This is a genomic window from Streptomyces sp. NPDC029956, from assembly GCF_055574655.1.
The window spans coordinates 1-44,147 of the sequence record NZ_JBVHZJ010000068.1 but is presented as its reverse complement, the minus strand read 5'-3'; the positions used below and the strand labels follow the sequence as shown (position 1 = coordinate 44,147).

Annotated in this window: 36 protein-coding genes; 15 read left to right on the top strand and 21 right to left on the bottom strand. The window is 72.5% G+C overall.

Annotation, left to right across the window (positions count from 1 at the left end):
• The 4 genes from ACZ4XX_RS35245 to ACZ4XX_RS35230 all read right to left on the bottom strand — a co-directional run.
• The coding region (locus tag ACZ4XX_RS35245) for a GAF domain-containing protein (protein WP_468511926.1) at window positions 1–741 on the bottom strand (741 nt) is incomplete at its 3' end.
• A gap of 214 nt (window positions 742–955) precedes the next feature.
• Complete coding sequence (locus ACZ4XX_RS35240; RefSeq protein ID WP_468511929.1) at window positions 956–1,837, bottom strand: AfsR/SARP family transcriptional regulator; 882 nt, start codon at window positions 1,835–1,837, stop codon at window positions 956–958.
• Window positions 1,838–2,426: 589 nt separating this feature from the next.
• On the bottom strand, window positions 2,427–2,894 hold the full coding sequence (locus ACZ4XX_RS35235; RefSeq protein ID WP_468511925.1) for an anthrone oxygenase family protein: 468 nt from the start codon (window positions 2,892–2,894) through the stop codon (window positions 2,427–2,429).
• 33 nt (window positions 2,895–2,927) lie between these two features.
• Window positions 2,928–4,538, bottom strand: a complete 1,611-nt coding sequence (locus tag ACZ4XX_RS35230) for a vWA domain-containing protein (RefSeq protein WP_468511924.1) — start codon at window positions 4,536–4,538, stop codon at window positions 2,928–2,930.
• A gap of 215 nt (window positions 4,539–4,753) precedes the next feature.
• Here ACZ4XX_RS35230 and ACZ4XX_RS35225 point away from each other — a divergent pair, with 215 nt between their 5' ends.
• Complete coding sequence (locus ACZ4XX_RS35225) at window positions 4,754–5,473, top strand: helix-turn-helix domain-containing protein (protein WP_468511923.1); 720 nt, start codon at window positions 4,754–4,756, stop codon at window positions 5,471–5,473.
• 323 nt (window positions 5,474–5,796) lie between these two features.
• Here the strand turns inward: ACZ4XX_RS35225 and ACZ4XX_RS35220 are convergent, their stop codons facing one another.
• Window positions 5,797–6,687: an ABC transporter permease gene (locus tag ACZ4XX_RS35220; protein WP_468511922.1), complete on the bottom strand. Its 891-nt coding sequence runs from the start codon at window positions 6,685–6,687 to the stop codon at window positions 5,797–5,799.
• Window positions 6,684–9,410, bottom strand: coding sequence for a CocE/NonD family hydrolase (locus ACZ4XX_RS35215; protein WP_468511921.1), 2,727 nt, complete (start codon window positions 9,408–9,410; stop codon window positions 6,684–6,686). The genes ACZ4XX_RS35220 and ACZ4XX_RS35215 overlap by 4 nt, the downstream gene beginning before the upstream one ends.
• Window positions 9,411–9,585: 175 nt before the next feature.
• Between ACZ4XX_RS35215 and ACZ4XX_RS35210 the strand changes: the two genes are divergently transcribed.
• Window positions 9,586–10,008 carry a GNAT family N-acetyltransferase gene (locus ACZ4XX_RS35210; RefSeq protein WP_468511920.1) on the top strand — a complete coding sequence of 141 codons (423 nt, stop codon included), beginning with the start codon at window positions 9,586–9,588 and terminating at the stop codon, window positions 10,006–10,008.
• A gap of 116 nt (window positions 10,009–10,124) precedes the next feature.
• Here ACZ4XX_RS35210 and mmsA read toward each other — a convergent pair whose 3' ends face one another.
• Genes mmsA through iolC form a run of 4 tightly spaced genes read right to left on the bottom strand, consistent with a single transcriptional unit; the run spans window position 10,125 to window position 15,348 of the window.
• Complete coding sequence (gene mmsA, locus ACZ4XX_RS35205) at window positions 10,125–11,636, bottom strand: CoA-acylating methylmalonate-semialdehyde dehydrogenase (protein ID WP_318209895.1); 1,512 nt, start codon at window positions 11,634–11,636, stop codon at window positions 10,125–10,127.
• Between the two features lie 14 nt (window positions 11,637–11,650).
• Entirely contained in the window at window positions 11,651–13,534 is a 1,884-nt protein-coding gene (gene iolD, locus ACZ4XX_RS35200) for a 3D-(3,5/4)-trihydroxycyclohexane-1,2-dione acylhydrolase (decyclizing) (protein ID WP_468511919.1), read from the bottom strand.
• Entirely contained in the window at window positions 13,531–14,355 is an 825-nt protein-coding gene (gene iolB, locus ACZ4XX_RS35195) for a 5-deoxy-glucuronate isomerase (RefSeq protein WP_468511918.1), read from the bottom strand. The genes iolD and iolB overlap by 4 nt, the downstream gene beginning before the upstream one ends.
• Window positions 14,356–14,364: 9 nt before the next feature.
• Window positions 14,365–15,348 (bottom strand): 5-dehydro-2-deoxygluconokinase, encoded by a 984-nt coding sequence (iolC, locus tag ACZ4XX_RS35190; protein WP_468511928.1) that lies wholly within the window; start codon window positions 15,346–15,348, stop codon window positions 14,365–14,367.
• Window positions 15,349–15,536: 188 nt separating this feature from the next.
• On the opposite strand from iolC, the gene ACZ4XX_RS35185 reads away from it, so the two are divergent.
• Together ACZ4XX_RS35185 and ACZ4XX_RS35180 are read left to right on the top strand one after the other, a co-directional pair.
• The gene (locus tag ACZ4XX_RS35185; RefSeq protein ID WP_468511917.1) at window positions 15,537–16,472 is read left to right on the top strand and encodes a sugar phosphate isomerase/epimerase family protein; all 936 of its coding nucleotides are present in this window, start codon (window positions 15,537–15,539) and stop codon (window positions 16,470–16,472) included.
• Window positions 16,473–16,841: 369 nt separating this feature from the next.
• Window positions 16,842–17,039 carry a helix-turn-helix transcriptional regulator gene (locus tag ACZ4XX_RS35180; protein ID WP_468511916.1) on the top strand — a complete coding sequence of 66 codons (198 nt, stop codon included), beginning with the start codon at window positions 16,842–16,844 and terminating at the stop codon, window positions 17,037–17,039.
• 134 nt (window positions 17,040–17,173) lie between these two features.
• Here ACZ4XX_RS35180 and ACZ4XX_RS35175 read toward each other — a convergent pair whose 3' ends face one another.
• Complete coding sequence (locus tag ACZ4XX_RS35175; protein WP_468511915.1) at window positions 17,174–19,486, bottom strand: MMPL family transporter; 2,313 nt, start codon at window positions 19,484–19,486, stop codon at window positions 17,174–17,176.
• 163 nt (window positions 19,487–19,649) lie between these two features.
• On the opposite strand from ACZ4XX_RS35175, the gene ACZ4XX_RS35170 reads away from it, so the two are divergent.
• Window positions 19,650–20,345: a TetR/AcrR family transcriptional regulator gene (locus ACZ4XX_RS35170; protein WP_468511914.1), complete on the top strand. Its 696-nt coding sequence runs from the start codon at window positions 19,650–19,652 to the stop codon at window positions 20,343–20,345.
• Here the strand turns inward: ACZ4XX_RS35170 and ACZ4XX_RS35165 are convergent.
• On the bottom strand, window positions 20,323–21,531 hold the full coding sequence (locus ACZ4XX_RS35165; RefSeq protein ID WP_468511913.1) for a cation:proton antiporter: 1,209 nt from the start codon (window positions 21,529–21,531) through the stop codon (window positions 20,323–20,325). The genes ACZ4XX_RS35170 and ACZ4XX_RS35165 overlap by 23 nt on opposite strands.
• 124 nt (window positions 21,532–21,655) lie before the next feature.
• Between ACZ4XX_RS35165 and ACZ4XX_RS35160 the strand changes: the two genes are divergently transcribed.
• Both ACZ4XX_RS35160 and ACZ4XX_RS35155 read left to right on the top strand, forming a co-directional pair.
• The gene (locus tag ACZ4XX_RS35160; protein WP_030325038.1) at window positions 21,656–21,880 is read left to right on the top strand and encodes a heavy-metal-associated domain-containing protein; all 225 of its coding nucleotides are present in this window, start codon (window positions 21,656–21,658) and stop codon (window positions 21,878–21,880) included.
• A gap of 73 nt (window positions 21,881–21,953) precedes the next feature.
• On the top strand, window positions 21,954–24,212 hold the full coding sequence (locus ACZ4XX_RS35155; RefSeq protein WP_468511912.1) for a heavy metal translocating P-type ATPase: 2,259 nt from the start codon (window positions 21,954–21,956) through the stop codon (window positions 24,210–24,212).
• Between the two features lie 465 nt (window positions 24,213–24,677).
• On the opposite strand, the gene ACZ4XX_RS35150 is transcribed toward ACZ4XX_RS35155, so the two are convergent.
• Together ACZ4XX_RS35150 and recD2 are read right to left on the bottom strand one after the other, a co-directional pair.
• Window positions 24,678–25,967, bottom strand: coding sequence for a citrate synthase (locus ACZ4XX_RS35150; protein ID WP_026057844.1), 1,290 nt, complete (start codon window positions 25,965–25,967; stop codon window positions 24,678–24,680).
• 179 nt (window positions 25,968–26,146) lie between these two features.
• Window positions 26,147–28,375 (bottom strand): SF1B family DNA helicase RecD2, encoded by a 2,229-nt coding sequence (gene recD2 / locus ACZ4XX_RS35145; RefSeq protein WP_468511911.1) that lies wholly within the window; start codon window positions 28,373–28,375, stop codon window positions 26,147–26,149.
• A 140-nt stretch (window positions 28,376–28,515) separates the two neighbouring features.
• Between recD2 and ACZ4XX_RS35140 the strand changes: the two genes are divergently transcribed.
• Both ACZ4XX_RS35140 and ACZ4XX_RS35135 read left to right on the top strand, forming a co-directional pair.
• The gene (locus ACZ4XX_RS35140) at window positions 28,516–28,752 is read left to right on the top strand and encodes a type II toxin-antitoxin system VapB family antitoxin (protein ID WP_383871525.1); all 237 of its coding nucleotides are present in this window, start codon (window positions 28,516–28,518) and stop codon (window positions 28,750–28,752) included.
• Window positions 28,749–29,165, top strand: a complete 417-nt coding sequence (locus ACZ4XX_RS35135; protein WP_468511910.1) for a PIN domain-containing protein — start codon at window positions 28,749–28,751, stop codon at window positions 29,163–29,165. Before ACZ4XX_RS35140 ends, ACZ4XX_RS35135 begins: the two co-directional genes overlap by 4 nt.
• 21 nt (window positions 29,166–29,186) lie before the next feature.
• On the opposite strand, the gene ACZ4XX_RS35130 is transcribed toward ACZ4XX_RS35135, so the two are convergent.
• Genes ACZ4XX_RS35130 through ACZ4XX_RS35120 form a run of 3 tightly spaced genes read right to left on the bottom strand, consistent with a single transcriptional unit; the run spans window position 29,187 to window position 32,304 of the window.
• Window positions 29,187–29,990, bottom strand: coding sequence for a sugar phosphate isomerase/epimerase family protein (locus ACZ4XX_RS35130; RefSeq protein ID WP_468511909.1), 804 nt, complete (start codon window positions 29,988–29,990; stop codon window positions 29,187–29,189).
• Window positions 29,987–31,156 (bottom strand): dihydrodipicolinate synthase family protein, encoded by a 1,170-nt coding sequence (locus tag ACZ4XX_RS35125; protein ID WP_468511908.1) that lies wholly within the window; start codon window positions 31,154–31,156, stop codon window positions 29,987–29,989. Before ACZ4XX_RS35125 ends, ACZ4XX_RS35130 begins: the two co-directional genes overlap by 4 nt.
• Entirely contained in the window at window positions 31,153–32,304 is a 1,152-nt protein-coding gene (locus ACZ4XX_RS35120; RefSeq protein WP_388305062.1) for a Gfo/Idh/MocA family protein, read from the bottom strand. The genes ACZ4XX_RS35125 and ACZ4XX_RS35120 overlap by 4 nt, the downstream gene beginning before the upstream one ends.
• Window positions 32,305–32,414: 110 nt before the next feature.
• On the opposite strand from ACZ4XX_RS35120, the gene ACZ4XX_RS35115 reads away from it, so the two are divergent.
• The 4 genes from ACZ4XX_RS35115 (at window position 32,415) to ACZ4XX_RS35100 (ending at window position 37,141) form a co-directional block, all read left to right on the top strand.
• Window positions 32,415–33,461 (top strand): LacI family DNA-binding transcriptional regulator, encoded by a 1,047-nt coding sequence (locus ACZ4XX_RS35115; RefSeq protein WP_468511907.1) that lies wholly within the window; start codon window positions 32,415–32,417, stop codon window positions 33,459–33,461.
• A 658-nt stretch (window positions 33,462–34,119) separates the two neighbouring features.
• A complete protein-coding gene (locus ACZ4XX_RS35110) occupies window positions 34,120–34,788 on the top strand; it encodes a DUF4097 family beta strand repeat-containing protein (RefSeq protein WP_468511906.1) in 669 nt (222 codons plus the stop codon).
• A gap of 68 nt (window positions 34,789–34,856) precedes the next feature.
• Window positions 34,857–36,407 carry a DPP IV N-terminal domain-containing protein gene (locus ACZ4XX_RS35105; RefSeq protein WP_468511905.1) on the top strand — a complete coding sequence of 517 codons (1,551 nt, stop codon included), beginning with the start codon at window positions 34,857–34,859 and terminating at the stop codon, window positions 36,405–36,407.
• Window positions 36,359–37,141 carry an alpha/beta hydrolase family protein gene (locus ACZ4XX_RS35100; RefSeq protein ID WP_468511904.1) on the top strand — a complete coding sequence of 261 codons (783 nt, stop codon included), beginning with the start codon at window positions 36,359–36,361 and terminating at the stop codon, window positions 37,139–37,141. Before ACZ4XX_RS35105 ends, ACZ4XX_RS35100 begins: the two co-directional genes overlap by 49 nt.
• Before the next feature lie 38 nt (window positions 37,142–37,179).
• Here the strand turns inward: ACZ4XX_RS35100 and ACZ4XX_RS35095 are convergent, their stop codons facing one another.
• Window positions 37,180–37,767, bottom strand: coding sequence for an AAA family ATPase (locus ACZ4XX_RS35095; RefSeq protein ID WP_468511903.1), 588 nt, complete (start codon window positions 37,765–37,767; stop codon window positions 37,180–37,182).
• Entirely contained in the window at window positions 37,764–38,732 is a 969-nt protein-coding gene (locus tag ACZ4XX_RS35090) for an EamA family transporter (protein WP_468511902.1), read from the bottom strand. The genes ACZ4XX_RS35095 and ACZ4XX_RS35090 overlap by 4 nt, the downstream gene beginning before the upstream one ends.
• A 160-nt stretch (window positions 38,733–38,892) precedes the next feature.
• On the opposite strand from ACZ4XX_RS35090, the gene ACZ4XX_RS35085 reads away from it, so the two are divergent.
• A complete protein-coding gene (locus tag ACZ4XX_RS35085; protein ID WP_468511901.1) occupies window positions 38,893–39,822 on the top strand; it encodes a LysR family transcriptional regulator in 930 nt (309 codons plus the stop codon).
• Window positions 39,823–39,934: 112 nt separating this feature from the next.
• A complete protein-coding gene (locus ACZ4XX_RS35080; protein ID WP_468511927.1) occupies window positions 39,935–41,761 on the top strand; it encodes a glycoside hydrolase family 3 protein in 1,827 nt (608 codons plus the stop codon).
• Between the two features lie 53 nt (window positions 41,762–41,814).
• Here ACZ4XX_RS35080 and ACZ4XX_RS35075 read toward each other — a convergent pair whose 3' ends face one another.
• Window positions 41,815–43,260 carry an aminopeptidase gene (locus tag ACZ4XX_RS35075; protein WP_468511900.1) on the bottom strand — a complete coding sequence of 482 codons (1,446 nt, stop codon included), beginning with the start codon at window positions 43,258–43,260 and terminating at the stop codon, window positions 41,815–41,817.
• Window positions 43,261–43,359: 99 nt separating this feature from the next.
• Window positions 43,360–43,785, bottom strand: a complete 426-nt coding sequence (locus ACZ4XX_RS35070) for a hypothetical protein (protein ID WP_468511899.1) — start codon at window positions 43,783–43,785, stop codon at window positions 43,360–43,362.
• Window positions 43,786–44,147: the final 362 nt, after the last annotated feature.

Genomic DNA, 44,147 nt, shown 5'->3' with positions numbered 1-44,147 from the left:
GGTGGGGGGGGGTGCGGGGGGCGTGGGGGGGGCCCCGCTCTCCTCGCTGTTGTTGCGGCAGCCCCGCGCTTCTTCTCCTTCCCCCCCCCCCCCCCCGCTCTCCCCCCCCCCCCCCCCCGCGGCCATGATCGCGTGCAGGTCCTCGGCGCGCAGGGCCGCTTCGGCGACCTCGTCGAAGGCGGGTGGGTGGACACCTGCGGCGAGGGAGTCGAAGGAGGCGAAGCGTTCGTCGGCGAGGCGGTCGGCGGTCCACACGGCCTCGCCGTGTGCGTGGACGGCGCCGCCGAGCCCGTATCCGTCGGCGATCCTCAGGCCTGGGGTGATCCTCGGGCCGCCTGCCTGTCCGTTGCGGGAACCCTCGGCGGTGTGGACGTAGCAGGCTCCGTGCGGGCCGCGCAGGGTCACGTACGCCAGGTCGAGGCCGAGGAGCCGGCGGGCCCGGCGGGTGATCACGCGCAGCAGGCTGTCGAGGTCGTACGACAGGGTGAGGTCGCGGGCGGTGTCGGTGAGGGTGGCGAGTCCGGCTTCGCGGCTCGCGTCCTGCTCGCGTCCGGCGTTCACCTCACCGGCGAGTGCGACGGCCCGTGCGAGGCGGTCGAGTTCCGCTCCTTCGGTCCCGGCCAGCCGGGCCTCGTCGAGGAGGCCGTCGAAGTGGGCGGGCGGGGCCTGCCGGGCCAGGAGTTCGAGGACCGTGAGCAGCGCGTCGGCACCACCGGCCCCGTCCGCGCCGTGCAAGGTCATGGACCCGTCCCCCGTAGTCGAGCGAAATCGGGCACCTGGGAGGAAACCCGTACTGCCCGCCGAAACTAATTCGGCTTCGGGAGTCGGTCAACGGTGAGTTCCCGCACTTCGTTCCCGGTGAAGGCCCCCGGGAGGTGTCCGGCTGGTCGGACCGGCCATCCTCCGGGGGCTGTGGTGTCGTTCGGGCGGCCGTGCCCGGGGCCGCGTCGGGTGGTCAGCCCAGGGATCCCGCCGGTACGAGCCGGGCCCGCGCGGGGCCGAACCGGGCCGGGACGCCGGACGCGTAGACCGGGCGGACCTCGGTGTTCCGCAGGGCGAGGACCGAACGCTGGAGGCGGCGCAGCCGGGCCGAGGGCTCCATGCCGCTCTCCCCCTTGAGGGCCACGCGCAGCCGCTCGTACACGGTGAGGGCCTCGTCGTGCTGGCCGCAGCGCAGCAGGGCTGCCATGTAGTGGGCGTGGAGGGGCTCGTTGGTGCGGTAGCGGGCGACGAGTCCGGAGAGTTCGGGGACGAGTTCGGCGTGCCGGCCGAGGCCCAACTGGGCTTCCACCCACTGGTCGAGGACGCTCAGCCGCGAGGTTTCGAGGCGCTCGACCTCCCGGCGGAGGCGGGGGCCCGCGGCGACGCCCGCGTAGGGTTCGCCGCGCCACAGGGCGAGCGCCTCGCCGAGGCGGAGTGCGGCGCGGACGAGGTCTCCGGCCTCCATGGCGCGGTATCCGGCACCGGCCGCGCGCTCGAACTGCCGGACGTCGTTGGTGCCGCCGCCGGTGTCGAGCCGGTAGCCGCCGGGCTGGGAGACGAGGATCGCGTCGGCGGTGCGCCGGTCGGACCAGCCGGGGCCGGGCTCCGCGGACGGTGCGCCGCGCAGCGCGCCGGTGATGAGGGTGCGCAACTCGGCTATGTGGGCCTGAAGTTCGGAGCGTGCGCCGCGCGGCGCACCGGACGGCCAGAGCTCCTCGGTGAGCACCGTCACGGGGACGACCTGGTCGGCACTGGCCGTGAGCAGGGCGAGGAGCTGCCGGGGCGCGGCGGCTGTCGGCGTGATCGACACCCCGTGCTCACGTACCGACAGTCCCCCCAGAATCCGGACGTCCACCATGCCCCCTCCATGCCTGTGCGGTGTCAGCGCGCGGGATGACTCTCGATGATTAGAAAAGACCCCCGTAGGCATGTCAATAAGAAACCGTAGGGTACGGAAACCCAACCCGGGATATCAGGGTGATCCACCCCTTTTGGGGGGCTATCTGTGCGTAGGATTTTCGTCACTGGCGCAGACCAACGCATGCCCGAAGACTGTTTCCGGACTCGGAGGTACGCTTTCGCAGGACCCGAGCGGAGGGCGAAGAGGCCGACACGCACGAGTTCACGCCAGAAACCGGCCGCCGGGTACGGTTCCGCGGTCGGCGACCTCCGGGGCGGGCACGCCGAGCGGCCCGTCGGGGCTGCCGACGGGCCGGGGGCGGAGGGCCGGGGGGAGGCGGAAGTGGGGCGGGGCGGGAGTCCGGCGGGGCCTAGGCCCTGTCGTCACACTCTCGCCTGCCCCGCGACGCCATGCACGTGCTCTCGCCGCACCGGGCGCAAGCCCGAGTACTCCAGTACGAGGACTTGTGCCCGGCGCGCCGAGAGCACGCACCTGACGCCGCGGGGCCGCCCTTCGGGCGACGACGGGAGTGTGACGACAGGACCTAGACGACGACGGCGGCGGTCAGCAGGCCGAACGCGACGACGATCAGGGCCGTACGGACGCGGTGGAAACCGTTCCAGCGCTTCTCGAAGGCGGCCCGGACGGCCGACGGCTCGTCACCCGTGGCCTCCGACGAGGCCAGCGCGTTGTTGAGCGGGATGTTGCCGCCGATGGTGACCACGTGGTTGAGGGCAGCGCACACGAGCCCCGCGAGCACCAGCCACTTCTGGGTGTCCGTCCGGCCGTCGACGGGGACGAAGAACGCGGCGACGGGGAAGGCGACCACCCCGAGGAAGACGATCAGGAACACGCCCCTCGGGACGGCTTCGTTGATCCGGCGCATCGCGGTGACGAACTCCGCGTCCGTCAGACGGGCGAGAGCGGGCATGATCCCGGTCTGGAAGATCAGCATGAAACCGGCGTAGAGGCCGGTGCATCCGATGGCGAGGGCGAGCAGCAGGGAAGCCATGCGGTCATTCTCACCCGCTGCCCGCCCCACGCGTCAGCTGTACGGGTCGCCGGATTTCAACTCGCCCTCACCCGTGGGCCCTTCGGTCGGTCCGCGCAGACCGTCGGCCTGCCGTACGGCCTCGGCCAGCTCGCGCACCACCGCCGAGCCCGAACGGCCGGCGAGGGACTCGGCGCGCTCCGCCAGCGCCGGAAGACCCGGGGCGCCCGGCAGGTCGCCGCCCCGCAGGGAGTCCGCGAAGTAGGCCGCGATCGCGGTCAGTTGAAGACTGTCGTGGCCTCCGCCCCACAGGTCGCCGGCGAGGGCGGCCGTGCCGACAGAGCCGGAACGCTCGCGGGGTGCGCGCGTGGCCGGGTCGAGCCAGCGGACGGTGGCGGTGGCCACCGGGCCGGTCGCCCCGGCCCTGGTCCTGACCGCGTACAGCGCGGTGACCGTGTGACCGGCGCCGACCTCACCGCCGTCGACCCGGTCGTTCCGGAAGTCCTCGTCGGCGACCGCACGGTTCTCGTAGCCGATCAGCCGGAACTTCTCGACGGTCCGCCGGTCGAAGGAGACCTGCGCCTTGGCGTCCCTGGCGCGCAGTTCGACATGGGCGGGCAGCTGGTCGACGAAGACCTTGCGGGCCTGCGCGGAGTCGGAGACGTACGTGGTCTGGCCGTCGCCCCGGTCGGCGAGCTGCTCCATGAACGCGTCGCCGTAGTCGCTGCCCACGCCGACGCCGAAGAGGGTGATCCCGTACCGTTTCCGCTCCGCTTCGATGCGTTCCAGGATCGTCCCGGCCTCGGTGGCACCGGTGTTGGCGAGGGCGTCGGAGAGCAGCACGACCCGGTTGGTGGCGCCCTTGCGGTAGCCGTCGACGGCCACGTCGTAGCCGGTGCGGATGCCCGCCTCGACATTGGTGGAGGAGCTCGTCGCGAGGGAGTCCACCACCTCGCGGATCCGGCCGCGGGCATCGCCCACCCGGGTCGGCGTCAGCAGGGTCTCGGCCTGGTCGCTGAAGGTGACGAGACCGATCGAGTCGTCGTCGCGGAGCTCGTCGGCGAGCAGTCCGAGCGACTCCTTGACCAGGTCGAGCCGACCCGGCTCGGCCATCGAGCCGGAGACGTCGACGACGAAGGTGAGGGCGGCGGGCGGGCGTTCGCCGCTCCGGTCCGCCGCGCGCGTGGCGAGGCCGACCCGGACCAGGGACCAGCCGTCCTGTCCGGCGCGGGACCCGTCGAGGGTCACGCTGAACCCGTTGTCCTCCGGACGCGGGTAGTCCGGGCGGAAGCTGTTGACGAACTCCTCGGGGCGCACGGTCGCCGGATCGGGCAGCCTCCCCTCGGCGAGGGTGCGGCGGGCGTACCCGTACGAGGCGGTGTCCACGTCCAGGGCGAACGTGGAGAGGTAGTCGGGTGCGGGCACGGAGGACGGGCGCCGGTCCTCCGCGGCGCCCTCGTCCCCCTCGGGGTTCACGGTGGCCGCTCCCCCGTCGGGGGCCGCCGGGGCGGTCCGGCCGCCCTCAGCCTTCGCCCGGTCGGCACTGGTGTGTTCACCGCCGGCGCCGCAGCCTCCGACGGCCAGTCCGGCCGCCAGCAGAGCCGCGACGGTGGCCGAGAACCGGGCCCGGCGGCGTCCGGCCGCCCCCTTGTCCTGTCGTCCCATGTCATCTCCCCCTCTTGGTAAGCCACTTGTGAATGTGACGAACGAGAGGCCCGTTGGGAGCCGTCGAAGGAGTTGCGGATGGATCTCGATGCGGCAACGGCGACCGGGGCGACGACGCGTGGCATGGATTCGCCATCCTTCTCAACAGGGGTTGTCACCGTGTGCAGTCGCATGCGTACATGGAGTGGACATCGATCGGGCGGGGGTGGTCAGCGGTGGCAGAGAGCGCGGGCTCCGTGATGCTCGCCCGTTCGGCGATGAACCGGGCCGCGACCGAGGGACAGCGGCCCGCGGGGCGCCCGGTCCGGGGTGCGCGGCGCATCAGCGCGGCGCTCGCCGGGCTGGCCGCTTCCACCCGGTACGAGTTGCTGACCTTCGACGACCCGGTCGCGTCGGCGGGCTGCGCGATCCCCGAGCCGTTCCTGGAGCTGGCGGAGGCGTGCATGCGGGCGGCGGCGGAGCGGGCCGGCGAGGTCCGGCGGATCGTTCCGCGCCACGCGCTGCCACGCCTGGAGGGCGGGCTCCGGATGCCCGGGCGGGCCCGGCTCACGGAGGCCATCCCCTTCAAGATGATCGTCGTCGACCGGACGGTGGCCGCGGTCCCGCTCGACCTGGAGCTGCTCTACAACGGGCTGCTGCTGATCCGCGACCCGGTGGTGGTGCAGGCGCTCACCCGGGTGCATCAGCTCTGCTGGGCGACGGCCGAGGAGCTGACGTACGCGCCGCCGCCCCCGCGGCCGCCGTGCGATCTGCCGCCGCAGCTGCGTCCGGTGCTCGACGCCCTGTTGTCGGGGGTCACGGACGAGACGGCGGCGGCCAGGCTCGGCATGTCCGCGCGGACGTACAGCCGGCGGGTGGGCGAGCTGATGGCCGCCCTCGGCACGACGAGCCGCTTCCGCGCGGGCGCGGAAGCGGCTCGAAGGGGGTGGCTGTGAGCAGAAGATCCTAGGTCCTGTCGTCACACTCCCGTCGTCGCCCGAAGGGCGGCCCCGCGGCGTCAGGTGCGTGCTCTCGGCGCGCCGGGCACAAGTCCTCGTACTGGAGTACTCGGGCTTGCGCCCAGTGCGGCGAGAGCGCGTGCATGGCGTCGCGGGGCAGGCGAGAGTGTGACGACAGGGCCTAGGGCCCCGGCAGGGACTGCCGTTCGGAAGCGTCGGTGACCGGTGCCGGTCGGGAGTGCCGGTGGCCCGTGTCGGCCGGTCCTCGCCGGTGGCCCGTGTCGGCCGGTCGTCGCCGGTCGGGAGTCCTCGGTCGGGGCCTACGACACGATGTCCTTGCGGGCGAAGCCGCGGAAGGCGAGCGCGAAGAGGACGAGGGCGTACGTCAGTGAGATCGCCGTGCCCTTCACCATGCCGCCCCACTCCAGCTGGGGCTGGAGCGCGTCGATCCAGGCGAACTGCCAGTGCGCGGGCAGGTAGTCGCGCCAGTCGCCGAGCGCCGTGACGGCGTCCAGGACATTGCCGACGATCGTCAGGCCGACGGCTCCGCCGACCGCGCCGAGAGGGGCGTCGGTGCGGGTGGAGAGCCAGAAGGCGAGGCCCGCGGTGACCAGTTGGGAGGCGAAGACGAAGGCGACGGCGATGCCGATGCGGAGCACCGCGTCCCCGGCGGGCACCGCGCCGCCGGTGGGCAGCTGGAGCGGTCCCCAGCCGTAGGCGACCGTACCCACGGCGAGGGCGACGAGCGGCAGCAGGATCATCGCGGCCGCGCTGTAGGCGAGGGCGACCGTCAGCTTGGAGGCGAGGAGCCGGGACCGGGGCACGGGCGCGGCCAGGAGGTAGCGCAGGGAGGACCAGCTCGCCTCGGAGGCGACGGTGTCCCCGCAGAACAGCGCGACCGGGACGACGAGGAGGAACCCGGCCGAGACGAAGAGGCTGGTCGCGGCGAAGTTGGCGCCGGAGGCGGTCGCCGTGTCCATCAGGGTGATGCGGCCGCTGCCGCCGCGGTCCTGGTCGCCGCCGATCGCGAAGGCGATCAGCAGGACGAACGGCAGGGCGACCAGGATGCCGCCCATGATCAGGGTGCGGCGGCGTTTCCACTGGCGCAGGGCCTCGACGCGCAGCGGCAGGGTGCGCCCGGCGCGGTAGCCGGGGGCGGCGGCCTCCGCGGGTGCCGCGGGAGCCGTGGGGGTGTCGAGCAGCGGGCTCATGCGGCTCCTCCTCCGATCAGGGTCAGGAACGCGTCCTCGAGGCGCCGGTGCGGTCCGACACCGGTCAGCGGCACGTCCAGTCCGACGAGTTCGCCGATGAGGGCGGTCGGGTCGAGGGTGTCGAGGCGGACGAGGATCCCGCCGTCGGTCCGGGTCGCCGTGGCGACGCCCGGGAGGGCGCCGACCTTCTCGACGAGCGCGTCGGGGACGGCCTCCCCGAGGGTGACGAGCAGGGTGTCGCCGGAGCCGGTGATCTCGGCGACCGGCCCGGCCTGCACGAGCTGTCCCCGGTCCATGACGACGAGATGGGTGCAGGACTGCTCGACCTCGGCGAGGAGGTGGCTGGAGACGATGACGGTACGGCCGCCGGCCGCGTACCGGATCATCACCTCGCGCATCTCGCGGATCTGCGGCGGGTCGAGTCCGTTGGTGGGCTCGTCCAGGATCAGCAGGTCCGGCAGGCCGAGCATGGCCTGGGCGAGGGCGAGGCGCTGCCGCATGCCCTGCGAGTAGGTGCGGACGGCGCGGTCGAGGGCGTTGCCCAGGTTGGCGATGCGCAGGGCCTCGTCGACGTGTGCGTCCTCGGCGGGGCGGCCGGTGGCCTTCCAGTACAGGTCCAGGTTCTCCCGGCCGTCGAGGTGCGGCAGGAAGCCGGCGCCCTCGACGAAGGAGCCGACGCGGGAGAGGACCGGGGCGCCGGGCCGGATGGCCTGGCCGAAGACCCGGATCTCGCCCTCGTCGGGGGTGATCAGGCCCATCAGCATGCGCAGGGTGGTGGTCTTTCCGGCGCCGTTGGGTCCGAGGAGGCCGAGGACCTGGCCCTGCTCGACGCGGAAGGTGACGTCCTTGACGCTGTACCGGTCGCCGCCCTTGTACTTCTTGGAGAGCCCGGTGATCTGGAGCGGTACGGCGGCGAGTGCGGGGTCGGGCGCGGGGGCGGCGGTGCGGCGGCGGGCGGTGAGCAGCAGTGCGGCGGCGGCGAGGCCGAGGAGCGGCAGGCCCCAGACCCACCAGGGCAGGGCGGCGGCCTGGGTGTCCAGGCCGGGGTCGGTGGGGACGGTGAGCGGACCCTCGACGGCGACGGTGTAGTCGGCGGGGACGGTCGGGGAGGCGTATCCGAGGTCGGTGGCGGCGACGACGAGCCGGAGCCGGTGTCCGGCCTCCACCTCGTGGTCGATCGCGGGCAGGGTGAGCGTGACGCTCTTCCCGGCCTCGGCGCCGTCGACGCGGACGGGGGCGACGAGCTGGGCGGGCAGCACCTGCTGCCGGCCGTCGGGCCCGACGTCGTACACCTTGGCGAAGAGGACGGCGGAACCGTCGGTGGCGGTGGAGGTGACCTTCACCCGGACGGTGGGGGTACCGGTGATCCGGAGCGGCTCGTCCTGCGGCTTCGCGTCGAACCGGGCGTGCTGGCCGGGGAAGTCGAGGGAGAGGCCGACGCCGAGGGAGGAGAGGCCGGCTACTCCGCCGCCGAGGCCGGGGACGGCCGAGACGGCGGGCGGCGCGGCGCCGGCCGGGTTCGCGAAGGTCTGCGCCGGTCCGGCGAGCGGGATGCCGGTGGCTCCGGCGGTGAGCCCCGGGTAGCGGTCGGCGGTCGCGGCGCGCAGGGTGGCCTGCCCGTCGGTGGAGTCGACGCCGCCGGTACGGCTGACGCGGAAGGCGGGGCCGGTGTCGGCGGAGGTGTCCTTCTTCAGCCAGCGGTCGAACCAGGTGCTGATCCGTCGCTCGACGCGCTCGGTCTCGCGGTCGCCGCCGTCGTGGCCGCCGGAGATCCAGTCGACGGAGACGGGGGCGCCGTTGGCGGTGAGGGCGCGGGCCATGGCGTCGGACTGGGCCAGGGTGAAGAGCGAGTCGGACTGGCCCTGGACGAGCAGCGCGGGCACCTTGATCCTGGAGCCGACGGCGGAGGGGCTGCGGGCTTCGAGGAGGGCACGGGCGGCGGCGTCGGGCTTCCCGGAGACGGCGACGCGCTCGTAGAGGGCGCAGAGCTCGGGGGTGAACCGGCCGCAGGCCGCCGTCTTCTCCGGGGCCTTCTCCGTGGGCGCCTTCCCCGTGGCGTCCTTCCCCGAGGCGACCTTCCCCGGAGGGACCTCTCCCGGTGCGGCCGCGGAGGCGGCTCCGGGCTGGTTCCCCGCGGAGAAGAAGATCCCGGCCCAGAGCTTCTTGAAGACACCGTCCGGGAAGAGGGCGTCGGCGAGGTTCCAGTAGGTGATCTGCGGGGCGATGGCGTCGACGCGTCCGTCGTGTCCGGCGGCGAGCAGGGAGATCGCGCCGCCGTAGGACGCGCCGGTGACGCCGACGCGCGGGTCGCCCGGCTTGTCGAGGAGGACCTCGGGCCGGGCGGCGAGCCAGTCGATCAGCTTCCGGGCGTCCTTGACCTCGTGGTCGGGGTCGTTGAGCCCGACCTCGCCGGCGGAGGCGCCGAAGCCGCGCGCGGACCAGGTGAGGACGGCGTAGCCGTCCCGGGCCAGCTGCTCGGCCTGGGCGCGGACGTCGTCCTTGGAGCCGCCGAAGCCGTGGCCGAGGAGAACGGCCGGCCGGCGTCCGTCGGCGGCGCCGGTGAAGTACGAGGTGTCGATACGGGTGCCGTCGAGGTCGAGCATCCGGTCCGAGCGGTGCACGGGCGGCGGATCGTCCGAGGCGACGGCGGTCCAGGTGCCGGCACCCGCGATGACGGCGAGGACGGCGGTGACCGCGGCCCACCGGGGAAGTCGGAGTCGCATGATGTCGAGCCTAAGCGGACCGCCTGTGCGCCACGGCTGCCCGGAGGCGGAAGTCCCGCACCTCCTCCGGTCGTACGCAGTACGGTCCGCGTACAGCAGACGCGGTACGCGGCCACGCGAACGCGCGAGCACACGGACGCGCGGATACGCGGATACGCGAGCACACGGAGGCGGCATGGAGATCCGGCGGGCGGAGACGGTGGCGGAGCTGCTGGCGGCGGGGCATCTGTACGACGACCCGCCCCGGGAGGACCGGGCGGCGCGCTTCCTGGCGGCACCGGGCCATCTGATGCTGATCGCGTACGCGGAGGACGGCTTCCCGGCCGGGTTCGTCTCCGGGATCGAGATGCTGCACCCGGACAAGGACGCGGAGATGTGCCTCTACGAGCTGTCCGTGGACGAGGGCCACCGGAGGCGCGGGGTGGGGCGGGCCCTGACGGAGGCGCTGGTGGCGGAGGCCCGGGAGCGGGGCTGTCGGGGCGTGTGGGTGGGCGTGGACACGGACAACGATCCCGCGCTCGCGACGTACCGGTCGGCGGGCGCGGCGGACGAAGGGGTGTTCTCGATGCGCGGCTGGACCTTCGCACAGGACCGGTGACCGGAGTCGCCGGGGGCCACCGAGGACACCGAGGACACCGAGGACACCGGAGAACGGCCGACGGCCCCCGGGGCGTGCTGTCAGCACCCCGGGGGCCGTCGCCGTGAACCGCCCGCTCAGTGGTTGCGCGGGAAGCCCAGGTCCACGCCCGCCGGGGCGTCCGACGGGTCCGGCCAGCGGGTGGTGACGACCTTGCCGCGGGTGTAGAAGTGCACGCCGTCGTTGCCGTAGATGTGGTGGTCGCCGAAGAGCGAGTCCTTCCAGCCGCCGAAGGAGTGGTAGCCGACCGGCACCGGGATCGGCACGTTCACGCCGACCATGCCGGCCTCGACCTCCAGCTGGAAGCGACGGGCGGCACCGCCGTCGCGGGTGAAGATCGCGGTGCCGTTGCCGAACGGCGAGGCGTTGATGAGGGCGAGGCCCTCCTCGTACGTCTCGGTGCGCAGCACGCAGAGCACCGGGCCGAAGATCTCGTCCTGGTAGGCCTTGGCCGTGGTCGGCACGTGGTCCAGGAGGGAGAGGCCGATCCAGTGGCCGTCCTCGTGACCGTCGACGGTGTACCCGGTGCCGTCGAGGACGACCTCGCAGCCCTCGTCCGCCGCGCCGTGGACGTAGGAGGCGACCTTGTCGCGGTGGACGGCCGTGATGAGCGGGCCCATCTCGGAGGTGGGGTCGGTGCCGGGGCCGATCTTGATCTTCTCGGCGCGCTCGCGGATCTTCTGGACCAGCTCGTCGCCGATGGAGCCGACGGCCACGACGGCCGAGATGGCCATGCAGCGCTCACCGGCGGAGCCGTACGCCGCGGAGACGGCCGCGTCGGCGGCCGCGTCGAGGTCGGCGTCCGGGAGGACCAGCATGTGGTTCTTCGCGCCGCCGAGCGCCTGGACGCGCTTGCCGTTGGCGGAGGCGGTGGTGTGGATGTACCGGGCGATCGGGGTCGAGCCGACGAAGGAGATCGCGGAGACGTCCGGGTGCTCCAGGAGGCGGTCCACGGCCACCTTGTCGCCGTGCAGGACGTTGAAGACACCGTCCGGGAGGCCCGCCTCGGCGAGCAGCTCGGCGATCTTGAGGGACGGCGAGGGGTCCTTCTCGCTCGGCTTGAGAATGAAGGTGTTGCCGGTCGCGATGGCGATCGGGAACATCCACATCGGCACCATGGCCGGGAAGTTGAAGGGGGTGATGCCGGCGACGACGCCGACGGGCTGGCGGATGGACGCCACGTCCACGCGGTTCGACACCTGGGTGGAGAGCTCGCCCTTGAGCTGGGTGGTGATGCCGCAGGCCAGGTCGACGATCTCCAGGCCGCGGGCGACCTCGCCGAGCGCGTCGGAGTGGACCTTGCCGTGCTCGGCGACGATCAGCTCGGCGATGGCGTCGCGGTTGGCGTCCAGCAGCGCGCGGAACTTGAAGAGGATGGTGGTGCGCTGGGCGAGCGAGGAGGTGCCCCAGGTCGCCCAGGCGTCCTTGGCGGCGGCGACGGCGGCGTCGACCTCCTCGACGGAGGCGAGCGCGACCTTCGTGGTCACGGCGCCGGTGGCCGGGTCGGTGACCGGGCCCCAGTTGCCCGACGTGCCCTCGACGGTCTTGCCACCGATCCAGTGGTTGACGGTCTTGACGGTGTTCGTCATGACGAAATGCTCCTTCAGAGATGGCGGCGTCGGGCGGTGACGTGCCGGTCGTACTCCTCCCGGGCCTTGACCGCCGACGGGCGGGTCGAGGTCTCGGCCACGGGCACATCCCACCATGCCTGGGCCGGGGGCGGGCCCGACACAGTGTCTGGCGTTTCGGTCTCGACGTAGACACATGTGGGAACCGTCGCGCTCCGCGCGTCCGCGAGGGCTTCTCGCAGGTCACGCACGGTGTCGGGGCGCAGCACCCACATGCCGAGGGAGGCGGCGTTGGCACCGAGGTCGACGGGGAGCGGCGGGCCGGTGAAGCCGCCGAAGGTGTCCCGGTGGCGGTAGTCGGTGCCGAACCGTTCGGCGCCGACGGCTTCCGAGAGGCCGCCGATGGAGGCGTAGCCGTGGTTCTGGAGGATGACGACCTTGATGGGCAGTCCCTCCTGGACGGCGGTGACGATCTCGGTGGGATTCATCAGGTACGTACCGTCTCCGACGAGGGCCCAGACGGGCCGGCCGGGGGCGGCGAGGGCGACGCCGACGGCGGCGGGGATCTCGTAGCCCATGCACGAGTAGCCGTATTCGACGTGGTACTGGTCGCCGGACCGGGCCCGCCACAGCTTGTGCAGGTCGCCGGGGAGCGAGCCGGCGGCGTTGATCAGGATGTCGCTGCCGTCGACCAGGGTGTCGAGTGCGCCGAGGACCTGGACCTGGGTGGGGCGGGCGTGCGGGTCGGGTGCGGCGTAGGCGGCGTCGGTCCGCTCCTGCCAGTCCTGTTTGGAGGAGGTCCACTGCGCTGTGTCGTGCCGTCGGTCGTGTCGTCGGTCTTGCCGGTGGCCGCCGAGCGCCTCGGTGAGCGCTTCGAGTCCGGCCCGGGCGTCGGCGACGAGCGGCAGCGCGCCCTGCTTGTGGGCGTCGAATCCGGTGATGTTGAGGCTGACGAGCCGCGTGTCGGGGCGGAACAGGGTGCCGGACGCGGTGGTGAAGTCGGTGAGGCGGGTGCCGATGCCGATGATCAGGTCGCTGGTGCGGGCGAGGGTGTTGGCGGTCGGGGTGCCGGTGTGGCCGATGCCGCCGACGTCGCAGGGGTGGTCCCACGGCAGGACGCCCTTGCCGGCCTGGGTGGTGGCGACGGGGAGGTCGGCCGACCGGGCGAGGGCGCTCAGGGCGTCCTGGGCCGCGCTGTACCTGACGCCGCCTCCGGCGATGATCATCGGCCGTCGGGCCTTCCGGACCGCTGTCACGGCCGCGTCGAGTTCGGCCTCGTCGGGCCGCGGCCGGCGCACGGTCCAGGTCCGCTCGGCGAGGAACTCCTCGGGCCAGTCGTACGCCTCGGCCTGCACGTCCTGCGGCAGTGCGAGCGTGACCGCGCCGGTGTCGGCGGGGTCGGTGAGGACGCGTACGGCGGCGAGGGCGGCCGGGACCAGCGCCTCGGGGCGGGTGATCCGGTCGAAGTAGCGCGACACGGGGCGCAGGCAGTCGTTGACGGACATCTCGCCCGCGTAGGGGACTTCGAGCTGCTGCAGGACGGGGTCGGCGGGGCGGGTGGCGAAGGTGTCGCCGGGCAGCAGCAGCACGGGCAGCCGGTTGACGGTGGCGAGGGCGGCGCCGGTGACGAGGTTGGTGGCGCCGGGGCCGATGGAGGTGGTGACGGCGTGGGCGCGCAGCCGGTTGGACTGGCGGGCGTAGCCGACGGCCGCGTGCACCATGGCCTGTTCGTTGCGTCCCTGGTGGAAGGGCATGAGGTCGGGGTACTCGACGAGCGCCTGCCCGACGCCGGCGACGTTGCCGTGGCCGAAGATGCCCCAGGTCGCGGTGATCAGCCGCTGCCGTACGCCGTCGCGTGCGGTGTACTGCGCGGCGAGGAAACGCACCAGGGCCTGGGCGACGGTGAGTCGGACGCTCATGCGTATCCCTCCGTGTGGTCGGGGTGGAAGCAGATCCGCCACTCCCGTTCGGGGCCGGGGCCGGCCATGACGTTCAGGTAGTACAGGGGGTGGCCGGGCTGGGCGATCGACGGGCCGTGCCAGCCGTCGGGCACGAGGACGGCGTCGCCGTGCCGGACCTCGGCGAGGAGTTCGGCGCCGCCGGGGCGGGAGGGGGAGATCCGCTGGTAGGCGACGGCGCCCGGGTCCTCGATCTCGTAGTAGTAGATCTCTTCGAGGACGGACTCGGCGCCGGGGCGGTGCTCGTCGTGCTTGTGCGGAGGGTACGAGGACCAGTTGCCGCCGGGCGTGACGACCTCGACGGCGATGAGCCGGTCGCAGGCGAAGGCGTCCGCCGAGGCGAAGTTCCGTACCTGGCGGGCGCGGTTCCCGCTGCCCCGGGTCTCGACGGGAACCTCCGGCGCGGGGCCGTAGCGGGCGGGGAGTCGTCGCTCGCACTTCGCTCCTGCCAAAGCGAAGCGGCCTCCCGCGCCGGAGGCGATCTGGGCGTGGCTGTCGCGCGGTACATAGGCGAAGTCGGTCACTCCTTCGAACACGCTCGTGCGGCCCAGGAGTTCGAGGATCTCGCCGTCGACGCGCACGCTACAGGCACCGGAGAGGGGAAGCACGACCCATTCCGAATCCCCGCTCTCGAAGGAGTGGATCCCGCCCGGTCCGAGGGTGAGGACGCGGAGGGCGGAGTACGTCCAGCCGGCCCGCCCGGGGTCGATGTCGAGCCCGTACGGGCCTTGGGCGGCGGTTCCGGCGGGGAGGTGGAGGGACGGGGGGTGATGGGTGCTCATGACTCACCCCTACCCCTTTTCCGCCGGGGTTCCGGAGCCTGGGTTGTCCACCGGGGTTCCGGAGCCCGTCGCGAGTGCCTCGGCGATCTCGGCGGCGTACGGCATGGCGGACGAGCAGGCGAGGCGGCCCGCGACGATCGCGCCGGCGGCGTTGGCGTGGCGCAGGGTGGTCTCCAGGTCCCGGCCGGCGAGCAGTCCGTGGACGAGCGCCCCGCCGAACGCGTCGCCCGCGCCGAGGCCGTTGACCACCTCCACCGGCAGTGGCGGCACCTCCGCGCTCGTCCCGTCGGCGGCGAGCGCGAGGACGCCTTCGGGGCCCCGCTTGACGACGGCGAGCCGGAGGCCGGTGTTCCCTCCTGCGGCGAGCAGTGCGCGGGCGGCCGCGTACGGCTCGCGCTCCCCCGTCGCCACCTCGCACTCGTCGAGGTTGCCGACGGCGACGGTCGCGTGCCGCAGCGCCTCGGCGTAGTACGGGCGGGCGGCCGCCGGGTCCGTCCAGAACATCGGCCGCCAGTCCAGGTCGAGGACCGTGACCTCCCGCCCGGACCTGGCCCGCAGTGCCTCCAGGGTCGCGGTGCGGCTGGGCTCGGCGCAGAGGCCGGTGCCGGTCGCCCACAGGACCCGGGCGGCGCGGATCGCGTCGAGGTCCAGCTCGTGCGGGTGGATCTCCAGGTCGGGGGCCTTGGGGCGGCGGTAGAAGGTGAGCGGGAAGTCGTCGGGCGGGAAGAGGGCGCAGAAGGTGACGGGAGTGGGGTACGCGTCGACCTCGGTCACCCAGCGGTCGTCCACCCCGAAGTCCTTCAGCTCGCGGCGCAGATAGGTGCCGAAGGGGTCGGCGCCGGTGCGGGAGACGAGTGCGGTGCGCAGGCCGAGCCGGGCGGCGGCGACGGCCACGTTCGCCGGGGAGCCGCCGAGGAATTTGGCGAAGGTGTCGACCCGGTCGAGCCCGACCCCGGTCTGGAGCGGGTACAGGTCCACCCCGAGGCGCCCCATGGTGATCAGGTCGTACGGCTCCGACTCCACCCGCGCCACCTCTCGCGTCCGGCTTCCGCACCCAGGTCTAGCCGTCCGCCGGGAGGCGTGTCAACGATATGTCCGGACATTCTGACGACCGGACGGGCTCGTGCGGGCCGGAGCGGCCTCCTTGACGCTGCTCGCGGGCCCCGGTCAAGGTGGCAGGCATGACGACGCCGTCACCGCAGCCGCCCTCGCCCTCGTCTCCGTCCCCGTCCCGGATCCGGATCGGCTCCGCCCCGGACTCCTGGGGGGTGTGGTTCCCCGACGATCCCCGGCAGGTGCCGTGGCAGCGCTTCCTGGACGAGGTGTCCGGCGCGGGCTACGCGTGGATCGAGCTCGGCCCGTACGGCTATCTGCCCACCGATCCGGCCGTCCTGACGGAGGAGACCGCACGGCGCGGGTTGCGGGTCTCGGCGGGAACGGTGTTCACCAGCCTCCATCACGGCCCGGACGTCTGGGACCGGACCTGGGCACACGTCGCCGAGAACGCCGCCCTGGCGCAGGCGGTGGGCGCGGGCCATCTGGTCGTCATCCCGTCGTTCTGGCGGGACGACCGGACGGGCGAGGTCCTGGAGGAGCGGACGCTCACCGCCGCGCAGTGGCGGGACCTGACGGGGCTCACCGAGCGGCTCGGCCGGGAGGTGCGCGAGCGGTACGGGCTGCGGATCGTCGTCCATCCGCACGCCGACACCCATCTGGACGACGAGGAGAGCGTGACGCGGTTCCTGGACGCGACCGACCCGGAGGCGGTCTCGCTCTGTCTGGACACCGGGCACTACGCGTACGCCGGCGGGGACAGCGTCAAGCTGATCGAGACGTACGGCGAGCGGATCGGCTATCTGCATCTCAAGCAGGTGGACCCGGAGATCCTGGCGGGGGTGGTGGCCGAGGGGGTGCCGTTCGGGCCGGCGGTGGGGCGCGGTGTGATGTGCGAGCCGCCGTCCGGGGTGCCCGCCCTGGAACCGGTGCTCGCGGCCGCCTCGGCTCTGGACGTGGACCTGTTCGCGATCGTCGAGCAGGACATGTATCCCTGCGAGCCGGACGTTCCGTACCCGATCGCGCTCCGCACCCGGGGCTATCTCCGCTCCTGCGGCGTCTGACGGACGCCCGGACGGCGCACATCCGTCCGCCCCGACCGGAGCACATCCGTCCGCCCCGACCGGAGCACATCCGTCCGCTCCGACCGGCGTACGTCCCTCCGGCCGGGGCCGGCCCATATCCCCCGGCCCGGAGCGGCGCACGCGGACACACCGATGTCCCGATGCCGCACTTTCGTCACACACGTCCCTCCGGTGTCACGCATATCTCCGTTACGCGGGCTTTCCGTCACAGGAGCTCGACAGGCGCTCTCCTCCTGTCTGGCGGAGTCGTTGCAGGGGGCAATGGCTCAGTGATCGCCATCGCACGCCCGCAGCGCCCCCGAACGGCACCCCCGCCGCCGCTGCGCGGCGCGCAGGGAGGTACCAGGCATGACGGACAGCAGGTTCTGGTCGTACAAGGACATCGCGGCACACATCCGGGTGCAGCCCGACACGGTCCGCTCCTACCGGAAGCACGGACTGCTGCCGGCCCCCGACCACGTGGAGTCCGGCAAGCCCTACTGGTACGCGGACACGATCCGCGCCTGGGTCGCCAGCCGCCCCGGCAACCGGGGCCGCCGCGACTGACCCGCCGTACCGCTCCTTCTCTCCCCCGCAGGGCCGGACCCGGTGATCCCGGGCCCGGCCCTCGGTGTGTCACGGGGCCTTGTCGCAGGGCCTTCTCACGTGACCTGGCCGCGGGGTCCTGCCACAGGGCCTCGTCACGGGTGGAGCGAGCTCATCTCCCGGTGCTCCCCGGCCGCCGCACCCTCGTCGGCCGCCGACGCCGGGGCCGGGGCCGGGGCCGGCGTGTCCGACTCGCTGATGCCGAAGCGGTCGTGGAAGCGCCGCAGGGGGCCGGGGGCCCACCAGGTGAGGCGGCCGGTCAGCTTCATCACGGAGGGGACGAGGAGGCTGCGGACCACCATGGCGTCCATGAGGACGGCGAGGGCGACACCGAGGCCGAGCATCTTGGTGTTGGTGACGCGGGAGGTGCCGATGGCGACCATGACGACGGCGAGGATCACGGCGGCCGCGGTGATGAGACCGCCGGTGCGGCGCAGGCCGAAGCGGACGGAGTGCTCGTGGTCGCCGGTGCGGTCGTACTCCTCCTTGATGCGGGAGAGGAGGAACACCCCGTAGTCCATGGAGAGTCCGAAGGCCACGCAGAACATGAGCACCGGCAGGGTGGTCTCGATGTCCCCGGTGGGGGTGAAGCCGAGGAGTCCCGCGAGGTGCCCGTCCTGGAAGACCCAGACCACCGCGCCGAACATCGCCGTGAGGCTGAGGGCGTTGAGGACGACGGCCTGGACGGGGATGAGGACACTGCCGGTGAGCAGGAAGACCAGGAGCAGGGTGACGATCACGATGATCGCCGCGGCCCAGGGCAGCCGCTCGGCGAGGGCGTCCTTGGAGTCGACGAGGACGGCGGCCTGCCCGGTGACCGAGGTCTCGAACGGGGCAGGCGCGGCACGCAGTTCGGCCACGGTCCGCTGGGCCTGGGCGCCGACGGTCTCGCCCTCGGGGACGACGGTGAAGTAGGCGTGGCCGCCGGCGGCGGTGACCGGTCCGTCGGCCCGGACCACGCCGTCGAGCGCGCCGATCCGGTCGCGGAAGGCCGCGTACTGGGCGGGGGTGGCCTCGCCTTCGGCGAGGACCGTCAGGGTGCCGCCGGGATCGCCGGGGAAGTCGTGCCGCAGTTCGTCCTGGACGACCCGGGAGGAGGCGGTGACGGGGAGCTGGCGGTCGTCGGCGGTGCCGAACTTGACGCCGAGGAACGGCAGTCCGAGGAGGACGAGTCCGGCGGTGGTGAGGACGGCGAAGACCGGCGCCCGGCGCATCACGAGCGCGGCGGCCCGCCCCCAGCCCGTACCCTCGCCGCCGTCGGCGGGGCGCGGGGCGGGCGTCCGGCCGCGCCGGAGGAGGCGCCGCAGGTCGAGCGCGTTGACCCGGTCGCCGAGCAGCACGAGGGCCGCCGGGAGCAGGGTGAGGGCGGCGGTCGCGGCGAGCAGGACCACGGCGATGCCCGCGTACGCGAAGGAGCGCAGGAAGTACTGCGGGAAGACCAGCATCGCGGCGAGCGAGACGGCGACGGTCAGGGCGGAGAAGAGCACGGTCCGCCCGGCGGTGCGCAGGGTGGTGCGGACGGCGGTGTACGTGTCGGCCCCGGCGGCGAGTTCCTCACGGTAGCGGCGGACGACGAACAGGGCGTAGTCGATGGCGAGTCCGAGGCCGAGGGCCGTCGTCAGGTTCTGCGCGAAGACGGAGACGTCGGTGAACTCGGTGAGGCCGCGCAGGACGGCGTTGGTGCCGAGGATGGCGACGATGCCGACGCCGAGCGGCAGCAGGGCGGCGACGGCGCTGCCGAAGACCATGACGAGCAGGACGAGGGTGAGGGGCAGGGCTATGAGCTCGGCCCGCAGCAGGTCCTCCTGGATGACCGTCTGCATCTCGTGGCGCACGGCGAGTCCGCCGCCGAGGGAGACCTCGACGGGGCCGTGGGTGCCCCGGTACTCGGGGGCGATCCGGTCGAGGACGGCCGCCGCGTCCTTCTCCTCGCCGGCGATCCGGGCGGCGATCACGGCCTTGCGGCCGTCTTCGGAGCGGAGGGCGGGCGAGCCGGTGGACCAGTAGGAGCCGACGCCGGCGACGCCCGGTTCGGCGTCGAGCCGCTCGGCGAGCCGGCGCGCCTCGGCGGCGACCGCCGGCGCGTCGGCTCCGGCCTCTCCGGCGTCGACGAGCAGGAGCAGATTGGGCTGGGAGCCGGGGAACTGGCGCCCGAGGGCCTCGGTCGCGTACGTCGACTCGGCGGCCGGGTCCTCCCAGCCGCCGCTGCCCATCCGGTCGGCGACCCCGCCGCCGGCCAGGACGGCGAGGGCGGTGAGGACGAGGGCGACGAGCAGGGTCAGGCGCGGCCGGGCGGTGACGAACCGCGTCCAGCCGCCCGCCCCCTCCCCCTTCGGCGATCCGCCGCCACCTGCGGGAGACCCGCTGGATCCGGCCCCGCCGGGCGCTGATTTCTTGACTTCGGCCATGACGAGGTGTCCCCTTCACCTGACCCCTGTGCTCGCTTCCCGGCACGTCACATGGGTCGCCCATTGCCATAGACTGGCAAACACGAGTGATCACTCGCGTTTCTCAAGAATGCGAGCGACCTCTCGTGTTTGTCAAACGTGTTGAGGAGAGCTGGGGACAGCCATGTCCGAAGAACCGAAGCCGCGCCGCCGTCAGGCGCGGGGCGAGCGCCGCATCGCGCAGCTGCTCCAGGCCGCCGCGAACGTCTTCTGCGCGAACGGCTACACGGCGTCCAGCACCAACGCGATCGCCCGCGAGGCCCACGTCTCGCCCGGCACGCTCTACCAGTACTTCCCCAACAAGGAAGCCATCGCGATCGAGCTGGGCGAGCGCCTGCTGCACCAGATGCGCGAGGCCCACGGGCAGGCGTTCACCCCCGAGAACCTCGCCCTGCCGCTGCCCGGGCTGCTGGACGCCGTCGTCGACCCGCTGATCGAGTTCAACTGCGCCAACCCGGCCTTCCTCGCCCTGATGCACGGCTCCGAGATCCCCGGCCGGATCGCGGAGGAGCACGACGAACTGCACGCGACCCTGCTCACCCGCGTGCAGGAGGTGATCGCCCACTACGCGCCCGCACTGCCCGCCGAGGACCGCCTCCGGACCGCGGGCATGACCTTCGCCGCCTTCAAGGGAGGCCTGGACCTCGTCCTCGCCGCACCGGAGGGGGTCGAGCGGGACGCCACGATCGCGGAGCTGAAGACGCTCCTCCTGCGCTACCTCTCCCCCCTGGTCGAGGGTCAGACCCCTCCCCCGGTCGAAGGTCGGGGTCAGGCCTCTCCCCTGATGGAGGGTCGGGTCACCACGACTCCGAGCCGCTGATCCGCTCGGTCGGAAGGCCCTTGGCCCCCGACCGCGACTTCAGCGCGACCAGCGGGAAGACGAGCACCGAGACCATGCCGGCCCCGACGAGCGCCGCCGCCTCGCCGGCCGTCATCGTCTTGTCGTCGACACCGATGGTCGTGATGGCGACGACGAGCGGCAGCGCGGTGGAGCCGTACAGCACGAGCCCGCCCCGGTCCCTGCGGTCGAGGTCGCGCGGGGCGAGGAACCAGATCGGTCCGCCGCGCACCGCCAGGAAGAGCAGCAGGAAGACCGGCAGCAGGAGCAGGGTGCGGCCGCCGTCGAGGAGCGAGGCCAGGTCGAACTCGATCCCGGTGACGACGAAGAAGACCGGCACGAGGAAGCCGAAGCCGACGCCCTCGATCTTCTCCAGGATCTGCGGCCCCGACTCGGGCGCGGCCCCGGTCAGGACGAGCCGGGTGACGAGTCCGGCCGCGAAGGCGCCGAGCAGGATGTCGAGTCCGAGCGCCTGTGAGGCGCCCAGCATCAGGGCGAGCAGCAGGAAGACGAACCGGACGGCGAACTGACCGCTGGTGTGCAGGGTCTTGGCGATGATCCTGGAGAACCACGGCGGGCGCGGCCGCAGCGCCCAGAGCACCGCCCCGGCGGTGAGCGCGGCGAAGACCGCGAGGAGCACGGTCGACTCGCCCGCGCCGCGCCCGCTGAGCAGCAGGGCCATCGCGATGATCGGGCCGAACTCGCCGACCGCGCCGAACGCCATGACGACCGAGCCGAACCGCCCGTGGAGTTCGCCCGAGTCCCTGAGCACGGGCAGCACGGTGCCGAGTGCGGTGCTGGTCAGCGCGACGCCGATGAAGACGCCCTTGGTGTATCCGCCGCCGAGCAGGACACCGGTGGCCAGTCCGATCCCGAGGGCGATCAGCCAGGCCCATACGGAGCGCCGGAGGGTGTCGCCGCGGACCTTGCCGAACTCGATCTCGTACCCCGCGAGGAAGATCAGCATGGCGAGGCCGAGCTCCGAGAGTCCGTCGATCAGCGCGTCGGGGCGTGCCCAGTCCAGGACGTCGGGGCCGATGAGGATGCCGAGCAGGATCTCGAAGATGACGAGGGGGACGGGGAGCCTGCGCCCGACTCCGTAGGCGAGCAGCGGCGCCAGGACGGCGATCGCCATGATCAGGATGAGCGTGGTCCCCGAGTGCGACATATCGGGTATTTACCATAGGCTCCAGCCGGGGCCGCCGACGCGGCACGGCCGGACACGACTGGATTTATACCCCCTAGGGGTATAAGCTCGCCGCGTACGGTCCTTAACCCACGAGGAGAGCGCCATGACCGCAGAGACGAAGACCGACCTCACCACCGTCTACCAGGTCAAGGGCATGACCTGCGGCCACTGCGAGGGCGCGGTGTCGAGCGAGATCTCCGAGCTCCCCGGCGTCTCGTCGGTGACGGCCGTCGCCTCCACCGGCCAGGTGACCGTCGTCTCCGCCGCCCCGCTCGACGAGGAGGCCGTCCGCGCCGCCGTCGACGAGGCCGGCTACGAGCTGGTCTGACCACTCCCCCCGTCGACACCCCGCAGGGCCGTACCGTTACCGGGTACGGCCCTGCTCCCCTTTGGAACCGCACATGACCTCCAGCACCACCGCACACCCCACCGACAGCACGGTCGTCGCGGTCACCGAGCTGACGATCGGCGGGATGACCTGCGCCTCGTGCGCGGCCCGCGTCGAGAAGAAGCTCAACCGCATCGACGGGGTCACCGCGACCGTCAACTACGCCACGGAGAAGGCGCGGATCGAGCACCCCCCGGAGGTCGGGGTCGACGCGCTGATCGCCACCGTCGTCAGGACCGGCTACACGGCGGAGGAACCCCCGCCGCCCGCGCCCGAACCGACCGCCGCACCGGAGGAGCGGGAGCCCGCACAGGACCCCGAGCTCGCCTCCCTGCGGCAGCGGCTCGTCGTCTCCGCCCTGCTCTCCGCGCCCGTCGTCCTGCTCGCCATGGTCCCGCGCCTCCAGTTCGACAACTGGCAGTGGCTCTCCCTCACCCTCGCCGCCCCCGTCGTCGTCTGGGGCGGGCTGCCCTTCCACCGGGCCGCCTGGACCAACCTCCGGCACGGCGCCGCCACCATGGACACCCTCGTCTCCGTCGGCACCCTCGCCGCCTTCGGCTGGTCGCTCTGGGCCCTCTTCCTCGGCGACGCGGGCATGCCCGGCATGCGGCACGGCTTCGACCTGACCGTCGACCGCTCCGAAGCCTCGTCCGCGATCTACCTCGAGGTCGCGGCGGGCGTCGTCACCTTCATCCTCCTCGGCCGCTACCTGGAGGCCCGCGCCAAGCGGAAGGCGGGCGCGGCACTCCGGGCCCTGATGGAACTCGGCGCCAAGGACGTGGCCGTCCTGCGCGGGGGCACCGAGGTGCGGGTGCCGGTCGCCGCACTGCGGACCGGCGACCTCTTCGTCGTACGGCCCGGGGAGAAGATCGCCACCGACGGCACCGTCACCGAGGGCGCGTCGGCCGTCGACGCCTCCCTGCTCACCGGCGAGTCGCTGCCGCTGGACGTCGCCGCGGGCGGCGACGTCACCGGCGGCTGCGTCAACGTCTCGGGGCGGCTCGTCGTCCGGGCCACCCGCGTCGGCGCCGACACCCAACTCGCCCGGATGGCGAAGCTCGTCGAGGACGCCCAGAACGGCAAGGCCGAGGTGCAGCGGCTCGCCGACCGGATCTCGGCCGTCTTCGTGCCGGTCGTGCTGCTCATCGCGCTCGGCACCCTCGTCACCTGGCTGCTGCTGACCGACGACCCGACGGCCTCCTTCACGGCCGCCGTCGCCGTCCTGATCATCGCCTGCCCCTGCGCCCTGGGCCTCGCGACGCCGACCGCGCTCATGGTCGGCACCGGCCGCGGCGCCCAGCTCGGCATCCTGATCAAGGGCCCCGAGGTCCTGGAGTCCACCCGCCGCGTCGACACGATCGTCCTCGACAAGACCGGGACGGTCACCACGGGCCGCATGCGGCTGGCCGGTGTGCGCGTGTACGGCGGGAAGTACGGCACCGACGCCACCGACGAGACCGAGCTGCTCCGGCTGGCCGGGGCCCTGGAACACTCCTCCGAGCACCCGGTGGCCCGCGCGGTCGCGGCCGGCGCCGTCGAGCGCTGCGGGGACCTCCCCGTACCGAAGACCTTCGAGAACGCCCCCGGGCTCGGGGTCCGCGGGTCGGTCGACGGCCGCCTGGTCCTCGTCGGCCGTGCGGCCCTGCTGACGGCCGAGGGCGTCGACGTGCCGGCGGGCGCGGAGCCCGGCGCCGTCCACGTCGCCTGGGACGGGGTCGCCCGGGGCACCCTGACCGTAGCGGACACCGTCAAGGACACCAGCGCGGAGGCGGTGGCGCGACTGCGCGGCCTCGGGCTGCGGCCGGTCCTCCTCACCGGGGACCACCGGGCGGTGGCGGAGGCCGTGGCGGCGGAGGTGGGCATCGACGAGGTGATCGCCGAGGTGCTGCCGGAGGAGAAGGCCGAGGTGGTCCGGCGGCTCCAGGCGGAGGGCCGGACGGTCGCCATGGTCGGCGACGGGGTGAACGACGCGGCGGCGCTCGCCACGGCGGACCTGGGCCTGGCGATGGGGACGGGGACGGACGCGGCGATCGAGGCGAGCGATCTGACCCTGGTACGGGGCGACCTGCGGGTCGCGGCCGACGCGATCCGGCTCGCCCGCCGGACCCTGGCGACGATCAAGGGCAACCTCGGCTGGGCCTTCGGCTACAACGTGGCGGCGCTGCCGCTCGCCGCGGCCGGACTCCTGAACCCGATGATCGCGGGCCTGGCGATGGCCTTTTCGTCCGTCTTCGTCGTATCCAACAGCCTTCGTCTGCGCCGCTTCACGTGAATTCACCCACGTGTGACGCACAGGACCTTCACAAAGAGACCTAGATCACAGATATTGGGGGGTAACCATCTGGGCTGTTCGCGAGTCTAAGTGGGCGATGCCGAGAACGTCTTGGGGGACGTTCATGGAATGTCTTGGGGGACGTTCCAGGCAAGCGTTGGCCGGGGCACGTGCACCGGGGAGCTTTGAGCGGCCCTCCCGTACGTACCCCGGCAGACCGCGTCGCGCCGACCCGCGTAGCTTCTGCGACACCCGCAGACGCCCGGCCCGGATCCCGTGGGGGGAATCCGCACCGGGACATGGGAAGCGCCCCGCTCGTCGACCCGTGGGGGGATCGAAGAGCGGGGCGCTTCCTCTTTGTTTCGGGCTCGGTCCGCCTCCGGGCGCTGGAGCCCGTGTCGGCACGGGCGCGCCCCTTCGGCCCACTCGCCGCCGGGGGCGCACCGGGCCGTCACGGCGAAGCTGCTAGCGCGCCTCGACCGGGACGAAGTCACGGAGGACCTCGCCGGTGTAGATCTGGCGCGGGCGGCCGATGCGGGAGCCGGGCTCCTTGATCATCTCGTGCCACTGGGCGATCCAGCCGGGCAGCCGGCCGAGCGCGAAGAGCACGGTGAACATCTCGGTCGGGAAGCCCATCGCGCGGTAGATGAGGCCCGTGTAGAAGTCCACGTTGGGGTAGAGGTTGCGCGAGACGAAGTACTCGTCGGAGAGCGCGTGCTCCTCCAGCTTGAGCGCGATGTCCAGCAGCTCGTCGGACTTGCCGAGGGCCGAGAGGACGTCGTGCGCCGCCGCCTTGATGATCTTGGCGCGCGGGTCGAAGGACTTGTACACCCGGTGGCCGAAGCCCATCAGGCGGACGCCGTCCTCCTTGTTCTTCACCTTGCGGATGAAGGAGTCGACATCGCCGCCGTTGGCCTTGATGCCCTCGAGCATCTCCAGGACCGACTGGTTGGCGCCACCGTGCAGCGGGCCCCACAGGGCCGAGATGCCGGCGGAGATCGAGGCGAACATGTTCGCCTGCGAGGAGCCGACCAGACGCACGGTGGAGGTCGAGCAGTTCTGCTCGTGGTCCGCGTGCAGGATCAGCAGCTTGTCGAGCGCGTTGACGACGACCGGGTCGAGGTCGTACTCCTGCGCCGGGACCGAGAAGGTCATGCGCAGGAAGTTCTCGACGTACCCGAGGTCGTTGCGCGGGTAGACGAACGGGTGACCGATCGACTTCTTGTACGCGTACGCCGCGATCGTCGGCAGCTTGGCGAGCAGCCGGATCGTGGAGAGGTGCCGCTGCTCCTCGTCGAACGGGTTGTGGCTGTCCTGGTAGAAGGTGGACAGCGCGGAGACCACCGAGGACAGCATCGCCATCGGGTGGGCGTCCCGCGGGAAACCGCGGAAGAAGTTCTTGACGTCCTCGTGGACGAGCGTGTGCTGCGTGATCTCGTTCTTGAAGGTCGCCAGCTCGTCGACCTTGGGCAGCTCACCGTTGATCAGTAGGTACGCCACCTCAAGGAAGGTGGAGCGCTCGGCCAGCTGCTCGATGGGGTAACCGCGGTACCGCAGAATCCCCTGCTCACCGTCGAGGTAGGTGATCGCGGATTTATAGGCGGCGGTGTTGCCGTATCCGCTGTCGAGGGTGACCAGACCGGTCTGGGCTCGGAGTTTCCCGATGTCGAAGCCCTTGTCGCCGACGGTGCTCTCGACCACCGGGTAGGTGTATTCACCGTCCGCGTACCGCAGTACTACAGAGTTGTCGCTCACGTCATCCCTCACCGACGTAGTGCCTCTTCTTCGAGGTGCCCTGACTGTCTCTACCATCCCCCATTTGGCTCAGGAGAGTGCACTCGGGGTCGACCATTGGGCCAATCGGCGGCACTCAGTGCCGCCAACCTTCATATCCTGCCCCCTTCGCCCCGGTTCCGGTAGCCCTCCGTGATCTTTCACACGGGGGCACCGCCTGTGAGCCGAAACGCGAGTGCGGTAAAGCGCCTGCCTGCGGAGACCGTGCGGACCGCCTGGGCGATCGCCCGCCGGGAGCCGACAAGGACCACGAGCTTCCTGGCCCGGGTCACGGCCGTGTAGAGCAGGTTCCGCTGAAGCATCATCCAGGCACTCATGGTGACCGGGATCACCACGGCCGGATACTCACTGCCCTGCGAACGGTGGATGGTGACCGCGTACGCGTGGGCGAGCTCGTCCAGCTCGTCGAAGTCGTACGGCACCTCCTCGTCCTCGTCCGTCCGTACCGTCAGCTTCTGCTCGACGAGGTCCAGCTGCGTCACGACGCCGACGGTGCCGTTGAAGACCCCGTTGGCCCCCTTGTCGTAGTTGTTCCGGATCTGGGTGACCTTGTCACCGACGCGGAAGACCCGGCCGCCGAACCGCTTCTCCGGAACGTCGGGGCGGGCCGGGGTGATGACCTGCTGCAGCAGGCCGTTGAGCGAGCCCGCGCCGGCCGGGCCCCGGTGCATGGGGGCGAGAACCTGCACGTCACGGCGGGGGTCCAGGCCGAACTTGGCCGGAATCCGCCGGGCCGCGACATCCACGGCGACCCGGGCGGCGTCCTCGGTCTCCTCCTCGACGAACAGGAAGAAGTCCGGCAGCCCCTCGGTCTTCGGCGGGACGCCCGCGTTGATCCGGTGCGCGTTGGTGACGACGCCGGACTCCTGCGCCTGCCGGAAGATCCGGGTCAGCCGCACCGCCGGTACGGGGCTTCCCGGGGCGAGCAGGTCGCCGAGGACCTCTCCCGCACCGACCGACGGGAGCTGGTCCACATCGCCCACCAGCAGCAGATGAGCCCCGGGCGCGACCGCCTTGACCAGCTTGTTCGCCAGGAGCAGGTCGAGCATGGAGGCCTCGTCGACCACGACCAGGTCCGCGTCGAGCGGCCGGTCCCGGTCGTAGGCCGCGTCGCCGCCCGGCTTCAGTTCGAGGAGGCGGTGGACGGTGGAGGCCTCCGCGCCGGTCAGCTCGGCGAGCCGCTTGGCCGCCCGGCCGGTGGGAGCGGCGAGGACGACCTTGGCCTTCTTGGCCCGGGCCAGCTCGACGACGGAGCGGACCGTGAACGACTTGCCGCAGCCCGGTCCGCCGGTGAGCACGGCGACCTTCCGGGTGAGCGCGAGCCGCACCGCCTCCTCCTGCTCGGGCGCCAGCGAGGTCCCCGTGCGGTCCGCGAGCCAGGCCAGGGCCTTGTCCCAGGCCACGTCCCGGAAGCCCGGCATCCGGTCCTCCTCGGCCCGCAGCAGCCTCCGGAGCTGCCCGGCGAGGGACAGCTCCGCCCGGTGGAAGGGGATCAGGTACACGGCGGTGACGGGCGTCCCCTCCGGACCCGGCACCGTCTCCCGCACGACCCCCTCGGGGTCCTCGGCCAGCTCGGCGAGGCACTCGATGACAAGTCCGGTGTCGACCTGGAGGAGCTTCACCGCGTCGGCGATCAGCCGCTCCTCGGGGAGGAAGCAGTGCCCCTGGTCGCTGGACTGGGAGAGGGCGTACTGCAGGCCGGCCTTCACCCGGTCGGGGCTGTCGTGGGGTATGCCCACTGCCTGGGCGATCTTGTCGGCGGTGAGGAAGCCGATGCCCCAGACATCGGCGGCGAGCCGGTAGGGCTGGTTCCGCACGATCGAGATCGAGGCGTCCCCGTACTTCTTGTAGATCCGGACCGCGATGGAGGTGGAGACACCGACGCCCTGGAGGAAGACCATCACCTCCTTGATCGCCTTCTGCTCCTCCCAGGCCTCGCTGATCTTCTTCGTGCGCTTCGGGCCCAGACCCGGGACCTCGATCAGCCGGCCCGGCGCCTCCTCCAGGATCTGCAGGGTGTCCAGGCCGAAGTGCTGGGTGATGCGATCGGCGAAGACGGGACCGATGCCCTTGACCAGCCCCGAGCCGAGATAGCGGCGGATGCCCTGGATCGTGGCGGGCAGCAGGGTCGTGTAGTTCTCGACGGTGAACTGCTTGCCGTACTGCGGATGCGAGCCCCAACGGCCCTCCATCCGCAGCGACTCCCCCGGCTGCGCCCCGAGCAGCGCCCCGACCACGGTGAGCAGGTCCCCGGCCCCGCGCCCGGTGTCGACGCGGGCGACCGTGTACCCGCTCTCGTCATTGGCGTAGGTGATCCGCTCCAGGACCCCTTCGAGCACGGCCGACCCCGGCCCACGATCGTTGGACATGCCCCCGAAGGTAGCGAACCGGTCGGACAGCGCGGGCGGCACTGTGGACAACTCCCCGCCGGGGCGCCGGGGACGCGGCACGGGGCTACGATGTATGAGAGGTGTGCACTCTTTCCACATGACCCACATGGAGGGTGATCATGGGTGTGACCAACGTAGACGTGGACGACGACGTGCTCGCCGAGGCCGCGAGGCTCCTCGGTACGACCACGAAGAAGGACACGATCAACACCGCCCTGGAAGAGGTCATAAGGCGGCATCACCGCCGGGAGGCGTTCCAGCGGCTCGCAGAGCGCGGCGCGCGCGGGGAGTTGGAGCGCACCCGCCGGGACTGGGAAGCACGTAAGGCCGCCCAGCACGCCGGGGACGGCGAGTGATCACGTACCTCGTCGACACCAGCGCGTACGTCCACCTCGGCACCGATCCCGCCGCACAGCGGCGCTGGGACGCCGAGATCGAGACAGGCGCTGTCGGCATGTGCGGGGCCACCCGGACGGAGATCCTTTTCAGAGCCGTGAACGCGGAGGACCGCGACGAGATCGACGAGGACCTCGTTGCCGTGTTCGCGCCGGTGCGCGTCCCGAAGGACGCGTGGCGATGGGTGGAAACCGCCCAGTACAAGCTGACGCAGAAGGGGCAGCACCGCGCGGCGGGTGTCGTGGACCTGCTGCTCTGCGCCACGGCCGTCCATCACGGACTCACCCTCCTGCACCGGGACGACGACTTCGCCACGGTCGCCCGCGTCCTCAAGGAGGTCGAGCAGCAGGACGTGCGGCACCCGGGCGGGTGACCGTCCACCCGCCACAGGTCCTCACACCGTCAGGAACCGCTCCAGCGTCTCCTCCAGGACCTCCACGCCGTCCCTCGACCACAGGTCCTCGTTGAAGATCTCCACCTCCACCGGGCCCGTCCAGCCCGCCTTCTCCGTCAGGTCCGCCCAGGCCCGGAGGTCGATCGTGCCGTCGCCCAGCTGGCCCCGGCCGGTCAGGACGCCGGCGGGGAGCGGGGTGGTCCAGTCGGCGAGCTGGAAGGAGTGGATGCGGCCCGACGCGCCCGCGCGTTCCACCGCCGCCGGAGCTCGGTCGTCCCACCAGAGGTGGTACGTGTCGACCACCACGCCCACCTGCTCGGGCGGGAAGTGCTCGGCGATGGCCAGCGCCTGGTCCAGGGTGGAGACCGCGCAGCGGTCGGCGGCGTACATGGGGTGGAGGGGCTCGACGGCCAGGCGGATTCCGCGTTCGCCCGCGTAGGGGGCCAGGGCGCCGATCGCCTCGGTGATGCGGGCGCGGGCCGAGGGCAGGTCCGGGAAGGCGGGGGTCAGGCCGCCGGAGACCAGGACGACGGTGTCCGTGCCGAGCGCGACCGCCTCGTCGATCGCCGCGCGGTTCTCCGCCTCCCAGCCGTCCGAGGTGAAGAAGCCGCCGCGGCAGAGGGTGGTGACCGTCAGGCCCGCGTCCCGCACGAGGTCGGCCGCCGCCTCGACGCCGTACTCCCGGACCGGCTCGCGCCACAGTCCCACGCCCGGGATGCCGAGCCGGACGCAGTGGGTGACCAGGTCGGGGAGGGACAGCTGCTTGACCGTCATCTGGTTGATGCTGAAGCGGTCGGGGTTCATCCCAGGCCTCCCTGGACCGTCAGGAGGGAGCGCATGCGCGCTTCCGCGAGCTCCGGGTCGGGGAACAGGCCGAGGCCGTCGGCGAGTTCGTACGCCGTCGCGAGGTGCGGCAGCGAGCGGGCGGAGTGCAGGCCGCCGACCATCGTGAAGTGGTCCTGGTGGCCGGCGAGCCAGGCCAGCAGGACCACTCCCGTCTTGTAGAAGCGGGTGGGCGCCTGGAAGAGGTGCCGGGAGAGGGCGACCGTCGGGTCGAGGGTGGCACGGAAACCGTTTACATCGCCCGTGTCGAGCGTCCGTACCGCTTCCGCCGCGAGCGGCGCCAGCGGGTCGAAGATGCCGAGGAGGGCATGGCTGAAGCCCTGTTCGTCGCCCGCGATGAGCTCCGGGTAGTGGAAGTCGTCGCCCGTGTAGCAGCGCACGCCCTCCGGGAGGCGGCGGCGCAGGTCGACCTCGCGCCGGGCGTCCAGGAGGGAGACCTTGATGCCGTCGACCTTGTCCGGGTGCGCGGCGATGACCTCGAGGAACGTCTCGGTCGCGGTGTCCAGGTCGGTCGAGCCCCAGTACCCGTCGAGCGCCGGGTCGAACATCGGGCCGAGCCAGTGCAGGACCACCGGCTCGCTCGCCTGACGGAGGAGGTGGCCGTACAGGTCGAGGTAGTCCTCGGGGCCCGACGCCGCCGCGGCGAGGGCGCGGGAGGCCATCAGGACGGCCTGGGAGCCGGTCTCCTCGACGAGCGCGAGCTGCTCCTCGTACGCCGTGCGGACCGCCGCCAGGCCGTCGGGGCCGGTGAGCGGGGCCGCTCCGGCGAGCTGGTCGGTGCCGACGCCGCAGGCGATCCGGCCGCCCACCGCCTTCGCCTCCGCCGCGCTGCGGCGGATCAGTTCGGCCGCTCCCGTCCAGTCGAGGCCCATCCCCCGCTGCGCGGTGTCCATGGCCTCGGCGACCCCGAGGCCGTGGGACCAGAGGTGGCGGCGGAAGGCGAGGGTGGCGTCCCAGTCGACCGCCGCGGGCCCGTCGGGGGTGGTGTCGGCGTACGGGTCGGCGACGACGTGGGCGGCGGAGAAGACCGTACGGGAGGTCAGGGGGCCGCCTCCGGTCAGCGCCAGCGGCTCGGTGCGCGGCGTGTACTCCCGTACGCCGCCGCCGATGTCGGGCAGGCGGATCACAGGCTCACCTCCGGGACGTCGAGGCGGCGGCCCTCGGCGGCGGACTTCAGGCCGAGTTCGGCGAGCTGGACGCCGCGGGCGCCCGCGAGGAGGTCCCAGTGGTAGGGCTCGTCGAGGACGACGTGCCGCAGGAACAGCTCCCACTGGGCCTTGAAGCCGTTGTCGAACTCGGCGTTGTCGGGCACCTCCTGCCACTGGTCGCGGAAGGGCTCGGTCGCCGGGATGTCCGGGTTCCAGACGGGCTTGGGGGTGGCCGAGCGGTGCTGGACGCGGCAGTTGCGCAGTCCGGCGACGGCGGAGCCGTGGGTGCCGTCGACCTGGAACTCGACGAGTTCGTCGCGGTTGACGCGGACGGTCCAGGAGGAGTTGATCTGGGCGATGGCGCCGCCCTCCAGCTGGAAGATGCCGTAGGCGGCGTCGTCGGCGGTGGCCTCGTACGGCTTGCCCTGCTCGTCCCAGCGGCGGGGGACGTGGGTGGCGACCTGGGCGGTGACGGAGGTGACGCGGCCGAACAGCTCGTGGAGCACGTACTCCCAGTGCGGGAACATGTCGACGACGATGCCGCCGCCGTCCTGGGAGCGGTAGTTCCAGCTGGGGCGCTGGGCGTCCTGCCAGTCGCCCTCGAAGACCCAGTAGCCGAACTCGCCGCGCACGGAAAGGATCTCGCCGAAGAAGCCGCCGTCGATGAGGCGCTTGAGCTTGAGCAGGCCCGGCAGGAACAGCTTGTCCTGGACGACGCCGTGCTTGACGCCCTTCTCGGTGGCGAGCCGGGCGAGCTCCAGCGCGCCGGCGAGGTCGGCGGCCGTGGGCTTCTCGGTGTAGATGTGCTTGCCGGCGTGGACGGCCTTGGTGATCGCCTCGGCGCGGGCGGAGGTGACCTGGGCGTCGAAGTAGATGTCGACGGTGTCGTCGGCGAGGACGGCGTCGAGGTCGGTGGACCACTCGGTGAGTCCGTGGCGCTCGGCCAGCGCGCGCAGGGCGGGCTCGCGGCGGCCGACGAGGACCGGCTCGGGCCAGAGGGTCTCGCCGTTGCCGAGGTCGAGGCCGCCCTGTTCGCGCAGGGCGAGGATCGAACGGACCAGGTGCTGGCGGTGTCCCATGCGCCCGGTGACGCCGTTCATGGCGATGCGGACTGTCCTGCGTGTCACGAAAGGTTCCTCTCCCCGGTGTTCCGCGCTTCGATAGAAAGCGCTTTCCATCGGCGATGACGCTAGCCTGCCGACATCGCCGTCGACAAGGCCCTGGAGGTACGCACACGATGACCGTCACCCTGGCGGACGTGGCCGCTCGCGCACGGGTCTCGCCCGCCACCGTCTCCCGCGTCCTCAACGGCAACTACCCGGTCGCCGAGTCGACCCGCGAGCGGGTGCTGCGGGCCGTGGACGAGCTGGACTACGTGCTCAACGGGCCCGCCAGCTCGCTCGCCGCCGCCACCTCCGACCTCGTCGGCGTCCTCGTCCACGACATCGCCGACCCGTTCTTCGGGGTCATGGCGAGCGCGGCGCAGAGCGCCATCGGGGAGAGCGCGTCCGGGCGGGGCGGTGGCGAGAAGCTTGCCGTCGTCTGCAACACCGGCGGCTCCCCCGAGCGCGAACTGACCTACCTCACCCTGCTCCAGCGACAGCGGGCCGCGGCCGTGATCCTCATGGGCGGCTCCCTGGAGGACCCCGAGCACCTGGCGGCGACGACCGGCAAGCTGGCCAAGCTGGCGGAGGCGGGTACCCGGGTCGTGCTCTGCGGGCGCCCGCCGGTCACCGGCGACGCGAACGCGGCCGCGCTCGTCTTCGACAACCGGGGCGGCGCGCGCCGCCTCACCGAGCACCTGCTCGAACTCGGCCACCGGCGCATCGGTTACGCGGCCGGCCCGGCCGACCGGACGACGACCCGGCACCGCCTGGAGGGCCACCGGGCGGCGCTCGCCGCGGCGGGGATCGCGGAGGGCCCGACGGTCCACGGCGCGTACGACCGGCGGGCCGGCTACGAGGCCACGGCCGGACTCCTCGCCCGCGACCCGGACCTCACGGCGATCGTCGCCGCCAACGACACCGTCGCGCTGGGCGTCTGCGCGGCCCTGCGGGAACGCGGCCTGTCGATCCCGGACGACGTGTCCGTGGCGGGCTTCGACGACCTCCCGTTCTCGGTGGACGCGGTCCCGTCCCTGACGACGGTCCATCTGCCGCTGCACGAGGCGGGGATACGAGCGGGCCGCCTGGCGATGGGCACGGAGGACCCCCCGGCGGGCGGCCTGGCCCGCGTCCCCGCGGAGCTGGTGGTACGCGGGTCCACGGGGCGGCCCCGGGGGTAGGCGGCCGAGCCGCCGAGTGATGGGCGGGGGCCGGCCCCCGCCATCCCGACATCGCCGAGAGACGACCGTCAGGCCCACCGGACACCGGCGAGGGCCGACCCCGACGCACACGGGGCCGACTCGGGCGCACACGGGCCCGGCGCCTCGCGGGGCCCGGCCACCTCACAGGGCCCGACCACCTCACAGGGCCCGGCCACCTCACGGGGCCCGGCCGCCTCGGCGCACGCGCAGGGCGCGACGCCGGACGCGCGGCATGCGCGCGGCACAGCCGCCGACCCGGCCCCCCGACCCGGCCCGCCGGGCCACATCCGATGACGCGCACGTCGCCGTACCGCCGCATCGCCGCCGTACCGACCGCACCGCCGCATCGCCGCGCTGCCGCATTCCCGTCGGCGCCGGCACCCGCGCCCCGCCCACCCCCGCCCGCACCGACGCCCGGCGCGCCCCGCAGTGCATTCACTTTCAGTTCATTGCAACACGCGACACTCTGCACGTTGCATTAGCCTCGAAATCGTTGCAACGAAATCCTTGAATCTACCTGCAGTGATGGCCGTTTCACGCAATGGATGCGTTGCCAGACTCGTGAACGCAACGTAGCTTTTCCTTCATCGGAAACGACGGGCCCGGCAGTGGGCCCGCCTCAAGAAGGAGAAGAACCGTGCAGACGTTCACCGCCACCGCCGCCCTCACCACCGTCCTCGACATCCCCGCCGGCCGCATCCAGCTCATCGCCGCCGACCGTGCCGACGCCACCGTCGACGTCCGCCCCGCGAACGCCGCCAAGGGCGCCGACGTGAAGGCCGCCGAAGAGACCACCGTCGAGTTCACCGACGGGGTCCTGCGGATCGCCGCCGCCCCCGCGAAGAACAAGATCCTCGGCGACTCCGGATCGGTCGAGGTGACCGTCCAGCTCCCGGCCGGGTCCCGCGTCGAGGCCAAGACGGCCGCCGCCGAACTCCGCGGCGTCGGACGGCTCGGCGACATCGTCCTCGACGGCGCGCAGGGCACGGTCACGCTCGACGAGACCGCGAGCGCCCGCATCACCCTGCTCGCCGGCGACATCGCGGTCGGCCGCCTCGACGGCCCTGCCGAGATCAGCACCCAGCAGGGCGGCCTCCGCATCGCCGAGGCCACCCGGGGCACGGTCGTGCTGCGCACCGAGTCCGGCGAGATAGCGGTCGGCGCCGCCCGCGGCGTCTCCGCCACGCTGAACGCCGGCACCGCCTACGGCCGCGTCCACAACGCCCTCACCAACACCGACGGCGCCGCCGGCCTGAACATCCACGCCACCACCTCCTACGGCGACATCACCGCCCGCAGCCTCTGAACCCTCCCGGCGGCGTGACCCGCCCCCACCGGATCTCCATCGACCGACTCCGAGGACGGACAAGCAGAATGAGCACCACGCAGAACTACCAGGCCGCCGAGCAGCTTCTCCGTCGCCCCGCCCGCCCGGGCGAGCTCGTCGTCGGTGACAAGGTCAGGCCGCAGTGGATCGACGGGGGCGCCCGGTTCTGGTACGCGGTGAGCAACGGGGCCGGCAGGCGGTTCATGCTGGTCGACCCGGCGGCGGGCACCCGTGAGCCGGTCTTCGACCACGTCCGGCTGGCCGCCTCGCTGACCACCGCCTCCGCGCAGCAGGTCGACCCCGAGGCCCTGCCGTTCATCGGCATCGAACTCACCGACAAGGACGTCAGGTTCGTGGCGTTCGGCGCGTACTGGCGCTACGACCTGGACAGTCACGTCTGCGAGCCGGCCGAGTTCGCCGCCCCGGGCAACCCGCTGGACGTGACGTCGCCCGACGGCAGGTCCGCGGTGTCCCAGCGCGGGCACGACCTGTGGGCCCGCTCGCTCTCCGACGGCCGCGAGTGGCCGCTCACCACCGACGGCGCACCCGGTCACGCCTACGGCCCGGGTCCCGCCGCGACCGGCAACGCCACCCTGCTGCGCAAGCTCGGCGTGCCCTACCTGCCGCCCGCCGTCGCCTGGTCGCCGGACTCGACGAAGGTCCTCGCCCACCGGACCGACGAGCGGAAGGTCCGCACGACCCACCTCGTGGAGGCGATGCCCGCCGACGGAGGTGCGCCCCGCCTGCACACCCAGCCGTTCGCGTACGCCGGGGACGAGCATCTGCCGCTGGCCGAGCTCGTCGTCCTCGACGTCGCCGCGGGCACGGTGGTCCGCGCCCGGACCGAGCCGCTGATCATGACCCACGTGTCGCCGATCACCGTCAAGTGGGCGTGGTGGGCGGCGGACGGCTCCGCCGTCCACTTCCTCGCCCGGACCCGGGACCAGCACTCCCTCACCCTGAACCGCCTCGACCCGGTCACCGGCGACGTCACCACCCTGATCAGCGAGTCCGGGGAGACCCGGGTGGAGCCCAACCAGTGGATGACCGAGCCGCCCGTCGTGCGGGTGCTCGCCGACGAGGTGCTGTGGTTCTCGCAGTGCGACGGCTGGGGCCACCTCTACCGCTACGACCTGCACACCGGGGAGCTGCTCGGCCGGGTCACCTCCGGGCCGTGGCTGGTGCGGCAGATCCTGCGCGTCGACGAGGCCGAGCGGGTCGTGTACTTCACGGCCTCCGGGCTCGTCGACGAGGACCCGTACCGGCGCACGGTGTGCCGGGTCGGCCTGGACGGCTCCGGCTTCTCCCGGCTCACCGACGACACGCTCGACCACATCGCCACCCTGCCGGAGAGCCCGTACGACCAGGAGTACTTCATCGACTCGGCGTCCACCGTCGACACCGCCCCCGTCACCACGGTCCGCGACTGGACCGGGCGGGTGCTCGTCGAGCTGGAGCGCGCCGACATCACCAGGCTCGCCGCCACCGGGTGGACCGCGCCGGAGCGCTTCCGCGTCAAGGCGGCCGACGGCGAGACCGACATCTACGGGTGCTGTACCGGCCGCGGGACTTCGACCCCGCCACGAGCTACCCGGTGATCGACAACCTCTACCCCGGACCGCAGGTCAACCGGGTCGCCCCGTGCTTCGACCCCGGCGGCATGGGCATGGACGCCGAACCCCTGGCGGCACTCGGCTTCGTGGTCATCGCACTCGACGGCCGGGGCACCCCGGGCCGGAGCAAGGCCTTCCACGACGCCTCCTTCGGTCGTCTGGCCGACGCCGGCTCCCTGGCCGACCACGTCGCGGCGCTGGGCCAACTGGCCGAGACCCGGCCGTGGATGGACCTGGAGCGGGTCGGTGTCTTCGGCCACTCCGGGGGCGGGTTCGCGGCGGCCCGCGCGATGCTTGACTTCCCCGGGACGTACCGCGCCGGGGCCGCCCTCTCCGGCTCGCACGACGCCCACACCTTCAACGCCGGCTTCGTCGAGTCCTACGACGGCGCGGACGCCGCCGAGGCCTGGGCCCGGACGTCCAACCTGGACCTCGCCAGCCGGCTGACCGGCAAGCTGCTGCTCGTCCACGGCGACATGGACGACCAGGTGCACCCCCACCAGACCCTGCGGTTCGCCGACCGGCTGCTCGCCGCCGGAAAGGACTTCGAACTGCATGTCGTGCCGGGCGCCGAGCACACCTTCATCGACTGCCTGGCCCATGTCCGCACCCGCTGCTGGGACTTCCTCGTCCGCGAGCTGATGGGCACGCTGCCGCCCTCCTACCGCCCGGCGCCCATCGTGATCGGCCCCGAGCTGCTCGCCGACATGTTCGCCTGACCACGACACCACGGCCGCGAGGCGAGCCCGGCTGCCCCTCACCGAGGTGAGGGGCAGCCGGGCTGCTTCTCCGGGGTCAGGCCCGTCGCCGCGAGGACCGCGTCCACCGTCTCCTCGACCGTCAGGTCCGCGTTGTCGATCCAGACGCCCTCGTCCGAGAGTTCCGCGCGCATCGCCTCGTCCAGGAACGCCCAGTCGGTCGTCAGCCGCTTGTCGCGGGCGTTGTTGCGTTCCCAGGCCTTGTCGGGGCCGGGGGCGAGGATCACCACCCGGAGGGCGGAACCCTTGGTGCAGGCACGGTAGTGGTCCAGGTGGGAGCGGCGTACGACCACGTCGTCGAGGACCGGGAGGAAGCCGGCCGCGGCGAGACTGTCGGCGAGGAGACAGGCGTTGCGGGCCCGCAGCAGGATCTGGCGGTCCGCCTCCGGGTCGCCGTCCGGGCTCGGCCAGCGGCCGCCGCTCACGATGAGGGACTGGAGGTCGTCGACCTCGATGTGCGCGGCCCGGGCGAAGCGGGCCGCGAGGGCGGCCGCGACGGTGGACTTCCCGCTGCCGGGGATGCCGGCGAGCAGCACGGCTCCGGGGGTGGGTCCGGGGACGTCGACGGTGATGTTCTCGAAGGTCATGGGGTCCGTTCCTCGCTGATCGTGCGGTCCGCCCCGCCCGGGGGACGGCCGGTCGACAATACGGCCACGGGCTCCGGCGCCGCCACGGGATGCGCGGCTCCGGCGGCTCGGCGGCCCGGTGCGAACGACGTCAGGGCCACTCCCCCGACGAGCAGCGCCGCCGCGCACCAGCGGGCCGGGCTCACTCCCTCGCCCAGGACGAGCGCCGCCGAGGACATCCCGAAGACGGGGACGAGGAGGGAGAAGGGTGCGACGGAGGAGGCCGGGTAGCGGCGGAGCAGCAGGCCCCAGGCGCCGAAGCCGAGGACGGTCGTGATCCACGCGACGTAGAGGATGACGCCGACGCCGGTCCAGTCGAGCCCGCGCAGGGCCGCGAGGTCGCGGTCCGGGCCCTCCAGGAGGAGGGAGAGGCCGAGCAGCGGCAGGACGGGCACGACGCTGACCCAGACCATGAAGTTGAGCGCGTCGGGCGGGGAGGCCTTGCGGGTCAGGACGTTGGAGACGCCCCAGCAGGCCGCCGCGGCGATCACCAGGGCGAAGCCGGCGAGGGACCCGGTCCCGCCCTCGTCGGCCGCCGCCACGCCGATGCCCGCCAGCGCGACGCCCATGCCCGCGAGCTTGAGGCGGCCGGGGCGTTCGCCGAGGGCGGCGAACGCGAAGAGGGCGGTGAAGACGGCCTGGACCTGGAGGACGAGGGAGGAGAGCCCGGCGGGGGCGCCGAGGTCCATGCCCGTGAAGAGGAGCCCGAACTTGGCGACGCCGAGGACGAGTCCCACCGCCAGGATCCACTTCCAGGCCACGGTGGGCCGGCCCACCAGGAAGACGGCGGGCAGGGCGGCGGCGAGGAAGCGGAGGGCGGAGAAGAGCAGCGGCGGGAAGTGGTCGAGGCCGATCTCGATGACGACGAAGTTGACTCCCCAGACGGCGGCGACCAGGACGGCGAGGGCGAGGTGGGCGGGGCGCATGCGATCGAGCATGGCCGCCATGGACTGTGTAGCACCAGCACGGGTTCCTTCATGATGGGATGTAGCAACGCTTCATCCCCGGTGCTCGGCGGGGGATGCGGCGACGCCTGGTCCGTACGCTCCCGGGCATCTCCCCGGCCGTCGAAGAGGAGGAGCGCCCGTGCTGGATCTCGGCCGTCTGCGCGCCCTGCACGCCGTCGCCGTCCACGGCAGTGTCGGCGCCGCCGCCACCGCCCTCGGCTACACGCCGTCCGCGGTCTCCCAGCAGATCGCGAAGCTGGAGCGGGAGACCCGTACGACCCTGCTCGAACGCAGCGGCCGCGGCATCCGCCTCACCGACGACGCCCACCACCTCGCCGCCACCGCCGGGCAGCTGCTGGTCCTCGTGGAGGAGGCGGAGGTACGGCTGGAGGAACGGCGCGGCCGGCCCGCCGGGCGGCTCGCCATCGGGTGCTTCGCGAGCGCGGCGCGCGGGCTGATGCCCCGGGTGCTGGCGGAGCTGGGCCGGGCCCATCCCGATGTCGACGCCCGGCTCTCCGAGGTGGATCCGCATGTGTCGGTCGACCTGGTGGCGCGCGGGGTCATCGACCTGGCGGTGGCGCACGACTGGGACATCGCCCCGCTGCCCGTACCGCCGGGGGTCGAGCAGGCGGTGATCGGCGACGACCTGTGCGACATCCTCGTCCACCGGGACCATCCGCTCGCCGCGCGGGACTCGGTGCGCCGGGAGGAGCTGGCGGCGGAGCGGTGGATCTCGCAGCCGCCGGGGACGGTCTGCCACGACTGGCTGACGCGGACTTTGCGGGAGACCGGTTTCGAGCCGCTGATCGTCCATCAGGCGGAGGAGAACCACACGCAGGTCGCGCTCGTCGCGGCCGGTCTGGGCATCGCGCTGGTGCCGCGCCTGGGGCGCGGGACGCTGCCGTCGGAGGTGACTCCGGTGCGGCTCGACCCGATGCCGACACGTCGCCTGCACGCCATGTGGCGGACCGGGGCGGCGCGGCGCCCGGCGATCCGGGAGACGGTCCGTACGCTCCAGGAGCTCTGGCCCGGGATCGCAGCCGTGGGCGATTCGTGCGCGGGTCCTTGACCTGGCAGTTACTTTCGGGCTATCCGTGACTCCTTGGAAGTTTCCTTCACCGGGGCTTCCGAGGCTTTCGCGCATGGATCCCTTCAACCTCGCACGGCCGGAAGGAGCATCAGTGCACCACCGCGCCCCCGCCCCCTCCCGACGCACCCTCCTCACGGTGACCGCCGCCGCAGCCGCGGCCGCCGTCACCGGGGTGAGCACCCCCGCCCTCGCCGGGCAGGACCGACACGACGACCGGAAGCTCCGGCGGATCATCGACCGCATGTCCCTCGAGGAGAAGGTCGGCCAGCTCTTCGTGATGCGGGTGTACGGCCACTCCGCCACCGCACCCGACCAGGCCGACATCGACGCCAACCTCCAGGAGATCGGTGTCCGTACGGCCGCCGAGCTGGTCGAGCGCTACCACGTGGGCGGCGTCATCTACTTCTCCTGGGCCCACAACACCCGCGACCCGCAGCAGATCGCCGCGCTCTCCAACGGCATCCAGCAGGCGGCGCTCGCGCAGCCCACGCCGATCCCCGCGCTCATCTCCACCGACCAGGAGCACGGCATCGTCTGCCGGGTGGGCGAGCCCGCCACCCTGGTGCCCGGCGCGATGGCCCTCGGCGCCGGCGGTTCGCACGCGGACGCCCGCAAGGCGGCGCAGATCGCGGGCGCCGAGCTCGCGGCCGTCGGCATCCGGCAGAACTACGCCCCGGTCGCGGACGTCAACGTCAACCCCGCCAACCCGGTCATCGGCGTCCGCTCCTTCGGCTCCGACCCGGCGGCGGTCGCCGGTATGGTCGCCGCGCAGGTCAAGGGCTATCAGCGGGCCGGGGTCGCGGCCACGTCCAAGCACTTTCCGGGGCACGGCGACACCGCCGTCGACAGCCACTACGGCCTGCCGACGATCACCCACACGCGGGCGCAGTGGAACGAGCTGGACGCCCCGCCGTTCCGGTCGGCGATCGCCGCCGGGATCGACTCGATCATGACCGCGCACATCGTGGTCCCGGCGCTCGACCGGAGCGAGGACCCGGCGACGCTGTCCCGGCCGATCCTCACCGGCATCCTCCGCGAGGAACTCGGCTACGACGGCGTCGTGGTCACCGACGCGCTCGGCATGGAGGGGGTCCGCACCAAGTACGGCGACGAGCGCGTCCCGGTCCTCGCCCTGAAGGCCGGGGTGGACCAGCTGCTCAACCCGCCGAAGCTGGACGTGGCCTGGAACGCGGTCCTGAAGGCCGTCAGGGACGGCGAACTGACGGAGGCCCGGCTCGACGAATCGATCCTGCGGATCCTGCGGCTCAAGGCGAAGCTCGGCCTCTTCCGGAACGCGTACGTCACCCGGGCCGGCGTCGAGCGGGTGGTCGGCACCGCCGCCCATCTCGCCCAGGCCGACCGGATCGCCGAGGCCACCACGACCCTGCTCCTCAACGAGGGCGGCTTCCTGCCGCTGAGCCGGACCAGCCACCGCTCGGTCCTCGTCGTCGGCGCCGACCCGGCCTCCCCGTCCGGCACGACGGGCCCGCCGACGACGACGCTCGCGACCGCCCTGACGGAGCTGGGGTATTCCGCGACCGCGCTCTCCACCGGGATCACCCCGACGGCCGCGAAGATCGAGGAGGCGGTGGCGGCGGCCGCGGGCAGGGACGTCGTCGTGGTGGGCACGTACAACGTCACCGCGACCAGCCCGCAGCGCACGCTCGTGGCGCGGCTCGTCGCCACCGGGGTGCCCGTCGTGACGATCGCGATCCGCAACCCGTACGACATCGCCCGGATCGAGGGCCAGCGGGCGACGCTCGCCGCCTACTCCTGGACCGATGTCGAACTCCGCGCCGCCGTAAGGGTCCTGGCGGGGCGGGCCAGGCCCGGGGGCCGGCTGCCGGTCCCGGTGCAGAGCGCCGACGACCCGGCGAAGGTGCTCTACCCGGTCGGACACGGTCTCTCGTACCGCTGACACGACGGAGGGCGGGGTGCGTCCGGCGACGCACCCCACCCCCCTCGAAGCGGTTACGGCCGCAGGCCGTGCTCCTTCGTCGCGTCCTCGTCGACCTGCTGGTCGAGGCGCGCGTCGAAGCGGGCCAGCGGCTGCGCCGCCTGGACCGCCGGGGCGGGGACGCCGGCCCAGGCGAGGATGCGGGCGGTGGCGTTGTTCCGCTCGGCCTCGACGAGGCCGGCGACGTTCGCACCGTGGTTGGCGCCCGGCGCCACGTACACGTAGCTGTCGCGCGCGCTCTTGCCCAGGTGGAACTTCTCGGAGCCCCACGGGTCGTTTCCGCCGTACACGAACAGCATCCTGTTCGCGTTCTTGCGGACCCAGTCGTCCACGTCACGCATGGCGTGCTGCTTGAACTTCATGGGGATCTCGCGCGGCACGAAGTTGCTCGCGGGCTGGTAGCCGTAGCGGCTCAGACCCTTGAGGTGCGGCTGCCTGATCGTGGGCGAGCCGAGCTCGGTCGCCGCCTGGTAGTAGTACGGCGTGTACGGCTCCAGGCCCTGGTCGGTGTAGGCGGCCCAGCCCGAGTAGGCGTCGATCGTGTTGTACACCTCGTCGTCGGTGGCGGTCTTCGCCACCGGGATCTGGTCGCAGACGTCCTCGCCGTAGTACTGCCAGAAGCCCCACACGAAGTCGAGGACGACGGCCTCGAAGGCCTTGTCGAGCGTGCCGACCGTGTTGAAGGTGGCGCCCTCCGACTCGGCCCACGCCTTGTACTTCGCCTCCAGGGGCGCGCGGCGGACGAGGGCTTCGCGCTGCAGGTTGTTCAGGCGGTCGCGGCACTCCTCGGTGCCGACGGTCGCGAAGAACCGGTCGTAGGCCGAGTCCTCCTTGTTGACCACGTCGTTCGGGGCGACGTAGGCGACGACACCGTCCATGTCACGCGGGTAGAAACGCTCGAAGTAGGTGGCGGTCATGCCGCCCTTCGAGGCGCCCGTGGAAAGCCACTTCTGGCCGTAGATCTTCTTCAGCGCGGTGAAGATCCGGTGCTGGTCGCTGGCCGCCTGCCAGATGTCGAGCTTCGACCAGTCGGCGGGCTGCGGACGGGACGGCGTGAAGAAGCGGTACTCCATGGAGACCTGGTTGCCGTCGATGATCCGCGTCGGCTCGGCGCGGCTCGGGGTGGTGCTCAGCGAGTATCCGCTGGTGCGGAAGACGGTCGGGCGGCTCGTGTCCTTGTGGAGGACGGAGATCCGCTGGTCGAACGTGCCGGCCCACGGGCGCCGGTGGTCGATCGGCTGCTTGTAGTTCAGGACGAAGAAGCGGTAGCCCGCGTACGGCTTCTCCTCGATCAGGCTCATCCCGGGGATCGCCAGGATGCGGTCCTTGATGTCCGTGCTCTGCGAGTCGACGACGGCCGTGCTGCCCGTGTCCGTGTCCGCGGCGGTAGCCACGCCGGTCGGTGCCACGGTGCCTATGAGCACCGAAAGCGACAGCGCCCATCTCAGCGACTTGCGCATTCACCCTCCCCTTGGTTCACAACGGTGTCGCGAACCTAGCGGGGGCAACGTGTGGACCGCCAGCCCCAGTTGATCCTTACTCTTGGACTTTCCTGTACATCAGCACAGGATCCAGCCGACGGACGTGCCCCGCCCGGCCACCGAACCGCTCGCCCGGACGCAGCGGTTGAGGGCGTGGACGGTGACGGGCCCGGCCTGCCGGTCGAACCGTCCGGACCGTACGGCGGGGCGGCCGCCGCGCGGCTGGAGGGAGACGGCCATCGGGCGGCGGGCGCCGGGGCGCTTGGCGACGGTGACGGCGCAGGCGTAGTGGCGGGTCCGGTAGAGGCGGAGCTCGCCGGTGGCGAAGGGGATGGTCCGGGTGGGCCGGCCCTGGCAGACGGAGACGGCCTCGGCGGTGCCGGCGGCGGCGCCGGGGGCGAGGGTGGCCGGGGTCAGGACCAGGGCGAGGGCGGCGAGGAGCGGCGCGAGGACCCGGGCGAGGAGCCGTGGGCCACGTCGTGCGTGCTGCGGGTGCGTGGCCATGCGTTCCCCTTCCGAGTGGATAGACGTACGGGCGTACGACGCAGCCCGTCCCGGAATGGTTGCCTCCGCCCCCGGAGGCCCCGACGGCACCCTCCTAGGTCCTGTCGTCACACTCCCGTCGTCGCCCGAAGGGCGGCCCCGCGGCGTCAGGTGCGTGCTCTCGGCGCGCCGGGCGCAAGTCCTCGTACTGGAGTACTCGGGCTTGCGCCCAGTGCGGCGAGAGCGCGTGCATGGCGTCGCGGGGCAGGCGGGAGTGTGACGACAGGGCCTAGGTGTATTGCCCAGTGAGGTTGTGGACGCGGCTGGCGGGTGGTTTGCCTGCGAGTGCGGTGTGTCCGCGGTGGTGATTGTAGGTGTGCAGC

What these genes read in the sequence shown, in the direction of transcription:
- ACZ4XX_RS35140 (WP_383871525.1), top strand. Translation starts at nt 28,516, where the DNA reads ATGGGTGTGACCAACGTAGACGTGGACGACGACGTGCTCGCCGAGGCC.
- ACZ4XX_RS35165 (WP_468511913.1), bottom strand. Translation starts at nt 21,531, where the DNA reads ATGTCGCACTCGGGGACCACGCTCATCCTGATCATGGCGATCGCCGTC.
- ACZ4XX_RS35155 (WP_468511912.1), top strand. Translation starts at nt 21,954, where the DNA reads ATGACCTCCAGCACCACCGCACACCCCACCGACAGCACGGTCGTCGCG.
- ACZ4XX_RS35180 (WP_468511916.1), top strand. Translation starts at nt 16,842, where the DNA reads ATGACGGACAGCAGGTTCTGGTCGTACAAGGACATCGCGGCACACATC.
- ACZ4XX_RS35185 (WP_468511917.1), top strand. Translation starts at nt 15,537, where the DNA reads ATGACGACGCCGTCACCGCAGCCGCCCTCGCCCTCGTCTCCGTCCCCG.
- ACZ4XX_RS35115 (WP_468511907.1), top strand. Translation starts at nt 32,415, where the DNA reads ATGACCGTCACCCTGGCGGACGTGGCCGCTCGCGCACGGGTCTCGCCC.
- ACZ4XX_RS35160 (WP_030325038.1), top strand. Translation starts at nt 21,656, where the DNA reads ATGACCGCAGAGACGAAGACCGACCTCACCACCGTCTACCAGGTCAAG.
- ACZ4XX_RS35075 (WP_468511900.1), bottom strand. Translation starts at nt 43,260, where the DNA reads ATGCGCAAGTCGCTGAGATGGGCGCTGTCGCTTTCGGTGCTCATAGGC.
- ACZ4XX_RS35230 (WP_468511924.1), bottom strand. Translation starts at nt 4,538, where the DNA reads ATGGGACGACAGGACAAGGGGGCGGCCGGACGCCGCCGGGCCCGGTTC.
- ACZ4XX_RS35105 (WP_468511905.1), top strand. Translation starts at nt 34,857, where the DNA reads ATGAGCACCACGCAGAACTACCAGGCCGCCGAGCAGCTTCTCCGTCGC.
- ACZ4XX_RS35220 (WP_468511922.1), bottom strand. Translation starts at nt 6,687, where the DNA reads ATGAGCCCGCTGCTCGACACCCCCACGGCTCCCGCGGCACCCGCGGAG.
- ACZ4XX_RS35070 (WP_468511899.1), bottom strand. Translation starts at nt 43,785, where the DNA reads ATGGCCACGCACCCGCAGCACGCACGACGTGGCCCACGGCTCCTCGCC.
- ACZ4XX_RS35130 (WP_468511909.1), bottom strand. Translation starts at nt 29,990, where the DNA reads ATGAACCCCGACCGCTTCAGCATCAACCAGATGACGGTCAAGCAGCTG.
- recD2 (WP_468511911.1), bottom strand. Translation starts at nt 28,375, where the DNA reads ATGTCCAACGATCGTGGGCCGGGGTCGGCCGTGCTCGAAGGGGTCCTG.
- mmsA (WP_318209895.1), bottom strand. Translation starts at nt 11,636, where the DNA reads ATGACGAACACCGTCAAGACCGTCAACCACTGGATCGGTGGCAAGACC.
- iolD (WP_468511919.1), bottom strand. Translation starts at nt 13,534, where the DNA reads ATGAGCGTCCGACTCACCGTCGCCCAGGCCCTGGTGCGTTTCCTCGCC.
- ACZ4XX_RS35175 (WP_468511915.1), bottom strand. Translation starts at nt 19,486, where the DNA reads ATGGCCGAAGTCAAGAAATCAGCGCCCGGCGGGGCCGGATCCAGCGGG.
- iolC (WP_468511928.1), bottom strand. Translation starts at nt 15,348, where the DNA reads ATGGGGCGCCTCGGGGTGGACCTGTACCCGCTCCAGACCGGGGTCGGG.
- ACZ4XX_RS35235 (WP_468511925.1), bottom strand. Translation starts at nt 2,894, where the DNA reads ATGGCTTCCCTGCTGCTCGCCCTCGCCATCGGATGCACCGGCCTCTAC.
- iolB (WP_468511918.1), bottom strand. Translation starts at nt 14,355, where the DNA reads ATGAGCACCCATCACCCCCCGTCCCTCCACCTCCCCGCCGGAACCGCC.
- ACZ4XX_RS35210 (WP_468511920.1), top strand. Translation starts at nt 9,586, where the DNA reads ATGGAGATCCGGCGGGCGGAGACGGTGGCGGAGCTGCTGGCGGCGGGG.
- ACZ4XX_RS35090 (WP_468511902.1), bottom strand. Translation starts at nt 38,732, where the DNA reads ATGCGCCCCGCCCACCTCGCCCTCGCCGTCCTGGTCGCCGCCGTCTGG.
- ACZ4XX_RS35095 (WP_468511903.1), bottom strand. Translation starts at nt 37,767, where the DNA reads ATGACCTTCGAGAACATCACCGTCGACGTCCCCGGACCCACCCCCGGA.
- ACZ4XX_RS35215 (WP_468511921.1), bottom strand. Translation starts at nt 9,410, where the DNA reads ATGCGACTCCGACTTCCCCGGTGGGCCGCGGTCACCGCCGTCCTCGCC.
- ACZ4XX_RS35170 (WP_468511914.1), top strand. Translation starts at nt 19,650, where the DNA reads ATGTCCGAAGAACCGAAGCCGCGCCGCCGTCAGGCGCGGGGCGAGCGC.